At 42.9% G+C, this 47,367-nt stretch carries 51 protein-coding genes (1 of these 51 cut by a window edge); 46 read left to right on the top strand and 5 right to left on the bottom strand.

The features are described from left to right. The first annotated feature begins 622 nt into the window (after window positions 1–622). A complete protein-coding gene (locus DS742_RS12530; RefSeq protein ID WP_117417329.1) occupies window positions 623–1,315 on the top strand; it encodes a TolC family protein in 693 nt (230 codons plus the stop codon). A 126-nt stretch (window positions 1,316–1,441) separates the two neighbouring features. Here the strand turns inward: DS742_RS12530 and DS742_RS12525 are convergent, their stop codons facing one another. Continuing rightward, window positions 1,442–2,062, bottom strand: a complete 621-nt coding sequence (locus DS742_RS12525; RefSeq protein WP_117417328.1) for a superoxide dismutase — start codon at window positions 2,060–2,062, stop codon at window positions 1,442–1,444. Between the two features lie 233 nt (window positions 2,063–2,295). Beyond that, window positions 2,296–2,745 carry a hypothetical protein gene (locus tag DS742_RS12520; RefSeq protein WP_117417327.1) on the bottom strand — a complete coding sequence of 150 codons (450 nt, stop codon included), beginning with the start codon at window positions 2,743–2,745 and terminating at the stop codon, window positions 2,296–2,298. A 208-nt stretch (window positions 2,746–2,953) separates the two neighbouring features. Between DS742_RS12520 and rpoB the strand changes: the two genes are divergently transcribed. The 15 genes from rpoB to DS742_RS12445 all read left to right on the top strand — a co-directional run bounded on the left by rpoB (window position 2,954) and on the right by DS742_RS12445 (window position 26,607). Then, a complete protein-coding gene (gene rpoB, locus DS742_RS12515) occupies window positions 2,954–6,820 on the top strand; it encodes a DNA-directed RNA polymerase subunit beta (protein WP_170313448.1) in 3,867 nt (1,288 codons plus the stop codon). An 18-nt stretch (window positions 6,821–6,838) separates the two neighbouring features. After that, entirely contained in the window at window positions 6,839–10,498 is a 3,660-nt protein-coding gene (gene rpoC, locus DS742_RS12510; RefSeq protein WP_117417326.1) for a DNA-directed RNA polymerase subunit beta', read from the top strand. A gap of 143 nt (window positions 10,499–10,641) precedes the next feature. Next, entirely contained in the window at window positions 10,642–11,517 is an 876-nt protein-coding gene (locus DS742_RS12505) for a carbohydrate ABC transporter permease (RefSeq protein WP_117417325.1), read from the top strand. After that, window positions 11,507–12,340 (top strand): carbohydrate ABC transporter permease, encoded by an 834-nt coding sequence (locus DS742_RS12500; protein ID WP_117417324.1) that lies wholly within the window; start codon window positions 11,507–11,509, stop codon window positions 12,338–12,340. The genes DS742_RS12505 and DS742_RS12500 overlap by 11 nt, the downstream gene beginning before the upstream one ends. Before the next feature lie 17 nt (window positions 12,341–12,357). Then, on the top strand, window positions 12,358–14,856 hold the full coding sequence (locus DS742_RS12495; RefSeq protein WP_117417323.1) for a hypothetical protein: 2,499 nt from the start codon (window positions 12,358–12,360) through the stop codon (window positions 14,854–14,856). Next, on the top strand, window positions 14,835–15,932 hold the full coding sequence (locus DS742_RS12490) for a glycoside hydrolase family 88/105 protein (protein ID WP_242996464.1): 1,098 nt from the start codon (window positions 14,835–14,837) through the stop codon (window positions 15,930–15,932). Before DS742_RS12495 ends, DS742_RS12490 begins: the two co-directional genes overlap by 22 nt. An 18-nt stretch (window positions 15,933–15,950) precedes the next feature. Then, complete coding sequence (locus DS742_RS12485) at window positions 15,951–16,865, top strand: AraC family transcriptional regulator (protein WP_117417334.1); 915 nt, start codon at window positions 15,951–15,953, stop codon at window positions 16,863–16,865. Between the two features lie 80 nt (window positions 16,866–16,945). Then, entirely contained in the window at window positions 16,946–18,208 is a 1,263-nt protein-coding gene (locus tag DS742_RS12480; RefSeq protein ID WP_117417322.1) for an ABC transporter substrate-binding protein, read from the top strand. A 201-nt stretch (window positions 18,209–18,409) separates the two neighbouring features. Beyond that, window positions 18,410–18,829, top strand: a complete 420-nt coding sequence (gene rpsL / locus DS742_RS12475; RefSeq protein WP_104439475.1) for a 30S ribosomal protein S12 — start codon at window positions 18,410–18,412, stop codon at window positions 18,827–18,829. A 177-nt stretch (window positions 18,830–19,006) separates the two neighbouring features. Further along, the gene (rpsG, locus tag DS742_RS12470) at window positions 19,007–19,477 is read left to right on the top strand and encodes a 30S ribosomal protein S7 (protein WP_097002557.1); all 471 of its coding nucleotides are present in this window, start codon (window positions 19,007–19,009) and stop codon (window positions 19,475–19,477) included. A 15-nt stretch (window positions 19,478–19,492) separates the two neighbouring features. Then, window positions 19,493–21,613: an elongation factor G gene (fusA, locus tag DS742_RS12465; RefSeq protein ID WP_117417321.1), complete on the top strand. Its 2,121-nt coding sequence runs from the start codon at window positions 19,493–19,495 to the stop codon at window positions 21,611–21,613. Between the two features lie 152 nt (window positions 21,614–21,765). Beyond that, window positions 21,766–22,959: an elongation factor Tu gene (gene tuf / locus DS742_RS12460; protein WP_117417320.1), complete on the top strand. Its 1,194-nt coding sequence runs from the start codon at window positions 21,766–21,768 to the stop codon at window positions 22,957–22,959. 187 nt (window positions 22,960–23,146) lie between these two features. Beyond that, on the top strand, window positions 23,147–24,820 hold the full coding sequence (locus DS742_RS12455) for a DUF5722 domain-containing protein (protein ID WP_117417319.1): 1,674 nt from the start codon (window positions 23,147–23,149) through the stop codon (window positions 24,818–24,820). Window positions 24,821–24,991: 171 nt separating this feature from the next. Then, window positions 24,992–25,777: a flagellar motor stator protein MotA gene (gene motA, locus DS742_RS12450; RefSeq protein ID WP_117417318.1), complete on the top strand. Its 786-nt coding sequence runs from the start codon at window positions 24,992–24,994 to the stop codon at window positions 25,775–25,777. Window positions 25,778–25,788: 11 nt separating this feature from the next. Further along, a complete protein-coding gene (locus DS742_RS12445) occupies window positions 25,789–26,607 on the top strand; it encodes an OmpA/MotB family protein (RefSeq protein WP_117417317.1) in 819 nt (272 codons plus the stop codon). A gap of 63 nt (window positions 26,608–26,670) precedes the next feature. Here DS742_RS12445 and DS742_RS12440 read toward each other — a convergent pair whose 3' ends face one another. Both DS742_RS12440 and DS742_RS12435 read right to left on the bottom strand, forming a co-directional pair. Then, window positions 26,671–27,969 (bottom strand): S8 family peptidase, encoded by a 1,299-nt coding sequence (locus DS742_RS12440; RefSeq protein ID WP_117417316.1) that lies wholly within the window; start codon window positions 27,967–27,969, stop codon window positions 26,671–26,673. Window positions 27,970–28,114: 145 nt separating this feature from the next. Beyond that, entirely contained in the window at window positions 28,115–28,591 is a 477-nt protein-coding gene (locus DS742_RS12435; protein WP_117417315.1) for a hypothetical protein, read from the bottom strand. Window positions 28,592–28,765: 174 nt separating this feature from the next. On the opposite strand from DS742_RS12435, the gene DS742_RS12430 reads away from it, so the two are divergent. The 3 genes from DS742_RS12430 to DS742_RS12420 are packed head-to-tail and all read left to right on the top strand — an operon-like array spanning window position 28,766 to window position 31,411. Beyond that, a complete protein-coding gene (locus tag DS742_RS12430) occupies window positions 28,766–29,500 on the top strand; it encodes an N-acetylmannosamine-6-phosphate 2-epimerase (RefSeq protein WP_117417314.1) in 735 nt (244 codons plus the stop codon). Next, window positions 29,490–30,344 (top strand): MurR/RpiR family transcriptional regulator, encoded by an 855-nt coding sequence (locus DS742_RS12425; protein ID WP_117417313.1) that lies wholly within the window; start codon window positions 29,490–29,492, stop codon window positions 30,342–30,344. Before DS742_RS12430 ends, DS742_RS12425 begins: the two co-directional genes overlap by 11 nt. Before the next feature lie 29 nt (window positions 30,345–30,373). After that, window positions 30,374–31,411 (top strand): acyltransferase family protein, encoded by a 1,038-nt coding sequence (locus DS742_RS12420; protein WP_117417312.1) that lies wholly within the window; start codon window positions 30,374–30,376, stop codon window positions 31,409–31,411. Between the two features lie 11 nt (window positions 31,412–31,422). Here the strand turns inward: DS742_RS12420 and DS742_RS12415 are convergent, their stop codons facing one another. Next, complete coding sequence (locus DS742_RS12415) at window positions 31,423–32,292, bottom strand: class I SAM-dependent methyltransferase (RefSeq protein ID WP_117417311.1); 870 nt, start codon at window positions 32,290–32,292, stop codon at window positions 31,423–31,425. A gap of 192 nt (window positions 32,293–32,484) precedes the next feature. Between DS742_RS12415 and DS742_RS28825 the strand changes: the two genes are divergently transcribed. From DS742_RS28825 to DS742_RS12285, 27 genes are all read left to right on the top strand, one after another. Continuing rightward, window positions 32,485–32,661: a hypothetical protein gene (locus DS742_RS28825; RefSeq protein WP_170313447.1), complete on the top strand. Its 177-nt coding sequence runs from the start codon at window positions 32,485–32,487 to the stop codon at window positions 32,659–32,661. 196 nt (window positions 32,662–32,857) lie between these two features. After that, window positions 32,858–34,210, top strand: a complete 1,353-nt coding sequence (locus DS742_RS12410) for a PspC-like choline-binding domain-containing protein (RefSeq protein WP_117417310.1) — start codon at window positions 32,858–32,860, stop codon at window positions 34,208–34,210. Between the two features lie 323 nt (window positions 34,211–34,533). Further along, window positions 34,534–34,851, top strand: coding sequence for a 30S ribosomal protein S10 (gene rpsJ, locus DS742_RS12405; RefSeq protein WP_013274341.1), 318 nt, complete (start codon window positions 34,534–34,536; stop codon window positions 34,849–34,851). A gap of 209 nt (window positions 34,852–35,060) precedes the next feature. Next, entirely contained in the window at window positions 35,061–35,696 is a 636-nt protein-coding gene (gene rplC, locus DS742_RS12400; RefSeq protein ID WP_117417309.1) for a 50S ribosomal protein L3, read from the top strand. Window positions 35,697–35,725: 29 nt separating this feature from the next. After that, the gene (gene rplD, locus DS742_RS12395) at window positions 35,726–36,346 is read left to right on the top strand and encodes a 50S ribosomal protein L4 (RefSeq protein WP_117417308.1); all 621 of its coding nucleotides are present in this window, start codon (window positions 35,726–35,728) and stop codon (window positions 36,344–36,346) included. Then, complete coding sequence (gene rplW / locus DS742_RS12390; RefSeq protein WP_117417307.1) at window positions 36,346–36,645, top strand: 50S ribosomal protein L23; 300 nt, start codon at window positions 36,346–36,348, stop codon at window positions 36,643–36,645. Before rplD ends, rplW begins: the two co-directional genes overlap by 1 nt. 173 nt (window positions 36,646–36,818) lie before the next feature. After that, window positions 36,819–37,667: a 50S ribosomal protein L2 gene (rplB, locus tag DS742_RS12385; protein ID WP_097002542.1), complete on the top strand. Its 849-nt coding sequence runs from the start codon at window positions 36,819–36,821 to the stop codon at window positions 37,665–37,667. A gap of 19 nt (window positions 37,668–37,686) precedes the next feature. Further along, window positions 37,687–37,968, top strand: a complete 282-nt coding sequence (gene rpsS, locus DS742_RS12380) for a 30S ribosomal protein S19 (protein ID WP_024834874.1) — start codon at window positions 37,687–37,689, stop codon at window positions 37,966–37,968. Window positions 37,969–38,045: 77 nt separating this feature from the next. Continuing rightward, a complete protein-coding gene (gene rplV / locus DS742_RS12375) occupies window positions 38,046–38,432 on the top strand; it encodes a 50S ribosomal protein L22 (protein WP_097002540.1) in 387 nt (128 codons plus the stop codon). Between the two features lie 11 nt (window positions 38,433–38,443). After that, complete coding sequence (gene rpsC, locus DS742_RS12370) at window positions 38,444–39,100, top strand: 30S ribosomal protein S3 (RefSeq protein WP_104439454.1); 657 nt, start codon at window positions 38,444–38,446, stop codon at window positions 39,098–39,100. Further along, window positions 39,100–39,525, top strand: a complete 426-nt coding sequence (gene rplP, locus DS742_RS12365) for a 50S ribosomal protein L16 (RefSeq protein WP_104439453.1) — start codon at window positions 39,100–39,102, stop codon at window positions 39,523–39,525. Before rpsC ends, rplP begins: the two co-directional genes overlap by 1 nt. A gap of 2 nt (window positions 39,526–39,527) precedes the next feature. Beyond that, window positions 39,528–39,734 (top strand): 50S ribosomal protein L29, encoded by a 207-nt coding sequence (rpmC, locus tag DS742_RS12360; protein WP_097002715.1) that lies wholly within the window; start codon window positions 39,528–39,530, stop codon window positions 39,732–39,734. 96 nt (window positions 39,735–39,830) lie between these two features. Then, complete coding sequence (gene rpsQ, locus DS742_RS12355; RefSeq protein ID WP_104439452.1) at window positions 39,831–40,085, top strand: 30S ribosomal protein S17; 255 nt, start codon at window positions 39,831–39,833, stop codon at window positions 40,083–40,085. Between the two features lie 26 nt (window positions 40,086–40,111). Beyond that, window positions 40,112–40,480, top strand: coding sequence for a 50S ribosomal protein L14 (gene rplN, locus DS742_RS12350; RefSeq protein ID WP_104439451.1), 369 nt, complete (start codon window positions 40,112–40,114; stop codon window positions 40,478–40,480). Between the two features lie 14 nt (window positions 40,481–40,494). After that, window positions 40,495–40,800 (top strand): 50S ribosomal protein L24, encoded by a 306-nt coding sequence (rplX, locus tag DS742_RS12345; RefSeq protein ID WP_104439450.1) that lies wholly within the window; start codon window positions 40,495–40,497, stop codon window positions 40,798–40,800. A gap of 21 nt (window positions 40,801–40,821) precedes the next feature. Further along, window positions 40,822–41,361: a 50S ribosomal protein L5 gene (gene rplE, locus DS742_RS12340; RefSeq protein ID WP_117417306.1), complete on the top strand. Its 540-nt coding sequence runs from the start codon at window positions 40,822–40,824 to the stop codon at window positions 41,359–41,361. Between the two features lie 16 nt (window positions 41,362–41,377). Continuing rightward, a complete protein-coding gene (locus DS742_RS12335) occupies window positions 41,378–41,563 on the top strand; it encodes a type Z 30S ribosomal protein S14 (protein ID WP_002566501.1) in 186 nt (61 codons plus the stop codon). Window positions 41,564–41,587: 24 nt separating this feature from the next. Next, window positions 41,588–41,989: a 30S ribosomal protein S8 gene (gene rpsH, locus DS742_RS12330; RefSeq protein ID WP_117417305.1), complete on the top strand. Its 402-nt coding sequence runs from the start codon at window positions 41,588–41,590 to the stop codon at window positions 41,987–41,989. Between the two features lie 167 nt (window positions 41,990–42,156). After that, entirely contained in the window at window positions 42,157–42,699 is a 543-nt protein-coding gene (rplF, locus tag DS742_RS12325; protein WP_117417304.1) for a 50S ribosomal protein L6, read from the top strand. Window positions 42,700–42,716: 17 nt separating this feature from the next. Continuing rightward, window positions 42,717–43,085 carry a 50S ribosomal protein L18 gene (gene rplR, locus DS742_RS12320; protein ID WP_097002531.1) on the top strand — a complete coding sequence of 123 codons (369 nt, stop codon included), beginning with the start codon at window positions 42,717–42,719 and terminating at the stop codon, window positions 43,083–43,085. An 18-nt stretch (window positions 43,086–43,103) separates the two neighbouring features. Next, window positions 43,104–43,613 (top strand): 30S ribosomal protein S5, encoded by a 510-nt coding sequence (rpsE, locus tag DS742_RS12315; protein ID WP_117417303.1) that lies wholly within the window; start codon window positions 43,104–43,106, stop codon window positions 43,611–43,613. Between the two features lie 13 nt (window positions 43,614–43,626). Then, window positions 43,627–43,809, top strand: a complete 183-nt coding sequence (gene rpmD, locus DS742_RS12310; RefSeq protein ID WP_097002529.1) for a 50S ribosomal protein L30 — start codon at window positions 43,627–43,629, stop codon at window positions 43,807–43,809. A gap of 26 nt (window positions 43,810–43,835) precedes the next feature. Next, window positions 43,836–44,276 (top strand): 50S ribosomal protein L15, encoded by a 441-nt coding sequence (gene rplO, locus DS742_RS12305; RefSeq protein WP_104439443.1) that lies wholly within the window; start codon window positions 43,836–43,838, stop codon window positions 44,274–44,276. 1 nt (window position 44,277) lies between these two features. Further along, window positions 44,278–45,600: a preprotein translocase subunit SecY gene (secY, locus tag DS742_RS12300; protein WP_117417302.1), complete on the top strand. Its 1,323-nt coding sequence runs from the start codon at window positions 44,278–44,280 to the stop codon at window positions 45,598–45,600. Between the two features lie 84 nt (window positions 45,601–45,684). Next, window positions 45,685–46,329, top strand: a complete 645-nt coding sequence (locus tag DS742_RS12295; RefSeq protein ID WP_117417301.1) for an adenylate kinase — start codon at window positions 45,685–45,687, stop codon at window positions 46,327–46,329. Window positions 46,330–46,332: 3 nt separating this feature from the next. Further along, on the top strand, window positions 46,333–47,103 hold the full coding sequence (map, locus tag DS742_RS12290; RefSeq protein ID WP_117417300.1) for a type I methionyl aminopeptidase: 771 nt from the start codon (window positions 46,333–46,335) through the stop codon (window positions 47,101–47,103). 4 nt (window positions 47,104–47,107) lie between these two features. Continuing rightward, window positions 47,108–47,367, top strand: partial view of a KOW domain-containing RNA-binding protein gene (locus DS742_RS12285; protein WP_117417299.1) — the 5' portion only. It continues 22 nt past the right edge of the window; 260 of the gene's 282 nt are visible here — the first part of the coding sequence; the start codon lies at window positions 47,108–47,110; the stop codon falls past the right edge of the window.

The raw sequence follows: 47,367 nt of genomic DNA, 5'->3' as shown, positions 1-47,367 counted from the left end.
CTATGAATATTGATTTATCACATTTACTTATGGATTTTGTAATTGTTTATATATGTGTTTTTGTTGGGGTAAAGATTTTTGACTTTATAAAAAAAGCAATTGACCGAATTTCAAATAATTATCATTATAAAAATAAGTAGCCTGAACCCATTTATTATCAAAAGATTGACCGGGATTTAGTAAGAAATCCAAGTTTTGGGCTAACGGATTCTCAAGTATTTTAAACAGTAAACCATCCAAATTACATTTCCAAGTATCTGAAGCGGTTCTAAAATGTAGGACAGTTCCTTTTCAGTCCGCAGTTTGCTTACCCTGGCACCTATAGCGGCAAGAAAGCGTACGATAAAGTACTAGAAATAATTCTTTTTTCTTTCGGCCTCTCTTTAAAGTTCTCATAATCTTCATTTAAAATAATTTTTTCCAGAAAAGTTTTCTGCTGCACTTTTACAGACGGGAGATGGTAGGATGACAACAAAATGGAATAAGCTTCTTTGGATCCAGTCCGTAAAGCGCGGTGAATTTTTTCAGCTGACCGCGTATTCCGTCCACTGACTTGGTTCATCCTGCCCCAGCCATTTAAGCGCTTCCACGCGCAGGCTTTTAGGGAAGTGCCCAGCAGGCAATGATTGGCTATAATATGGCAGCGGCTCAGCAAAAAACGCTGCAGACGATGAAGGATATGTATGAAAAGCTATATTCTGCCACAGTCTCGATGCAAAGTTTGGGAATGGCCACAGATGCAGATGTGAAGGCTGCTGAAAAAAATTACCTGGCAGCAGAAAGTTCTTTCACCAGCCTTGATAATACCGTGGTAAGCCTAGGGGCAACATTAAAGCTTCTGACTGGCTGGACAGGGGAAAGCACACCGCAGATACAGAAGGTTCCGTCAGTTGATCTTAGTAAGATTGAGAAATTAAATCTGCAGGAGGATACGGCAGCGGCAATCCGCAATAATTACATGCTGATTGAAGAGCGTCATAGAAAAACGGATAGAAGCACTACCAGAGTGAAATCAAAGTTCCGAAATGAAGATCAGATAAAACAGAATCTGTCAATAAAAATGGAGCAGATGTATCAGGAGATTATGGAAAAGAAGAAAAACTATGAGGCCTCGATCACGGCATATGACCAGGCTGTTATTATAAAAAATGCAGCCGAGATTCAGATGCACAACGGTTCCATCAGTCAGATCCAGTATTTGGGACAAATGCTTTCTTACTATCAGGCGGAGGGGGATAAGACAAATGCAGATTTATCCCTGCGTCAGACAATGGAGCTGTATTACTGGGCCATGGAGGGATTGCTGGATTTTTAAACTCAGATGATTTGGCTTGGATTTTGCATCATGGTATGTGATTGACTTAAACGGTTAAACAGTCATTTTGACAGTAAAACAGAGGAGGGAAAACAGATTCGTTTTCCCTCCATAATAATTATTCTTTTAATCTCTCATTGCTTTTTCGTAATTATTCGATACTTCCTTCCAGTTTACCACATCGAAGAATGCTTTAATGTAGTCAGCCCTTAAATTCTTATACTTAAGATAATAGGCATGTTCCCAGACGTCTATTCCAAGTATGGGGACTTTACCTCCTTCTTCCATCAGCGGATTATCCTGATTGGGACTTGATGAAAGATACAGTTTACCGCTCTTGTCAGCAGAGAGCCATCCCCAGCCAGATCCAAACTGCCCGGCTGCCAGTGCACTTAACTGCACCTTAAACTGTGAAAAGCTTCCAAAAGCGTCATTTAGAGCTGCTTTCAGAGGACCTTCCGGCTCACCGCCTCCGTCAGGACTCATAGTGGAGAAATATAAGTTGTGATTATAAAAGCCGCCTCCATTATTCCTGATCGTTTTTCTCAATGCTTCATCCGGAATCTGATCGAGAGAGGAGAGAAGGGAAACAATGTCCATATTCTCAACTCCGGCAATCTGTGCCGCATCATTTAAGTTCTTTGTATAAGCTGCATGGTGCTTGGAATAGTGTGTTTCCATTGTAAGGGCATCGATATGGGGTTCTAAAGCTTCATATTTATAAGGTAATATAATTTGTTCAAACATAGCGGTTCTCCTTTCGGGTTCTCATTTATATTTAAGTATAATATTTGTATTATGGTTAGTTAATACTAACTAACTTGTAACTTGATTATATCATATATTTCCACTATGTCAATAGATTTATCTGACATTTTTAAAAATCTTTATTTAAAGACAAATAAAAATGCCGATGAACGAATTTAATCGCTCATCGGCATCTGTCACAGACGTTCCGGTGATAGGAATCGTAACCTGGTTTAATGATTGTTCTTTTTAAACCTGTCCCAAAAAGATTTCTTCTTTGGCGCCGGAGGAACTGCTTTGCCGCGTAGGCTTTTGATTTCGGTTATGTAGATACCGCTAATCACAACCTTTGCTTCTGTCTTAACAGGAAGCACGTCGAAAACCTTTGCGTCTGCAATTAATGTCATCACCTTTGGTCCGACCTTTGCTTTTACGATCGGCAGCTTTGTACGGCGCATGTACTTTGGTGTTTGTTCATACACGATCTTTGGGAGCCCGGCATCCTTTAGCCTCATCTTTTTCTTATCAATCACAAGCATGGAAACGGTTTGTGCCGCAGCTTCCAGTGCCTGCTGCTGTTCTACCTGACGCTTTTCCAGCTTTCTTCCAAGAAAGTAAAGGACTGCCAGAGCTATCACTACGATGAAAAGAATCACTAATAATACGTTTAAAAATGTGCTCACCGGGAATACCTCCAATAGTTCATATTGTAAATTGGGCCTATCTGCAATAGTATAACACATTTTACTGGGAAATACAAGTAAAAAATGCTTGACACCTTGACAGCACTATGATATTATGGAATGTGCACTATTGTGGCTTTGTGTGCCTTAATGGGACATTTATGCCCAAAACAGAAATGAATAGAAAGAAAACAGGGGTGAAACGTCAATGGAGAAAAGCAGAATGCGTCCGGTCCCGGCCGGTAAGAGCCTGAGAATGAGTTTCTCAAGACAAAAAGAAGTGCTTGAGATGCCAAACCTGATTGAGATTCAGAAGAATTCCTATCAGTGGTTCCTTGATGAAGGATTGAAGGAAGTCTTTGAAGACATCTCTCCAATTGCAGACTTTGCTGGACACTTAAGTCTTGAGTTTGTCGATTTTACATTATGTAAGGATGACATCAAGTACACAATAGAAGAATGCAAAGAACGAGATGCAACTTACGCAGCTCCTTTAAAGGTAAAAGTAAGGCTTTGCAATAAAGATAAAGATGAAATTAATGAACATGAGATCTTCATGGGTGATCTTCCGCTTATGACAGATACCGGTTCCTTCGTGATTAACGGTGCCGAACGAGTTATTGTTAGCCAGCTGGTACGTTCCCCAGGTATATATTATGGTATCGAACACGACAAGGTAGGTAAGGAATTATATGCATGTACGGTAATTCCAAACCGTGGTGCATGGCTGGAGTATGAGACTGACTCCAATGACATCTTCTACGTACGTGTGGACAGAACCAGAAAGGTTCCGGTAACTGTTCTGATCCGTGCTCTTGGTTTTGGCACCAATGCAGAGATCATTGAACTGTTTGGTGAGGAACCCAAATTACTGGCCAGTTTTGGTAAAGATACTTCTGATAATTACCAGGACGGCTTATTGGAATTATATAAGAAGATCCGCCCAGGTGAACCTTTATCTGTTGATAGTGCTGAAAGTTTGTTAAATAGTATGTTCTTCGACCCAAGACGGTACGATCTGGCCAAAGTCGGACGATATAAATTCAATAAAAAGCTTCATTTTAAAAACCGTATAACCGGTCATGTTCTGGCTGAGAATGTGGTGGATACCACAACCGGCGAAATCTTAGCTGAGGCTGGAACGACTGTAGACAAGCAGCTTGCGACAGACATCCAGAATGCAGCTGTTCCTTTCGTGTGGCTGGAAGGCGTGGAGCGCAAACAGAAGGTTCTTTCCAACTTAATGGTTGACTTGTCAGCCCATGTGAAATTTGATCCAAAGGATGCCGGGATTACAGAATTAGTATTCTATCCTGCTCTTGAAAAAATTCTGTCAGAAGTTGGAATCGGCGATGAAGAAGCATTAAAGAAGGCTCTTCACAGACATGTGAATGAACTGATTCCCAAGCATATAACAAAAGAAGATATTCTTGCTTCCATCAACTATAACATGCATCTGGAAGAAGAAGTCGGAAACGCGGATGATATCGATCATCTGGGCAACAGAAGAATCCGTGCGGTAGGAGAACTGCTGCAGAATCAGTACCGGATCGGTCTGTCCAGAATGGAGCGTGTAGTCCGCGAACGTATGACAACACAGGATATGGATGGCATTACACCCCAGTCTCTGATTAATATTAAGCCGGTTACTGCGGCTGTTAAGGAATTCTTCGGCAGTTCCCAGCTGTCCCAGTTCATGGACCAGAATAACCCGCTTGCTGAGCTTACACATAAGAGACGTTTATCCGCCCTGGGACCTGGTGGTCTTTCCAGAGACCGTGCCGGATTTGAGGTTCGAGATGTTCACTATACCCATTACGGACGTATGTGCCCGATTGAGACACCGGAAGGTCCTAACATCGGTCTGATCAACTCCCTCGCTACCTATGCGAGAGTAAATCAGTATGGTTTTGTTGAGGCGCCTTACCGCGTGGTAGATAAAACCGATGCAAACAATCCGGTAGTTACCGATGAGGTTGTTTACTTAACAGCAGATGAAGAGGATAACTTTGTTGTTGCTCAGGCGAATGAACCTCTTGATGAAGACGGTCACTTCATTCATAAGAATATTTCCGGTCGTTTCCGTGAGGAGACATCCGAATTCCAGAGAAAGAATATTGATTTAATGGACGTTTCTCCGAAGATGGTATTCTCCGTTGCGACAGCCATGATCCCCTTCCTGGAAAACGATGATGCGAACCGTGCGCTCATGGGATCAAACATGCAGCGTCAGGCCGTTCCGTTACTCACAACCGACGCTCCTGTTGTAGGAACAGGTATGGAAGCGAAAGCTGCCGTTGACTCCGGCGTGTGTGTGGTTGCAAGAAACTCCGGTGTGGTAGAGCGTTCCGCTTCCAACGAAATCATTATCAAAAGAGATTCCGACGGCGGAAAGGATGTTTACCGTTTAACCAAGTTTAAGAGAAGCAACCAGTCCAACTGCTATAACCAGAAGCCAATCGTATTTAAGAATAATCATGTGGCCAAGGGAGACGTAATTGCTGACGGTCCTTCTACACAAAAAGGTGAGATCGCTCTCGGCAAGAATCCGCTGATCGGATTCATGACCTGGGAAGGTTATAACTACGAGGATGCGGTTCTCTTAAGTGAGAGACTGGTACAGGAAGATGTTTATACTTCTGTCCATATCGAGGAATACGAGGCAGAAGCCCGTGATACCAAGTTAGGACCGGAAGAAATCACCCGTGATGTTCCTGGCGTCGGCGAGGATGCGTTAAAGGATTTGGACGAAAGAGGAATCATCCGCATCGGTGCGGAAGTCCGTGCAGGAGATATCCTTGTTGGTAAGGTGACTCCAAAGGGAGAGACTGAACTGACAGCAGAAGAGAGACTTTTACGTGCTATCTTCGGTGAGAAGGCAAGAGAAGTACGTGATACTTCCTTAAAGGTACCCCACGGTGCTTACGGTATTATCGTTGATGCAAAAGTGTTTACCAGAGAAAATGGTGACGAGCTTTCGCCGGGTGTGAACCAGACAGTCCGCATTTACATCGCGCAGAAGAGAAAAATTTCTGTTGGTGATAAGATGGCTGGACGTCATGGCAACAAGGGTGTTGTTTCCCGCGTCCTTCCGGTAGAAGATATGCCATTCCTGCCAAACGGCCGTCCTCTTGATATTGTATTAAACCCACTGGGCGTGCCTTCCCGTATGAACATCGGTCAGGTGCTGGAGATCCACTTAAGCCTTGCTGCAAGAGCACTTGGATTTAACGTATCCACACCGGTATTTGACGGAGCAAACGAGATTGATATTATGGATACCCTGGATGTAGCCAACGACTACGTGAATATGGAGTGGGAAGACTTCCAGGAAAAATATAAAGATACCTTAAGACCTGATGTAATTGAATATCTGGGAGAACATTTAGAGCATAGAGGCTTGTGGAAGGGTGTTCCTCTCAGCAGAGACGGAAAAGTCCGCCTCCGTGACGGACGGACCGGAGAATACTTTGACAGTGCGGTTACAATCGGACACATGCATTATCTGAAACTGCACCATCTGGTTGATGATAAGATCCATGCCCGTTCTACCGGACCATACTCACTGGTTACACAGCAGCCTCTGGGCGGTAAAGCCCAGTTCGGCGGCCAGCGTTTCGGAGAGATGGAGGTTTGGGCCCTGGAGGCTTATGGTGCTTCCTATACACTGCAGGAGATCATGACAGTGAAATCCGATGACGTGGTAGGACGTGTGAAGACCTATGAAGCCATCATTAAAGGTGAAAATATTCCTGAGCCTGGAATTCCGGAATCTTTCAAGGTATTGTTAAAGGAACTTCAGTCACTGGCCCTTGATGTAAGAGTGCTGCGTGACGATAATACGGAGGTTCAGATTGCTGAAAGCATGGATTATGAAGAAACTGATTTAAGATCCATCATTGAAGGCGACAAGCATTACCATGACGAGGAATCCTTTGGTGACTACGGTTATCAGAAACAGGAATTCAAGGATGATGAACTGGTAAATGTTGATGAAGAAGAGGATGCGGACGGTATCGACGATTCTTTTGAGGATTTCGATGACGTAGAATTTGACGATTCAGACGAAGAATAATAGAAGGGAGAACCGCTCATGCCTGAAAATAATGAAACTTACCACCCGATGACATTTGATGCCATAAAGATCGGTCTGGCATCTCCGGAGAAAATTCTGGAATGGTCCCATGGCGAGGTAAAAAAGCCTGAGACAATTAACTACAGAACATTAAAACCGGAAAAAGACGGTTTGTTCTGTGAACGGATTTTCGGACCGAGCAAGGACTGGGAATGTCATTGCGGCAAATATAAAAAGATCCGGTATAAAGGTGTTATCTGTGACCGGTGCGGGGTTGAAGTAACAAAAGCCAGCGTCAGAAGAGAGCGTATGGGTCATATCCAGCTCGCTGCCCCTGTTTCCCATATCTGGTATTTTAAAGGAATACCAAGCCGTATGGGTCTGATCCTTGATATTTCCCCCAGAACACTGGAAAAGGTGCTGTATTTTGCCTCTTATGTTGTTCTGGATGCGGGAAATACAGGCCTTCAGTATAAGCAGGTTTTATCAGAGAAAGAATACCGGGAAGAAGTGGATAAGTACGGTTATGGTTCTTTCCGCGTGGGAATGGGTGCTGAAGCTATTTTAGAACTCCTTCACTCCATAGATCTTGAAAAGGATTCTGCGGATTTAAAGAAGGGCTTAAAGGACTCAACCGGACAGAAGCGTGCCAGAATTATCAAGAGACTGGAAGTTGTGGAAGCATTCCGCAACTCCGGTAACTTACCGGAGTGGATGATCATGACAGTTGTTCCTGTTATTCCTCCGGATATCCGTCCTATGGTACAGCTGGACGGCGGCCGTTTCGCCACTTCCGACTTAAATGATTTGTACAGAAGAATTATTAACCGTAATAACCGTCTGGCCCGTCTTTTAGAGCTTGGCGCTCCGGACATCATTGTCCGCAATGAAAAGCGTATGCTTCAGGAAGCGGTTGATGCATTGATCGACAACGGCAGACGGGGAAGACCGGTAACCGGACCAGGAAACCGTGCCTTAAAGTCTTTATCTGATATGTTAAAGGGTAAACAGGGACGTTTCCGCCAGAACCTTTTGGGTAAGCGTGTTGACTACTCCGGACGTTCCGTTATCGTAGTAGGACCGGAACTTAAGATCTACCAGTGCGGACTTCCAAAAGAGATGGCGATTGAATTATTCAAACCTTTCGTTATGAAAGAGCTTGTTTCCAATGGTACAGCACACAATATTAAAAATGCTAAGAAGATGGTGGAACGTCTTCAGACAGAGGTATGGGATGTCTTAGAGGATGTAATCAAAGAGCATCCGGTTATGTTAAACCGTGCGCCTACCCTTCACAGACTTGGAATCCAGGCGTTTGAGCCGATTCTGGTGGAAGGTAAGGCAATTAAGCTTCATCCTCTAGTTTGTACCGCATTTAATGCTGACTTCGATGGTGACCAGATGGCGGTTCATCTGCCTCTTTCCGTTGAAGCCCAGGCAGAGTGCCGTTTCCTTCTGCTCTCTCCCAATAACTTGCTGAAGCCTTCCGACGGTGGTCCTGTTGCGGTGCCATCTCAGGATATGGTCCTTGGTATCTATTATCTGACACAGGAAAGACCTGGTGCCAAGGGAGAAGGAATGGTTTTCAAGAGTATAAACGAAGCAATTCTTGCTTATGAAAACCAGGCGGTTACCCTTCATTCCAGAATCAAGGCAAGAGTTACCAAGAAGATGCCTGATGGTACGATTAAGACAGGCGTGGTGGAATCCACAGTGGGACGTTTTATTTTCAATGAAATTGTTCCTCAGGATTTAGGCTTCGTTGACCGTTCCGTTCCAGGTAATGAGCTTGTTGTAGAGGTTGACTTCCACGTAGGAAAGAAGCAGCTGAAACAGATTCTTGAAAAAGTAATTAATGTTCACGGAGCTGTTCAGACAGCTGAAACATTAGATGATATTAAGGCAATCGGTTATAAGTATTCTACGAGAGCGGCTATGACCGTATCCATTTCCGACATGACCGTGCCGGAGAGCAAGCCGAAGCTGATCGCAGATGCGCAGGCGACGGTTGACCAGATTGCAAAGAACTTCCGCCGTGGTCTTATCACAGAGGAAGAGCGTTATAAAGAAGTAATTGACACCTGGAAATCGACTGATGATCAGCTGACTCATGACCTGCTGACAGGCCTTGATAAGTACAACAACATCTACATGATGGCCGATTCCGGAGCCCGTGGTTCTGATAAACAGATCAAGCAGCTGGCAGGTATGCGTGGACTTATGGCAGATACAACCGGTCACACCATTGAGCTTCCCATTAAGTCTAACTTCCGTGAAGGTCTTGACGTATTGGAGTACTTTATCTCTGCTCACGGAGCCCGTAAGGGACTTTCTGATACAGCGCTTCGAACTGCCGACTCCGGTTATTTAACCAGACGTCTGGTAGACGTATCCCAGGATATGATTATCCGGGAAATCGACTGCTGTGAGGGTAAGGATATTCCATTTATGGAGATTAAGGCATTTACCGATGGTCAGGAAACGATTGAAAGCCTGGAAGAGCGTATTACAGGAAGATTTATTGCAGAAACCATTACTGATCCGGATACAGGTGAAGTGATAGTAAAAGCAAATCATATGTGTACTCCAAAGCGTGCTGCAGCTGTTATGAAAGTACTCAATAAGCTGGGACGTGATTCAATTAAGATCCGCAACGTTCTTACCTGTAAATCCCATATGGGTGTCTGCGCAAAATGTTACGGAGCCAACATGGCAACCGGACAGCCGGTTCAGGTAGGTGAGGCAGTCGGTATTATTGCAGCTCAGTCCATCGGAGAGCCTGGTACACAGCTGACCATGCGTACGTTCCATACCGGCGGTGTTGCCGGTGGCGATATTACACAGGGTCTTCCCCGTGTCGAGGAGCTTTTTGAGGCACGTAAGCCAAAGGGTCTTGCAATCATTGCAGAATTCAGCGGTGTTGTTGCCATAAAAGATACGAAAAAGAAACGTGAAATTATCATTACTGAGAATGAGACAGGTAATTCTAAGACCTATCTGATCCCTTATGGTTCCAGAATCAAGGTTCAGGATGGCCAGACGCTGGAGGCCGGTGATGAGCTGACAGAAGGTAGTGTAAATCCTCATGATATCTTAAAGATCAAGGGCGTTCGTGCCGTACAGGATTATATGATCCAGGAAGTACAGCGTGTATACCGTCTGCAGGGTGTTGAGATTAATGATAAACACGTTGAGATGATCGTAAGACAGATGCTTAAGAAGATCAAAATAGAAGAGAGCGGGGACAGTGATGTTCTTCCGGGAACTTCTATGGACGTTCTTGACTATAATGATTTAAATGAAGCGCTTCTTGCAGAGGGCAAAGAGCCGGCAGACGGAAAGCAGGTAATGCTTGGTATCACTAAAGCATCTCTGGCTACCGATTCATTCCTGTCAGCTGCCTCCTTCCAGGAGACTACCAAGGTTCTTACTGAAGCTGCGATCAATGGAAAAGTGGATCATTTAATCGGATTAAAAGAGAACGTTATCATCGGTAAACCGATTCCTGCCGGTACTGGTATGAAACGCTACCGTACCATTAACTTAAGCACAGATGCTGCTTTCGAGGAAGACGATGAGATCCTTTTGACTGAAGATGATGAGATACTGTTATCGGATGACAGTTTTGATGATGCAGAGGAAATTTTAGCCATCAGCGAAGGTGAAATAGAAGAATAAGAATGAAGATGCCCTGACAGGCTATGTCTGTCAGGGCGTTTTTTCTTTTATGGAAAAGACAATAATCTATAATATTTGCATAATTAAACTTGATTTTTTTACTTTTTTTAATGCTATAATCATAAAAAAAGGAGGTTAAAACAATGAGGAAGTTTGAGCGGAAGGCGTTTCCTTATCTGCTGCTTGCTCCTACTTTATTTATATTCGGCCTGTTTTTGTTCTTTCCGGCATTAAACGGGTTGTGGATATCGCTGACAAAGTGGGATGGGGTAAATCCCCAGGTATTTGTGGGGATCAGGAATTATATCAAGCTGTTTTCAGACCGGGGATTCTGGGATTCTTTTCTCCGTACCATATTCTTCACCGGGGTATCAGTTCCTCTGGTGTACGTATCAGCTATGGGACTGGCGCTGCTGCTGTCAGGTGCCAGAAAAGGAAATGATTTCTTTCGGGCTGTATTTTACTGGCCGACGATGATTTCCAGTATTATCGTAGGACTGACCTGGAGATTCCTTCTGGGAGAAGAATTCGGAGTAATCAATTATCTTCTCACTGTTATGGGAAAATCTCCGGTTAAATGGCTGACAGATCAGAATTATTCCATGGGAGTGGTAATTTTTGTAACTGCATGGAGCATGTCCGGTTACTATATGGTCATGTTTATATCCGGCATTAAGGCAATTTCCGAGACCTATTACGAGGCAGCAAGAATTGACGGGGCGGGTTTTTTCCATCAGTTCCGCTACATTACACTGCCGCTATTAAAACCGACCAGTCTTCTGGTCCTGGTTTTATCCACAGTTACCATTATAAAAACATATCCTCTGGTGTATGCGCTGACCCAGGGCGGGCCTGCAGGAGCTACCAAATTTATGGTGCAGACGATTCAGGAAACTGGATTTGAGAAAAACCAGATGGGGTATGCCAGTGCGATGACGATGATCTTATTCGTGCTGCTGGCAATGTTTACCGTGGTACAGTTTAAAGTAAATAAGGGAGGCGAGCAGGATGCAGACTAAAAGCAGAAAATATTTCTTTAACGGGGTAACATGGGCGATTCTGCTGATTTTAGCTTTTTTATTCCTGATGCCAATCCTCTGGGTGATCGGCTCTTCTTTTAAAAGTACAGGAGAACTGTTTTCCTGGCCGCCAAGCCTCATTGGAAAGAATCCTTCCTTATCCAATTATCAGAAGGCATTGGATGAGGGGCATTTCGGCATTTATTTTCTCAATACTGTATTTACCAGTGTTGCTGCCACCTTTCTTACCATTGTGGTGAATGTGATGTCCGGTTATGCCTTTGCAAAATACCGGTTTAAGGGAGATAAAATTTTATTCGGCATCGTGCTGGCAACCCTGATGATTCCGCTGGAAGTCATCATGATTCCCATTTTCAAGGTAATCGTGGCGACCGGTCTTTACAACAGCTTATGGGGATTGATTATTCCAGCTGTTGCGTCGCCGACCGCCGTATTCCTGGTAAGACAGTATTACGTGGGAATTCCTGATGCTTACATGGAAGCAGCAAGAATTGACGGAGCTTCGGAAACCAGCATTTTAACGCGGATTATGCTTCCTCTGGCCAAGCCGGTGATCTCTGTGCTCTGCATTTTTTCCTTTATGTGGAGATGGAATGACTACCTCTGGCCAAAGCTGGTCATCAACAGTAAGGAGCGCTACACCATACAGCTTGCGCTTGCAAATTATTCCGGTGAATACTCGGTTGACTGGAACAGCCTTTTAGCCATGTCAGTGATATCCATGATTCCGGTAATTATTGTGTTTGTAACTCTGCAAAGCCACATCATTGGCGGTATGACATCCGGCGGAGTGAAAGAGTAAATGGGAGGAAAGAAAGCATGAAATACTTGGAATATCCGCTGTTTGCGGAAGGATTTGTCAATCGCTTCCTCATAAGTGAGGTTCATACCCAGGTCCGGGAATTTACCAGATCTACCTTAAACGGCAGGGTGAACGAATGGCTGAAGAAGGGTTTCGCCATTCATGAAAATCCGTGCCGCAGGGAATTTGTTGAGGAACGAAGAAGTGAAGTTCCCGAATATCCTGATTTTGCAGAAATGATAAATGGAGATAAACTGAAACTATACTTTCCATTTGGAAATCCGGGAGTGGATTCATCAGGCTTTTATTACCGTCCCACTTATTTAAGAATGTATGGTTTTACCATGCTCTGGTCTGATGTAAAAGAAACCATAGAGTTTGAACTGGAGACCTGCGGAGGGTTGACAGTCTGGGTTAATGAGCAGCTTATCTGTGACTTCACCCCATTTACCAGAAACATGGTAAAGAAAACAGTGGTTTCCATTCCTCTGCTAAAAGGGGAAAACTCACTGGTTGTGTGTCTTGATGATCTGGCTGAGCGTGATACGGACTACTATTTTCGAATGAAACGGCTGGGAGGAGCAGATTTAAAAATTCTCATCCCTGTTAAAGAAGAGGTAAATGAGAGCATTTTAACAAAAACAGAGCAGATGTTAAACGCAATGAGCTTTGATAAAGAAGCTTATATCAGCGAACTTCTGAAAATGAATCTTAATAATCCGTTTGATACTTCCCTTGACCTGGAGGTTGTTGTAACACCAGGCGAATTTATTGAAAAAATGGAACAATCGTGGAAGCTCATAGAAACCAGAAAATACACCATGAAGCCTGAACAAAAAGGGCTGGAACTGTTCCATACCGATGACATTTCACCGGGATACTATTACTTTACTGTTGTAATTACCTGTCAGGGAATCTCCATAAAGAGAAAAATAGGAAATCAGCTGGTGAGAGAAGAATTTCTTTTAAGTGGAAATGAGGATGGCAGCGTACGCAAAAAACTGGCTGTAGACGCAGTAATCCGTTTTGCACCGGACAATACATATAAGGCGGCAGCTTTGCTTTATAGGAACCGGGAATACCAGCGGGCAGAAACCATTTTGCTGGAAGAGCTGGAGGGCGTCAGAAACAGAAAGGACTGTTCGGATTTTCATTTTATCATCATGATTTATATTTACCGGGTTTTTAACAGCCGTATCTCTGACACATTAAAGGCGGCGTTGGAAGAAGCTATGGTAAATTACAGATACTGGATTGATGAGCCGGGAGACGATGTGATGTGGTTTTTCAGTGAGAACCATGCTCTTTTGTTCCATTGCTGCCAGTATTTAAGCGGATCCTATCTGCCTGAACGCACTTTTATAAACAGCGGCAGGACGGGGGCAGAGGTAAAGGCAAGGGGAGAAGAGCTGCTTCACCAGTGGTTTGACGACTTTTTCCGGGAATTCATTACAGAATGGAATTCCAATGCTTATATTCCTGTGGATGTGCTTGGAATCGGTACTCTTTATAATCTGACTGATGAAGAAAATCCCCTGCACAAAAAAGCGGAAAAGGCACTGGATATGATCTTTTATTCCCTGGCAGTCAATGCCCATAAGGGAGCTGTGATGACAAGTTTTGGCCGCAGCTATGAAAAGGAAATGAAGGGGAACTATAATGCTGGAACTACCTCTCTGCTTTATGTCGCATACAATGCGGGCTACTTAAACAGAGCGTGTATTGGATACATTCCTCTTGTACTTGGAAATTATCAGCCACCAGAGGAGTATAAAAAGTATGCTGTTATAAATGAAGATGAAGAGATGATTTTTCAAAACACCCAGGGATTTGAACATCATGTCAATCTCTATCTTTATAAAAACAGCCGTGCCCTTCTGTCAACAGCAGTAGGCTTTAAACCTTTTAAGAAAGGATATCAGGAGCATATTTTACAGGCTGCTTTAGATGAGACAGCGCAGCTGTTTATCAATCACCCGGGGGAATCATTTCCATATGGAAGCGGAAGACCTAATTTCTGGGCTGGTAACGGAGTGCTTCCGCTGGGCGCACAATTTGAAAATACTGCAATTTTAAGATATCATATAGAGGAAGAAGAGCGGATCGGTTATACTCATGCTTACATTCCCATCAGTGCATTTTCCCGCTATAAGGGCGAGGAAGGGGTAGTGGTGCTGGAAAAGGATGGAGCCTATATTGCCGTAAAGGCCCTTCAGGGGCTCGCCATACAGGAGCACGGACCGAACCAGTTCCGGGAATTTATCAGCCAGGGCAGAGACAATGTCTGGGTGGTGCGGGTAGGATGCCTGGGAGAAGACCAAAGTCTGGACGATATCTTTCTGGCTTTTAAGAATCTTGGTATCACCATGAACGGAAGCAGTACTCTTGTTACCGATGAAAAAGGGACAGAGTATCTTCTTGAGACAGAAAACATATTAAAGGTCAACGGGGAAATTGTCTACCATTACCCGGAAACAGTAGAAGGCACAATCAGATGGAGGAACAGGACGACGTGATAGATTTAAAGACATTGGAAGAAAAGTTAAACCTGGTATCAGAAAAGATGATGGTACTAAGAAATAATGGAATGAAGGAAATATATCCAATCAGCCTGATTGATTTTAACTGCTGGGAATGGCCCCAGGGCGTGGGTATTTTCGGACTTTACAAATATTATGAAGTGAGTCAGAAAAAAGAAATTCTGGATTTTATAACTGACTGGTATGACAATCGGATCAGGGAAGGGATATTGGAGCATAATGTAAATACCACATCTCCCATGCTCACCCTCACTTATCTGTATGAAAAAACCGGCAAGCCGGAATATCTGGAATTTATCAGAGACTGGTCTGACTGGATTATGAAAGACCAAAAACTGATCCGGACAGGAGATGGCTGCTTTCAGCATATGATCACGGGAAGTGCCAATGATCATGAGATACTGATTGATACGCTGTTTATGGCTGTTTTGTTTCTGGCCAGAGCGGGTAAGATTCTTGGAAGGAACGATTATTATGATGAGGCAGACTATCAGATCCTTTCTCATATCAAATATTTGTTAAATAAAGAAGAGGGACTGTTTTACCATGGTTTTAACTTTAAGAGAAATGATAACTACGGTGAAGTTCTATGGGGAAGAGGAAACTGCTGGTATACAATAGTCATCATGGAACTGTTGGAAGACATCCCTATGGACGAAGGCCTGAAACGGTATTTTATAAAGGTCTATGAAAATCAGGTAGAGGCACTTAAGAAGTATGCAGATCCTGAAACCGGCTTATGGCATACCATCATAAATGATGATTCTTCCTATATAGAGATATCCTGCAGTGCTGCATTCCTGTATGGCATTATGAAAGGAGTGCGCCTTGGAATATTAAAGAAAAAGGATTATCAGGAGTTAATTGAGCGGGGAATGAAGAATCTTTTGAATTACATGGAAGAAGATGGTACTGTTAAAAATGTTTCCTACGGGACTCCAATCGGACTTAACGGAGAATTTTACAAGACTATACCGTGCTGCCCAATGACCTATGGACAGGCACTTATGATTTTAGTGCTGCAAGAGGCCATGAATACTTACTGGCATTAGAAGGGACTGGTTGTGAAGATGAAAGAACGGGTTTTTTTTGAAGAATTTGACTCATTGTATTATTTCCATGGAGGCTCTGAAAACTGGGCAATGCAGGGTTTCCATTTTCACAACCAGTATGAAATTATTTTGTTTCTCACTGATGGGGCTTTAATGGAAATTGGAAACCGCACTTACCATGTGAGATCGGGAGATTTATTTCTTATAAACAATAAGGAATATCACCGTACCAGCTGCGGCACAGAAAAAACTTATCACAGATATGTTCTCATGTTTGAGCCGGAACTGTTAAGCCATATGGCAGAGGTGTTCCATTACGATTTTACCCGATTCTTTGAGAACCGTCCCGATCCATTTCTGCATCGTCTCCATTTAGGAGGGGAAAATCTTCGAAAAGTAGAAAAGCTTTTTGAGAAAATAGAACAAAGCATTCATTCAGAAAACAGGGACAGGGCAGAATCAACTGTGAGAATTAAACTGTCCATACTGGAACTGATTGCTTCTGTCAATGAGATGTACCAGTTCTTTATGGAACAAGAAAAAAATAAACCTGCTCAGGAGTTTGAAGAAAAACTGGAAGAGGCATTTAAAGACCCGGTTCTTTACCGGGAGAGAATTGAGCAGTTAAAGAAGTACATTGCGTCTCATGTAGAAGAACGGCTGGATTTAAATGAGATTTCCCGCAGATTTTATATGAACCGGTATTATTTAAGCCATTATTTCAAAAAAGAAACGGGATTTACTCTGACCCAGTATATAGCAAATCAGAAGATTATTGCTGCAAAGGCTCTTTTAAAGGAAGGGCACTCTGTTACCGATGTTGCACTTGAGCTTTCTTATAACAGCGACAGTCATTTCATCTCTGTATTTAAAAAAATGACCGGAATTACACCAAAAAAGTACGCCCAGTCAAAAGAAAGCAAAAAAGAATGATTTCATGTCTGAAATATGAGGTTTTTGTACTGCTGTAAATGATAAAATGAACGTACTAAATAACAAAGGAGAGGTGTTTTATGAAAAAAACGGTATCGTGGCTGCTTATGGGGGCATTAGCGCTTGGAACTTTAACAGGCTGTTCCGGCGGGGGAAAACAGGCAGAAAGCAAAGAAAAGAAGCTTGATGTTGTGTGGTTCAGCGACAATAAGGAAGGAGAATCTTTTATGAAGCTCGCTGATGAGTACATGAAAGAGCATCCGGACATTAAAATCGAGCTGATTGAGGTTCCTTATTCAGATCTGGAGAGCAAGATTAAGAACATGATCAATGGAAAGGAAGCTCCTGCCATTGCCAGGCTCACTAACTTAGGGCCGTTTCAGAACCAGCTTGTTGATCTGGGGCAATACGTATCAAATAAAGATGAGTTTGTAAACAGCTTTGGGGAAGGCTTAAAATTTGTTTTTGATGACAAGGTGCTGGCAGCTCCTATGGATGTAACGGCGAATGGACTTATTTATAATAAAACCGCTTTTGAAAAGGCAGGTGTCACTGTACCGCAGTCAGAGGATGAGATCTGGACATGGGATGAGTGGAAGGCGGCCATGAAGACAGTTATGGAAAAAGGAGGCTGCAAATACGGTCTTGTATATGATAAATCGCCTCAGCGGTTTTCAACCCTTCTTTACCAGGCAGGCGGCGGACTTTTAAATAAGGAACTGAATGCTGCAGATTTCAATACGGAAGAAAATAAACATGCAATACAATTTTTTAAAGATCTTCATGATGAAGGGATCGTACCTTCTTCTGTATGGCTTGGCTCTGAAAACCCCAACAATTTGTTCCGCACCGGCCAGGTAGCAATGCATTTTTCCGGAAGCTGGATGATTGCCAATTACAAAGATCAGATTACTGACTTTGAATGGGGAGTGACCTATCTTCCAAAAGAAGCAGTACGCTCTTCCGTACCAGGAGGAAAGTATCTGGCTGCTTTCCAGAATACGGGAGTAGAAAAGGAAGCGGCAGAATTCATTGAATGGATCTCTAAGGCTGAGAATAACGCAAAGTACTGTGAAGAAAACAGCTACTTATCCCAGGTAAAAGGAAATGAGAATTTAAACTATGCCTTTGGAAAAGAATATTTTAATGTATTTTCAAAAGAACTGGCTGCGACTTCATCACGTCCGGGAGCAGAGTGGGGGTATCAGGCTCTGACCGGAGCTGTCCAGGGTGATCTTCGCGACAAGCTGGTGGAGGTTCTTGCAGGCAAGCTGTCAGTTGATCAGTATACAGAAGAAATGGATGGCCTGATTAACGAAAAGCTGAAAGAACTGAAAGAATAATTAAAATAAAAAAATCCGGACTGCCGTAAATTCCTGTTGCGGCAGTCCGTTTTTATGCAGTATTATCTAAAAAAGAAAACCTTGACAAAAAAAAACAATATGTATATAATGATTAGGCGTGCATAAACGCGTCATGTTTTTGTGCGTAAATTAAGCTGAAGATGACAGCAACCACAGACAATATCACAGGAGGTGAATGGAATGCCAACATTTAACCAGTTAGTAAGAAAGGGAAGACAGACAGGCGTTAAGAAATCCACAGCACCAGCTCTGCAGAAGGGTTACAACTCTTTACAGAAGAAGGCGACTGACATTTCTGCTCCTCAGAAGAGAGGCGTTTGTACAGCAGTTAAAACTGCAACCCCTAAGAAACCTAACTCTGCTCTCAGAAAGATCGCCAGAGTTCGTCTTTCAAACGGAATCGAAGTAACAAGCTATATCCCGGGTGAGGGTCACAACCTTCAGGAGCATAGCGTTGTTTTAATTCGCGGCGGTAGAGTAAAAGATTTACCAGGTACCAGATATCATATCGTAAGAGGTACACTGGATACTGCAGGAGTAGCGAACAGAAGACAGGCTCGTTCCAAATACGGTGCTAAGAGACCTAAAGAGAAAAAATAATTAATACCACACATTTGAATTTCTAGTGCCGGACTTTAGATATTGAACCTGTAGGTTGCAGGATTATATAGATAGAAACCGAGCGCGAACGCAACTTCAATGTTTGTGAGTACCGAGGATCTAATGAATAGCTGTTTATTCGTATGAAAAGACGGCGATATTAAGGAGGGAAGTAACGTGCCACGTAAAGGACATACTCAAAAAAGAGACGTATTAGCAGACCCGCTTTACAATAACAAGGTTGTTACTAAATTAATTAACAACATTATGTTAGATGGTAAAAGAGGTGTTGCTCAGAAGATCGTATACGGTGCATTCGGCCGTATCGAAGCAAAAGCCGGCAAACCAGCCGTTGAAGTCTTCGAAGAAGCGATGAACAACATTATGCCTGTACTTGAGGTAAAGGCAAAACGTATCGGTGGAGCTACTTATCAGGTACCGATCGAAGTAAAACCAGAGAGAAGACAGGCATTGGCCCTGAGATGGATCACTCTTTACTCTCGTAAAAGAGGAGAGAAAACTCAGGAAGAGAGACTGGCAAATGAGCTCCTTGATGCTGCTAACAACACTGGTGCAGCTGTAAAGAAGAAAGAAGATATGCACAAGATGGCTGAAGCAAACAAGGCATTTGCTCACTACAGATTCTAATAGGAGGAAAAAGCTTTGGCTGGAAGAGAATATCCATTGGAAAGAACCAGAAATATTGGTATTATGGCCCACATTGATGCAGGTAAGACTACATTAACCGAGCGTATCCTCTATTATACTGGTGTAAACTACAAAATCGGTGATACTCATGAAGGTACTGCAACCATGGACTGGATGGAGCAGGAACAGGAAAGAGGTATCACAATTACTTCAGCTGCTACAACCTGCCACTGGACTATGCATGAAAACACCAAGGTAAAACCAGGTGCATTAGAGCATCGTATCAATATCATTGATACTCCAGGACACGTTGACTTTACTGTTGAAGTAGAGCGCTCCCTTCGAGTTCTCGATGGTGCAGTCGGCGTATTCTGTGCAAAGGGCGGTGTTGAACCACAGTCCGAGAACGTATGGCGTCAGGCTGATACCTACAACGTACCCCGTATGGCATTCATCAACAAGATGGATATCATGGGTGCAAACTTTTTCGGTGCAGTAGAGCAGATCAAGACCCGTCTTGGTAAGAACGCTATCTGCATCCAGCTTCCAATCGGAGCAGAAGATGAATTCAAGGGAATTATCGATCTGTTTGAGATGAAAGCATATATCTACAACGATGACAAGGGTGATGATATCTCTGTTATTGATATCCCTGAGGATATGAAAGACGATGCAGAGCTTTACCGTGCAGAGTTAGTAGAGAAGATCTGTGAATTAGATGATGATCTGATGATGCAGTTCTTAGAGGGTGAAGAGCCTTCTGTTGAAGAATTAAAGAAAGGTTTAAGAACTGCAACCTGTGAGTGCAAAGCCATTCCGGTATGCTGCGGAAGCGCATACAGAAACAAAGGCGTTCAGAAACTCCTTGATGCAATTCTTGAATTTATGCCAGCTCCTACTGACATTCCTTCTATCAAGGGTGTTGATATGGATGGCAACGAAATTGAGCGTCATTCTTCTGATGAAGAACCGTTCTCAGCACTTGCATTTAAGATTATGACTGACCCGTTCGTTGGTAAGCTTGCGTTCTTCCGTGTATACTCCGGTATTATGAATTCCGGTTCCTATGTACTGAATGCAACAAAGGGCAAAAAAGAGCGTGTCGGACGTATCCTTCAGATGCATGCGAACAAGAGAAGTGAGTTAGACAAAGTATATTCTGGTGATATCGCAGCAGCTGTTGGTTTTAAAGTTACCACAACTGGTGATACCATCTGTGATGAACAGCATCCGGTAATTCTTGAATCCATGGAATTCCCAGAGCCGGTTATCGATATCGCGATCGAGCCAAAGACCAAAGCTGGTCAGGGCAAGATGGGCGAGGCTTTGGCAAAGCTTGCTGAAGAAGATCCTACTTTCCGTGCGAAGACCAACCAGGAAACTGGCCAGGTTATCATTTCCGGTATGGGTGAGCTTCATCTTGAGATCATCGTTGACCGTCTGCTTCGTGAGTTTAATGTAGAAGCAAACGTAGGTGCTCCTCAGGTTGCTTACAAAGAAACCTTTACAAAGCCAGTTGATGTTGACAGCAAGTATGCAAAACAGTCTGGTGGACGTGGTCAGTATGGTCACTGTAAGGTTCGCTTTGAGCCTATGGATGCCAACGGCGAAGAACTGTTCAAGTTCGAGTCAGCTGTTGTCGGCGGTGCTATTCCGAAAGAGTACATTCCTGCAGTTGGGGAAGGTATTGAGGAAGCAACCAAGGCTGGTATTCTTGGCGGATTCCCTGTAGTAGGTGTAAAAGCTACTGTATACGACGGTTCCTACCATGAAGTCGATTCCAGTGAAATGGCATTCCACATTGCCGGTTCCATGGCATTTAAGGATGCGATGAACAAGGGCGGTTCCATACTTCTTGAACCGATCATGAAAGTGGAAGTAACTATGCCGGAAGAATATATGGGCGACGTTATCGGTGATATCAACTCCCGCCGTGGCCGTATCGAAGGTATGGAAGACATCGGCGGCGGTAAGATGATTAAAGCATATGTTCCGCTTTCCGAGATGTTTGGTTATTCCACAGATTTACGGTCCAGAACCCAGGGCCGCGGTAACTTCTCTATGTTCTTTGAGAAATATGAGCAGGTACCGAAGAATATCCAGGAAAAAGTTCTTACAGAGAAAAAGGGCAAATAATTCCTAACAGGTTCCACTGGATTCCGGGCTGCGAAGTCCGCCCGGAATCCCTCAAATAGGCTTGAAAATAGTGCACAAATAGCATATAATAAAAAACAGCCTAACATAAAATTAAGCTCAAAAAGAGCATAAATTAAGGAGGACGTTATAAAATGGCTAAAGCTAAGTTTGAAAGAAACAAAACCCATTGTAACATCGGTACCATCGGTCACGTTGACCACGGTAAAACAACTTTAACAGCTGCTATCACAAAGACACTTCATGAGAGATTAGGTACTGGACAGGCAGTAGCTTTCGAGAACATCGATAAGGCGCCAGAAGAGAGAGAGCGTGGTATTACTATCTCTACTTCTCACGTTGAGTATGAGACAGAGAAAAGACACTATGCACACGTTGACTGCCCAGGACATGCTGACTACGTTAAGAACATGATCACTGGTGCTGCTCAGATGGATGGAGCTATCTTAGTTGTAGCTGCTACCGATGGTGTTATGGCTCAGACAAGAGAGCACATCCTGCTTTCCCGTCAGGTAGGCGTTCCTTACATCGTAGTATTCATGAACAAGTGCGATATGGTTGACGATGCTGAGTTACTTGAGTTAGTAGACATGGAAATCCGTGAGCTGTTAAACGAGTATGAATTCCCAGGCGATGATACACCAATCATCCAGGGTTCTGCTTTAAAGGCTCTTGAAGATCCGTCTGGTCCTTGGGGCGATAAGGTTCTGGAATTAATGGCAGCAGTTGACGAGTGGATTCCTGATCCGGTTCGTGAAACAGATAAGCCATTCTTAATGCCTATCGAGGATGTTTTCTCCATCACAGGACGTGGTACTGTTGCTACAGGTAGAGTAGAGCGTGGTACATTACATGTATCTGATGAAGTTGAAATCATTGGTATCCATGAAGAGACTCGTAAAGTTGTTGTAACCGGTATCGAAATGTTCCGTAAGTTACTTGACGAAGCTCAGGCTGGTGATAACATCGGTGCATTACTTCGTGGTGTTCAGAGAACTGAAATCGAAAGAGGACAGTGTCTTGTTAAACCAGGTTCTGTAAAATGCCATAAGAAATTTACAGCACAGGTTTACGTTCTGACAAAAGATGAAGGTGGACGTCATACTCCTTTCTTCAACAACTACAGACCTCAGTTCTACTTCAGAACAACTGACGTAACAGGTGTTTGCGATTTACCAGCTGGCACAGAGATGTGTATGCCTGGCGATAACGTAGAAATGTCTGTTGAACTGATTCACCCAATCGCTATGGAGCAGGGTCTTCGTTTCGCTATTCGTGAAGGCGGACGTACAGTAGGTTCAGGTAGAGTTGCTACTATCGTTGAATAATTAAATTAAAAAGCCGAACCCTTTGTATATAAGGGTTTCGGCTTTTATAATATTCAGCAGTGAAGTCTGAATTTTCGCGCCTTAAGGTTTTATTACAAATACGTAATAAAAACGTTATTGTAAAAATGAGGGAAATTAGGTATCATTGTAGGGTATCTGATTATGACTGCATGGAGGGAATGCGAAGATGAAAAAAATTAAAATAGGCAGAGTCTTTACCGGACTTTTGGCAGCTGGATTTTTATGCTGTGCCTCTGCTTTCGTTTCGTTAGCGGATGAAGTATTTTCGGATGATCAGGCTGTGATACAGTCCTGTCTCGTTAATTCGGATTTAACCAGCGTAACAGTAAAAGTTTCTAATCATGCACCTGCTCAGGGAACTGACGGTGTACTTTATCTGGTGGAGCTTCAGCCCTATCAAAACAGTTTGGAAGGAAGAACTGATTATGCAGCAAAAGCATCTTTGGGAGATTCTGCCGCATTCACTTTTTCATTAAACCGTAATACGTTACAGGACAGGCTATACAGTAAGTTTGTTGTGGCAGTCTGGGATGGCAGCAAATACATACCTGTCAGCAAGCCTCATTATATTACCAATCCGGAGGCAGTAGCAGCAAACAAGAATAAATTTAGTGATCCACTTACAAAAAAAGGTTTGAACATTCAGCTTAATATGCTGGGAGATGCATTTGAACTGGGAGTGAAGCATGTTGCCACGAATATTTCATTCCATCAGATTCTGGGACAGGGAATTGATTATCAATATGATGGCAAGACTTATCATTTTGATACCAATGCAATTAAGAGCTATGATGATACAATCAGCGCCCTGTCAGGAAAAGGTATGACGGTAACTGCAATCATTTTGAACGGCTGGAATGATTCGGCTCCTAATCTGATTTATCCTGGGACAAAGAAGAGTTCCAAGGCATTCTATTATATGTTCAATACCGCTACGCCAGAAGGATTTGAGCAGACAAGAGCGATTGCATCGTTTCTTGCAGAACGTTATAACGGGTCCAATCCCAAGTATGGAAAGATATCCAACTGGATTATAGGAAATGAAATTAACAATCAGCAGTGGAACTATGTAGGGGCCAGGGATTTAACCAGCTATGTCCAGGCCTATCAGAATGCATTCCGTGTATTCTATACTGCAATTAAAAGCACCAGCGCCAATGACAGAGTTTATTACTCACTGGATTATAACTGGAATAATGAGATTGATAATAAACTGAAATACGGCGGTAGGCAAATAGTTGATTCGTTTAATTCCATTGCTAACGAACAGGGACAGATGGACTGGGGATTATCCTATCATCCATATCCATGCCCCATGACAGAGCCGGAATTCTGGGATGATGACAAAACCGGACTGATTAAGAATGATTTTAATTCTCCAGTTATTAATTTTAAGAATTTAACCACTTTGACTGATTATATGGCTCAGGACTGCTTGAAATCCCCTACTGGCGAGGTAAGACACATTATACTGACTGAACAGGGATTTACTGCAAAGAACCAGTCTGGAGAAGATGTTTCCCAGATACAGGCTGCAGCTTATGCTTATTCTTATTACATGGTTGACAGCAATCCTTATATTGACGCTTACATCTTAAGCCGTCAGGTTGACGCTCCGCTGGAGGTAAGAAGCGGTCTTGCCTTTGGACTTTGGGCCTGTGACATGGATAAGGGAGATGATATTGTGGCAACAAGACGGCGCAAGATCTGGCAGGTGTTCCACGATATAGATAAGAAAAAGAGTACTTTGGAAACTACTGAGTTTGCCAAATCCATAATCGGAATACAGAAATGGTCCGATGTGGTTCCCAACTTCAAATGGAAATCATTAGAGAAATAAATGTATGGCTGTCATGAATATTCATGGCAGCTTTTTTCTTTATTCGAATTTTAACAATTATGAAACACAAGATTGGCGTCAAATATATTATACTATAACGGGTTGGACACAAAAGTATTGCCAGATCCTGACATACAAACCACTTATAAATGAAAACTCAAAGGAGAAAATATGGAGATAACTACCATACTTGGCGTTATAGTCGGTATTATTGCTGTTGTAGGTGCCATGATTTTTAAGCACATTAATTTTTCTGTTCTTTTGAATCCTGCAGCATTTTTTGTTATTATTGTGGGTACCGTTGCCACTATTTTAAATTCATTTCCGGGAGAGAATATCAAAGCGATCGGATCTCTGTTCAGGATTCTTTTTACAAAGCAAAAGGGGCAGTCAGAAGCTGAAATGATAGAACTGATGTATGATTTATCAAAGAAAGCGCGTTCTGAAGGGCTTTTATCTCTGGAGGCAAAGGCAGAAGAGCTTGAGGATCCATTTCTGAAAAAAGGAATTCGTCTGCTTGTTGATGGAACAGGGGAAGATGCGATCGAAGAAATTCTGGAAACTGAAATCAGCGCCATGGAAAAGCGCCATGAAATCAATGCCAGCATCTTTTCATCCGCTGGTACCTATGCTCCTACCCTGGGTGTTCTGGGTGCAGTTTTTGGTCTGATTGCTGCCATGTCCTCAATCAATGATACGGAAAGAATGGCGGAAGCGATTGCTGCCGCATTTATCGCAACCATCCTTGGTATTTTTACCGGCTATGTATTATGGAATCCATTTGCAAAAAAACTGAAGGTAAAAAGCCGGCAGGAAGTTATGGCAAAAGAAATTATCCTAAAAGGGATTATCTCCATGCAGCATGGAGATTCACCTTTTGTGCTCAGGGAGAAGTTACTGGCTTCTCTTCCTAAATATAAGCAGAAAAAGATTGAAGAGCAGAATAAGAAGGAATAAGGTGATTACATATGTCAAAAAAGAGAGAGCAGGTACATCAGGAAGAGGAAGCCGGAGAGGCATGGCTTCTGCCGTATTCAGATTTGATGACATTGCTGCTGGCAGTTTTCATCGTCCTTTTTGCCGTTAGTAAGATTGATGCTCAAAAAGCACAGCAGATATCTCAGGTATTTTCCTCTTCCATGATGAATAACGATTATACGGGTCATGGTTCCGGTTCGGGTTCCGGAACGGGGGGATCGGGACCTCTTGTGAACAGCACAACATCTGAGGCTGCTCCGGTGGGCGGACCACTAAATATTGAGACTGATAGCGAGCTGGAAAGTTATTTGGGTGAATATGAACTTAAAAAGCTGGAAACCCTGAAGAATGAAATTGATACGAGACTACATGATGAAGGTATTGACCAGTCCGTATCAACAATGATTGATATGAGAGGCCTTGTCATCAGACTGAATAACGCCATTCTTTTTGATTCTGGCAGTGCAGATATAAAAAAACAGAGCGAGGATACTTTAATTGAAGTGGCCAGTCTGTTAAATACGGTTGACAACTTTATACGTATTGAGGGTCATACAGATAATGTACCTATCCGCCGAAGTGCTTATCCGTCTAACTGGGAGCTGTCTACTGCAAGAGCTGTGAATGTTGTTAAGTTCTTCATCAATAAATGTAATTATCCACCTAATAAGCTGATTGCAGTGGGTTACGGTGAATTTAAACCTGTTGCAGATAATACAACAACTGAGGGAAGAACAAAAAACCGACGCATTGATATTATAATTCTTAGTTCAAAATACAATCACCTGGAAGAGCCGCTTGTTAAATAGTAAATCTAATCTGCTATTGGTTATAAAAAAACTGCACAGCTTATCACTGCGCAGTTTTTTAAATTAATGCCAGTTCAGGGCACTGAACGCATCCAGCAGACCTCCGCTTGCAACTTTGCCTGAAAGTGTATCCATCTTTCGGCTGGAGTTTAAGATGATACTTTTTACGTCAGCCAGGCTTATATCAGTCCGGTAGGAATAGAGCATGGCTGCAACACCTGTCACCATAGGAGCAGCCATGGAAGTTCCGCTCATATATCCATAGGAATTATCTGGAATTGTACTTAGTATATAAGTTCCGGGAGCAGCGATATCCACGCTTGCAGCTCCATAGTTGGAATCCTTGCTCAACGTTCCGTCAAACAGGATGTTTGCCACAGATATAATGTTGTCATATGGAAGGGAGGCAGGGTACACCGGATATACATCCGTATTATACCCAAGACCAGATACCCCTCCGTTGCCGCAGGAAACAACAAAAAGCATTTTGGAATTCTTGATTGTCTGGGCAAGTTCTTCACTATATCCCGTTGTTCCCATACTTAAATTACAGATAGAAGCCCCTTTTTCTTCTGCATAGTGGATGGCTTTAATAACGGCGGCGGGAGAACCCACTCCTTCTTTTCCTCCCAGTGCTTTTAACGGCATGATTTTTACGTAGTTATTATCCGTAATGCCGGCTATTCCATGGGCGCCTCTGGCTGCACTGATGGTTCCGGCTGCATGGGTGCCGTGACTGTCCTCGCTTCCGGAGAAGAGCTTATTATTATTTGAATAGAAATTCCAGCCATGAATATCATCTACATAACCATTGCCATCGTTGTCCATGCCGTCTCCGTCTGTCTCACCCGGGTTAGTCCAAATGGCATTACGCAGCTCCTGATGGTTGATATCAATACCTGTGTCAATGATTGCAACTATAACGGATCGTTTGTTTTGAGCCTGATCGTAGAGAGTCCAGGCAGGCTGAATGTCAATGTCCACACCTGGAACTGCATGGGTAACTTTTGCTTCGTAGTTGCCGGGACCTGGCTTGGGAATAGTCAGACCGCCTCCGCTGTTGACTTCGCTATATAGATTATCTACATACTTAAATTTCTGCTCCAGTTCGATGAGACGAAATTCCCCATCATTTTTCAGACCCCACTGATAAGTGGAAAATTCGTCAGACGGAGAGAGATTGTTCAGTCCTGGTCCCAGTGCCATAACATGTAAGTCTTGTCCCTGATCTTTTGAAAATATATGAAGCGGTTCATCAGATGCGTCTGATCTGCCGTCCGTTAACTGGGGATTCATCCAGAGTGAATACCCTGCAAAGAGTATTGCGAGGGACAGGCATGCAGCGCGGATTATCTTTTTCATGATTTTTTACTCCTTATAAAATAAACTATCTTTGCGATTTCCTTATTATATCATAAACCCTACGCTGTTTGCTGGAAAATTATGTGAAAATAATATTAATTTTTATTATGAAACAGCCCGGCACAATGCCAGGCTGATAATTGAATCATTCCTCATCTTCTATTTCAGGATCTTCTGCATGCGTACTGCTGCTTTTCTGATTATTTTCAGCCTCTTTTGCAGCGGCCCGTCTCGCCAGCTCTGCATTGGCCTCTGCCTGTGTGATGGTCCCTTCATCAACAAGTGTACTGATTTCTTCTTCTGTCAGGCTGGTTAAAACCGTAGTAGTCTTTGTGCTGTCCGTAGAAGAAGTTTCCGAAACTGTGGAATCCACTGGTGAAGGCGGTGCCTGCATTTTCTGCTGATATGCTCTTCCTTCAGGACTGATCTCCAGCGTATCAATACTTTGAGATGTGCTTTGAACTGTGGCTTCAAAGGTCTTATCTGTTACAGTTCCCGCCGCTGTGATCTGTGCACTTTCTGCGTCTGCCAGTTCCACCGCCTTTTTATCCTTTTCCTTTTGCAGTTGAAGCTGCTGCAGCTGGTCATAGGACGATGAACCGGATACTCCTGATAGTTCCATTCTCAATTCCTCCTTTGTGTAGAATATACCAGAAGTATAACACTTACATGTGTTCACTTACTGAAAATAACCTGAAAGAATAAATAAAAATACACCGGTCTCTTACCGCTTTTTATTGAAATATCTTTTTCATTTGTGATATGATTACTTTGGTTAGAAAAGGAGGAAGGGGAAATGGATAAAGCAGTATACAGCCTGTTGGCAGGGGGACTGATCGTATCATGCCAGGCGCTGCCGGAAGAGCCTCTTTTCAGTTCTTATATTATGTCCCGTATGGCATATGCAGCCATGGAAGGGGGAGCGGCTGGTATCCGTGCCAACTCCATATCTGATATACATGAAATAAAGAATACGGTGGATTTGCCAATAATAGGCATTATAAAACAGAAATACAAAGGTTTTGAGACAGTTATTACCCCAACCATCACAGAAGTGACAGCTTTGGTTTCAGAGGGGGTAGACATTATTGCCCTGGACTGTACACGAAGACTACATCCGGATGGACATAAGCTGGAAGATTTTATTATGGAGATCAGATCAAAATTTCCGGATCAGCTTTTCATGGCTGATTGTTCCATTTACGAGGAAGGGATGCTTGCTGCCCGTTTAGGAATTGATTTTATAGGAACGACCTTAAGCGGTTATACCCATTACACCAGGAATGCGGTTCTTCCGAATCTGGAACTGATAAAACGGCTTTCTTCGGACAGCGGGAAACCCGTAATTGCAGAAGGCGGTATTAAAACTCCTGAACAGCTGAAAGAAGCATTCAAAGCGGGCGCATGGGCGGCAGTGGTTGGAAGCGCCATTACAAGGCCAAGAGAGATAACCCGTGATTTTATAACCGGTGCAAAGTGCCGCACTGGAGGAAAAACAGATAAAAGGGAGAGACAAAGTGATGAAAGGTGATTTTTTAACCAGGATTCGTGCAGAATATAATCAGTTTACAAAGGCTGAGAGAAAAGTGGCGGATTACATTCTTCAAAATTACAGAGAGGTGTTGTTTATGTCAATTACTGATCTGGCAGAAGCATGTGAAGTGGGAGATACCAGCGTATTTCGCTTTTGTAAGACTTTGGAACTGAAAGGGTATCAGGAATTTAAGATGCAGCTGTCTTTAAGTCTGCATGATGAAACTACCGGGCAGGGGCGTTTAGAGGGAGATATCAGCCTTAAGGATTCTTTTGCAGAGGTATCAAGGAAAGTGCTCAATACGAATATGAGTGCACTTGAAGAGACTTATTCGTTGCTGAATGAGGAAAGCTTTGACCGTGTAATCCGGTATCTTCATGACGCAAAGAGAATTTGCTTCTTTGGAGTGGGAGCCAGCATGCTTTCTGCCATGAAGGCTGCTAACAAGTTTTTAAGGATTGAACCCAAGGTATCCTGTGTATCTGATTCCCACATGCAGGCAATGGTAGCTTCCATGATGGGAGAAGGAGAAGCGGCGGTTATATTTTCCTATTCAGGTGCAACAAAGGATACCATTCATGTAGCAGAGCTTGCAAAGAAAGCAGGAGCTGCCACCATCTGTATCACCCGGTTTGTAAAGTCACCTCTTACTTCCTTTTCCGATGTAACCCTGCTTTGCGGAGCCAATGAAGGACCTTTGCAGGGAGGGTCTACATCCTCGGAGATCAGCCAGCTTTTTTTGATTGATTTAATGTATACGGAATATTACAGAAGGTATTTTGAAACCTGTAATCAGGTCAATGAAAGGGTATCTTCGTCTGTACTGGATAAAATGTGCTGATAAGAATGCAGGAAGGAGAGGAGAACCCAATGGAAGAAAAATATTTTCGTAACAAGGTAATCTGGTTTACATTTCTATACAGTATTCTTGTAATCTGGGTTCATTCTTATAATGCAGTTTTGTTTCTGGGAAAGACCGGAATGGCTTACCGGGTGGATATGCTGGAGCGTTTCTGGGGGGACACAGTGGCCCAGATTGCAGTTCCTGGATTCTTTTTAATATCTTCCTATTTATTTTTTCGGGGATTTACAATGGAAAAGTTATGGGTCAAATGGAATTCCAGAATCCGCAGCATTCTGGTTCCTTATATTATGTGGAACCTTCTTTACTATCTGGGATATGTGATCGGCAGCCGGATTCCCTTTCTCTCCAGGGTAATCGGCAAAGGAAGAATTCCCTTTAACTTTCAGGAAGCAGCGCAGGCAGTGCTTCATTATTCCTATAATTATGTATTCTGGTATTTAAATCAGCTGATCCTTCTTGTTCTGCTGGCACCGGTGATATACATGGCTGTAAGAAAAAAAGGAATTGGCAGGCTTTTGCTTGTGGGGATTCTTGCGGCAATTTATATGGGAGGTGCACTTCCGTTTTTAAATCTGGATGCTTTGTTATATTATAGCTTTGGTGCATATGCAGCGATTCATGGAAAAGATATTACAGAAAAATCTTTTAGCAGGAAGCAAATTGCGGCGGGAGCCGTTCTTTTTCTTGCGGCCTGTCTGGCCAAGAACATAGATATTCCTGGTAATGTGAAGGGAGAAATTGCTGCCTCTACGGTATGCTTCAGGTTCCTGATGCCTGTAAGTCTGTGGCTCATGGTTCCCGGAAGATACTTAAAAGAGGCTAATGACTGGATGAAACAGAATTTTTTTCTGTATGCCACACATTTTTCTGTGGTGCGGTTAATCAATAAAACGGGAGCATTGCTGCTCCCGCCGATTCCTGCTGTAACCATTGGCCTGTATATCATTATGCCGGTTTTTTGTATTCTTGTCAGCTGTACCACCAGCTTCTTTCTAAGAAAATTTCTGCCTCCGGTCTGGTGCCTGTTTAATGGAGGACGTTGATTCTGCCTATTCTAGGTGCGGTCAGCAGACCATCTTCCGGAAGCTCCGCATGGGAGAATAAGCCCGGAGCTTTTCACTGGAAGTCCCACTTCATCGGACAAAACGCTTCCGCCGAATTTCTTTGTGATCTCTGTGGAAATCATATAGGACAGTACCGATGGAGCCAGCCCGGTAGTATAGGAGTTGATAAGGAAGAATAAAGGAGTATCGGACAAAAGCTGGGAACAGAGCTTTACGAACGGATAGATGGAATCTTCTATCTTCCAGATCTCCCCTTTTGGCCCTCTGCCATAAGACGGAGGATCCATAATAATCGCATCATAATGATTGCCTCTTCTGATTTCCCGTTCAACGAATTTAACACAGTCATCAACAATCCATCGGATGGAAGCAGATTCAAGGCCCGATGAGCGGGCGTTTTCCTTGGCCCATCCAACCATACCCTTAGAAGCATCCACATGGGTAACAACAGCCCCTGCCTTAGCAGCTGCAAGAGTAGCTCCACCGGTATATGCAAATAAATTCAGCACTTTTACAGGCTGTCCTGCACTCTTTATTTTATCACCGAACCAATCCCAGTTGGCTGCCTGTTCCGGAAAAAGTCCTGTATGCTTAAAGCTGAAGGGCTTCAGCTGAAATGTCAATTCTTTATAGCTGATGGTCCATTGTTCCGGCAGATGAAAGAATTCCCATTCTCCTCCGCCTTTTGCACTGCGGTGGTAATGACCGTTCATCTTTGTCCAGCCTGGTTCCTTTTTGGGAGTGGACCAGATGACCTGAGGATCCGGACGAACCAGGAGGTAATTCCCCCACCGCTCTAATTTTTCACCCTCTGAACAATCTATTACTTCATAATCTTTCCAGCCGTCTGCAATCCACATACTTGATGCCGCCTTTCTTTCTATATAAATACATTTATCTATCTTCATGATTCTATGATTATACTGGATGGAGCTTTTAGCGTCAAGGTGATTCACACCTTGTCTGCTGGTTCTATATATTATAGTATAATGTTAAGCAAAGAGGTGTAAGACTTATGGGCTGTTTCCGGATGGGATTTTCCTTCGGCTGTTTTGGATGCAATTACTGGTGCAACTGGCGGGGCTGTAACGGCTGCGGCTGGATCTGCAGCAACGGCTGCAACAGGCGCTGCTATAACCGCTCAGGATGCTGCAGAAGGTGCGGATCAAGCTGCGGGCGTGGAAATTGCTGCAGGAGAAATAACTGCTGCAGATAGACATTTTAAATAGATCAGTAAGACAGGAAATGCCGGTATGGCTGGTTCTAAGCCCATACCGGCATTGCTTATTTCTGTCAAACCAGACGTATCTATAAGACGGCAATAATTTTGTAATAGAATTGAAAGATTAAAACAGTTGAATAATCTGAGATTAATTGTTAAAATAAATTATAGTAAAAAAGGAAATCCCTGTAAGGAGTGAAGATATGAAAAGAAAAGGTCTCATTGTACTGGCAGCAGTTGCCGTACTGACAGTCGGAGCGGCATCTTTGGACGCCTGGGCGGCCGAGGGGTGGTCGCAGTCAGGAAGCACCTGGGTGTACTATGATTCAAGCGGTGGCAAAGTAAGCAACACCTGGAAAAAGGGTGCAGATAATTTGTGGAGATATTTAGGCAGCAATGGTGAGATGGCAGTTAATACCTGGGTTGAGAACACTTATTATATGGATTCCAATGGAATTCTCGTAACGGATAAATGGATGAAGTTTAAGGACTCCAGCAGCAATGAGTATAAGTGGTATTATTTCGGCAGCAGCGGAAAAGCGATTATGGACAACTGGTCTAAGATCGACAATAAGTGGTACTACTTTGATTCCAACGGCGAGATGCAGACAGGCTGGATCCTTGATGACATGTATTATACCGGGGCAGACGGAGTTATGAAGACAGGCTGGCAGAAGCTTTATCCGCCGGACATCAGCGACGAAGGCCGGGTTACACCCGGAGATACAGATGACGGAAAAAACTGGTACTATTTTAATGATAATGGTAAGAAGTATGTGCCAAAAGATTTCTCGGGAGATTATGGCACTTACAGGATTGACGGGATTGCTTACTGTTTCGATGACAAGGGCGCACTTCAGACAGGCTGGAAGAAAGTCGGAGTTGACAATGCAGAATATGAGATCCAGAATTACAAATATTATGATCCCAATGGAAAGCTGCGGGAAGGCTGGTATTCCACAGAGCCCCCTCAGGATATAAGCGGATATGAGGAGAGCGTGGAGTGGTTTTATTTTTCCAGTTCAGGAATTCCCAAAGCCGGTCCGAAAGAGGGAGAGGCCAGTACCTCCAATCTGATTAAAATCAAGGACAAAACATATCTGTTTAATGAACTGGGGGTTCCTGTCTATGGACTTCAGAAACTCAAAATAGGCAGCAGTTCTGAGTATACGGCCTTTTATTTCGGAGATAAAAAGACCAGCAGCATGCAGAAGGGAAGAGTTAAGGTATCAGAAGGTGATGGAAATGAATCCACCTATTATTTCAGTGACAGCGGCAGAGGTTATACTGGAGTGAAAGATGGTTATCTCTATTACATGGGAAAGCTTCAGTGCGCAGATGAGGGTTCCAAATATGAACCAATCGCCATTCCAACCGGCAGTACCAGAACAACTTATGTTGTGAATACATCAGGTAAGGTTTCCAAGAGTACAACTGTAAAAAGTGCAGATGGTGTAAAATATAAGACAGGCAGCAATGGAACCCTGTTAAAAGTAGATGAAGAAAATCCATCTGGGAATGAAGGAAAAGAGCCTACTGAGCCAGCCTGGAAGTAAAAAAATCTATAAGAAGCGCAGAATCTGAAAAAAACAGATTTTGCGTTTTTTTTTTGAAAAAAGTACTTGCATTACCATGGAAAATATGGTATTCTGTTAAGGCTGTGGCATGATAGCTGTGAAACGTGAGGTTGCTGCTGAAAAGCAGGTTTTCCGTGGAGCGAATGTCAAGTTAGGAAACTGGCGACAAGTCACTGTACAATTTAAAATTCTGTTTGTTTCAAACAGATAGTCAGTGTGGGTCTTGAATGACACACACGGGAACGTGTACAGTCACCGCTTGTCGTACTTCTACTAAGTGCGAAAAGGAGGCGACTTTTTTTATGGCAAGTCAAGTAATGAGAATCACATTAAAGGCGTATGATCATCAGTTAGTTGATCAGTCTGCAGGCAAAATCATCGACACTGTAAAAAAGACAGGATCAAAAGTGAGCGGACCGGTGCCGTTACCAACTAAGAAGGAAGTGGTAACTATCTTAAGAGCGGTTCACAAGTACAAAGATTCCAGAGAGCAGTTCGAGCAGAGAACGCATAAGAGACTCATCGATATCATTACACCAAGCCAAAAAACTGTTGATGCATTATCCAGACTGGAAATGCCGGCAGGGGTGTATATCGATATCAAGATGAAGAACAAATAATCTTCATCGCAAGAAACAATTTAGGTAAGGTCCTGAAGGGTTTTAATATAGAAGCAACACTTTTTCCTCTAAGGAATCAACATCTCCGGGAGCGGAAGCATTTACTCATAAGGCGGCCGCGGGAGTCATAGTGTTCCACGTATATTGGACTGTTCTAGGATGATTGCGAAAGCAATCCGCTGTAGAATTAACAACCAGGAGGTAAAAACATGAAGAAGGGTATTTTAGCTACCAAAGTCGGAATGACACAGATCTTCAATGAAAACGGAGTATTAACTCCAGTAACAGTTCTTCAGGCTGGTCCTTGTGTAGTAACACAGGTTAAGACAGTTGAGAATGATGGTTACAATGCAGTACAGGTTGGTTATGTTGATAAGAGAGAAAAACTCGTCAGCAAACCATTAAAAGGCCATTTTAATAAGGCTGGTGTATCTTACAAGAGATTTGTAAGAGAATTTAAGTTCGAGAATGCTTCTGAGTATTTTGTAAAAGATGAAATCAAAGCAGAAGTCTTCGCTGCAGGCGATAAGATTGATGCAACCGCAATCTCCAAAGGTAAAGGTTTCCAGGGTGCTATTAAGAGACACGGACAGTCCAGAGGACCTATGGCTCACGGTTCCAAGTTCCATCGTCATGCAGGTTCCAATGGTGCATGTTCTGATCCGAGCAAGGTATTCAAGGGCAAAAAGATGCCTGGACAGATGGGTAACAAGAAGGTAACAATCCAGAACCTTGAAATTGTAAGAGTTGATGCAGAAAACAATTTAATTTTGGTAAAGGGTGCGATACCAGGACCTAAGAAGTCTTTAGTAACAATCAAGGAAACAGTAAAAGCAGCTAACTAATGCTTTTATAAGAAAGGAGGATTACACAGATGGCAAACGTATCTGTTTACAATATGGAAGGTAAAGAAGTTGGCACATTAGAGTTAAGCGATGCAGTGTTTGGTGTAGAAGTTAATGAACACCTTGTACACATGGCAGTCGTAAGCCAGCTTGCAAATAAGCGCCAGGGAACACAGAAGGCTAAAACACGCGCTGAAGTATCCGGCGGCGGTAGAAAACCGTGGAAACAGAAAGGAACCGGTCATGCCAGACAGGGTTCAACAAGATCTCCTCAGTGGACAGGCGGCGGAGTTGTATTCGCACCAACACCAAGAGATTATACAATCAGACTGAACAAGAAGGAAAAGAGACTTGCTCTTAAATCCGCACTGACCAGCAGAGTGAACGACAATAAGTTCATCGTTGTTGACGAGTTGAAGTTTGATGAGATCAAGACAAAGAAATTCCAGGCTGTATTAGACAACTTAAAGGTATCCAAAGCTCTTGTAGTTGTTGGAGATGACAGCACTAACACAGTAATGAGCGCAAGAAACATCGCTGCTGTTAAGACTGCTTTTGTTAACACAATCAATGTATACGATATCTTAAAGTATAACACAGTTGTTGCTACCAAGACTGCTGTTGCAGCAATCGAGGAGGTGTACGCATAATGGCAGATATTAAATACTACGACGTGATTCAGAAACCAATCGTAACTGAGAAGAGCATGAACGCTATGGCGTCCAAAAAGTACACATTTTTAGTGCACACAGATGCGAACAAGACGATGATCAAGGAAGCTGTTGAAAAGATGTTCCCAGGCACTAAGGTAGCCAGCGTGAACACCATGAACTTAGATGGAAAGACCAAAAGAAGAGGAACAACCTTCGGTAAGACAGCTAAGACCAAAAAAGCAATTGTTCAGTTAACAGCTGACAGCAAAGACATCGAGATTTTCGAAGGACTGTAAGATCGGAACGCTTGGCATGAAGTGATTCGGGCCCGGCGTCAACGATTTTCAGTTTCCTGAGTGATGAACATTATATCACAATAAACAAGATACGCCAGGTGGCGTTGAAACACCATACTGGTATACCTTGATGTCCAAAAGGTGTGGACTAGAAATTAGAAAGGAGAAACAAAATGGGAATCAAAAAGTATAACCCATATACCCCTTCCAGAAGACAAATGACCGGATCTGATTTCAGCGAAATCACAAAGTCAACTCCTGAGAAATCCTTAATCAGCAAAACTATTAAGAAAACAGCCGGCCGTAATAACCAGGGTAAAATTACTGTCAGACATCGCGGAGGCGGCGTTAAAAGAAAATATAGAATCATTGACTTTAAGAGAAACAGCAAGGACGGCATTGCAGCAACTGTCATCGGTGTTGAATACGATCCGAACAGAACTGCTAATATCGCACTGATCAGCTATGTAGATGGAACAAAGGCTTATATCCTTGCTCCAGCTGGTTTAACAGACGGAATGACTGTTATGAGCGGCGAGACTGCAGAAGCAAGAGTAGGTAACTGCCTTCCATTAAGCAAGATCCCGGTTGGTGCTCAGGTTCATAACATTGAGCTTTATCCAGGAAAAGGCGGACAGCTGGTTCGTTCTGCTGGTAACAGCGCACAGTTAATGGCGAAAGAAGGAAAATATGCAACTCTTCGTTTACCTTCCGGCGAAATGAGAATGGTTCCAATCAACTGCAGAGCTACGATCGGTGTTGTAGGTAATGGTGATCATAACCTGATCAATATCGGTAAAGCTGGTAGAAAACGTCACATGGGATTCCGTCCTACAGTTCGCGGTTCCGTTATGAACCCGAATGACCATCCACACGGTGGTGGTGAAGGTAAGACTGGTATCGGACGTCCAGGTCCATCTACACCATGGGGCAAACCGGCACTTGGCTTAAAGACAAGAAAGAAAAACAAGCAGTCTAACAGATTAATCGTTAGAAGAAGAGATGGAAAGACCGTTAAATAAATGAAGGAGGTTAGAACCTATGGCTCGCTCACTTAAAAAAGGACCATTTGCAGATGCTCATTTACTGAAAAAAGTAGATGCTATGAACGCAGCAGGACAGAAGCAGGTAATTAAGACTTGGTCTCGCCGTTCTACAATCTTCCCGCAGATGGTTGGACATACAATTGCAGTTCATGATGGCAGAAAACACGTTCCGGTATATGTTACAGAGGATATGGTTGGACATAAACTGGGTGAATTCGTTGCTACCAGAACTTACAGAGGACATGGAAAAGACGAGAAGAAATCAGGTCGTAAGTAATAGAGAAGCAGACACCCTGCGGGTTTTCTTATTTGAGAATTTCCAAAGGGCGTTAAAGTTGAAAGGAGGATTCACCAATGGCTAAGGGACATAGAAGCCAGATTAAGAGAGAGAGAAATGCCCAGAAGGACACAAGACCATCAGCAAAGTTATCCTATGCTAGGGTTTCAGTTCAGAAGGCATGCTTTGTATTAGATGCCATCAGAGGCAAAGATGCTGTTTCAGCACTTGGTATTGTAACTTACAATCCCAGATATGCTTCTACTTTAATAGAGAAGTTATTAAAATCAGCAATCGCTAATGCTGAGAACAATAACGGTATGGACCCGGCAAAACTTTATGTAGAAGAGTGTTTTGCAAACAAGGGACCGACAATGAAGAGAGTAAAACCAAGAGCACAGGGCCGCGCTTACAGAATCGAAAAGAGAATGAGCCACATCACCATCGTGCTTAATGAAAGATAAGGAGGCAAATAATGGGACAGAAAGTTAATCCACACGGCTTAAGAGTCGGTGTTATTAAAGACTGGGACTCAAAATGGTATGCTGAAGCTGATTTCGCAGACAACTTAGTAGAAGACTATGCGATCAGAAAATTCCTGAAGAAGAAATTATACAGCGCCGGCATTTCTAATATTGAAATTGAACGTGCATCTGACCGCGTTAAAGTTGTTATTCACACAGCAAAACCTGGTGTAGTAATCGGTAAGGGTGGAGCTGAGATTGAAAAAATCAAAGCAGAAGTTCAGAAGCTTACAGATAAAAAATTATTTGTTGATATCAAAGAAATCAAAAGACCGGACAAAGACGCTCAGTTAGTTGCTGAGTCCATCGCACAGCAGTTAGAGAATCGTGTATCCTTCCGTCGTGCTATGAAGTCTACCATGGGACGTTCCATGAAGTCAGGTATCAAAGGAATCAAGACTGCAGTTGCAGGACGTCTTGGCGGCGCTGATATGGCTCGTACTGAGTTCTACAGCGAAGGAACCATTCCGTTACAGACACTCAGAGCAGATATTGACTATGGTTTCGCAGAGGCAGATACTACCTTCGGTAAGATCGGTGTGAAGGTATGGATCTACAATGGCGAAGTACTTCCAACTAAAGGAAAAAAGGAAGGGAGCGATAAATAATGTTAATGCCTAAGAGAGTTAAGCGTCGTAAACAGTTCCGTGGAAGCATGGCTGGTAAAGCTTTAAGAGGCAATACAATCAGCAGTGGTGAGTTCGGTTTAGTCGCTTTAGACCCATGTTGGATCAAATCAAATCAGATCGAGGCAGCCCGTGTTGCCATGACCCGTTATATTAAGCGTGGCGGTAAAGTCTGGATCAAGATTTTCCCGGATAAGCCTGTAACAGCAAAGCCAGCAGAAACCCGAATGGGTTCCGGTAAGGGCGCTCTGGAATACTGGGTAGCAGTAGTAAAACCAGGTCGTGTATTATTCGAAATCGCTGGAGTACCTGAAGAAACAGCACGTGAAGCTTTACGTCTTGCTATGCACAAGTTACCATGCAGATGTAAAATTGCTGCTAAAGCAGATTTAGAAGGCGGTGAATGACAGTGAAAATGAATAAATATGTTGAAGAATTAAAAGGAAAATCAGTTGCCGAGCTGAATGTAGAATTAGTAGCTGCAAAGAAAGAACTTTTCAACTTAAGATTCCAGAATGCAACCAACCAGCTTGATAATACAAGCCGTATCAAAGAGGTTCGCAAAAACATTGCCAGAATTCAGACTGTTATAACTGAGAAGGCTAAATTAGCTTAAGTTGCAGCTTATTAAAAAAGCATGACACACACGAGTGTGTGTTAACTTATAGATTGGGGCCATGAAAGGCCAAAACTCGAAAGGAGAATACAGAACGTGGAAAGAAATCTTAGAAAAACCCGTACTGGTAAGGTTGTTAGCAACAAGATGGATAAGACCATTGTTGTAGCGATTGAAGACCATGTAGAACATCCTTTATACGGCAAGATCGTAAAAAGAACGTATAAATTAAAAGCACATGATGAGAAGAATGACTGCAACATGGGCGATACAGTAAAAGTTATGGAAACAAGACCGCTGTCCAAAGACAAGAGATGGAGACTTGTGGAAATTATCGAAAGAGCGAAATAATTTATTTCCAGGAAGGAGTAACAGGCATGATTCAGCAGGAAACCAGATTAAGGGTTGCCGACAATACCGGTGCAAAAGAACTTCTTTGTATCCGTGTTATGGGCGGATCTACAAGAAGATATGCTAATATTGGTGATGTTATCGTTGCCAGCGTAAAAGATGCAACACCTGGCGGTGTTGTGAAGAAAGGCGACGTTGTGAAAGCCGTTGTTGTACGTTCTGTAAAGGGCGCACGCCGTAAAGACGGATCATATATCAAGTTCGATGAGAATGCTGCCGTAATTATCAAAGATGACAAGACTCCAAAAGGAACACGTATCTTTGGACCGGTTGCCAGAGAGTTAAGAGAGAAACAGTTCATGAAAATTGTTTCCTTAGCTCCAGAAGTATTATAAGGAGGTGTCGGACTGTGCATAAAATTAAAAGAGATGACCTTGTGAAGGTTATCGCAGGAAAAGATAGAGACAAACAGGGTAAAGTTCTTCATGTAGATACGAAGAATAACAGAGTGGTAGTAGAAGGCGTTAACATGATTACAAAGCATGTGAAACCAGGCGCTGGAAACCCACAGGGCGGTATCGTACAGAAAGAAGCTGCACTTGATATCTCCAATGTAATGCTTGTTGTTGACGGAAAAGCAACCAGAGTCGGCTTTGAAGTAAAAGACGGCAAAAAAGTCCGTGTTGCGAAAGCAACCGGAAAAGTAATTGATTAATTCGGAGAGGAGGAATAAAAATTGGCTAGATTAAAAGATACGTACCAGTCAGAGATCGTAGAAGCTATGATCAAGAAATTTGGATATAAGAACATCATGGAAGTACCGAAGTTAGATAAGATTGTCATCAATATGGGTATTGGTGAAGCAAAGGAAAATGCCAAGATTTTAGACTCTGCAGTAAGAGATTTAGAAATCATCTCCGGTCAGAAGGCAGTTTTAACAAAAGCTAAAAAGTCAGTTGCTAACTTTAAACTTAGAGAAGGTATGCCAATCGGATGTAAAGTTACCTTACGCGGACAGAGAATGTATGAGTTTGCTGATCGTCTGATCAACCTTGCACTTCCACGTGTACGTGACTTTAGAGGTGTAAATCCTAACGCATTTGATGGCAGAGGAAACTATGCACTTGGTATCAAAGAGCAGCTTATTTTCCCTGAAATTGAATACGATAAAGTTGACAAGGTAAGAGGTATGGACATTATATTTGTTACTACCGCTAAGACAGACGAAGAAGCCCGTGAACTTTTGACATTATTCAACATGCCATTTGCAAAATAGTAGGAGGAATTAATCCATGGCTAAGACTTCAATGAAGATCAAACAGCAGAGACCTGCTAAATTCTCCACAAGAGAATACAATCGTTGCAGAATCTGCGGTCGTCCGCATGCTTATTTAAGAAAATACGGAATCTGCAGAATCTGCTTCCGTGAATTAGCATATAAGGGTCAGATCCCAGGCGTTAAAAAAGCAAGCTGGTAAAATAAGGAAGGAGGCAATTTCAAAATGACAATGAGCGATCCAATCGCAGATATGCTTACAAGAATCCGTAATGCAAATACTGCAAAACATGATACAGTAGATGTACCTTCATCCAAGATGAAATTAGCTATTGCTGATATCCTTGTGAAAGAGGGATACATTAAGAAATATGATATCGTAGAAGACGGTGCGTTCCAGACAATCCGGATCACATTAAAATACGGTAAAGATAAAAACGAAAAAATCATCACAGGTATCAAGAGAATTTCCAAACCTGGCTTACGTGTATATGCAAGCAAGGAAGAAATGCCAAGAGTACTGGGCGGTCTTGGAACTGCAATCATTTCCACAAACCAGGGCGTAATTACCGATAAGGAAGCACGCACTCAGGGCGTTGGCGGAGAAGTACTTGCGTTCGTTTGGTAACTAACAAAGAGGAAACTCCATCGTCACTAAGCTCGTGGAAAACCTCGCTGAGTGTCGAGGAGTGCTTTCGCACGTAAGCGTCTAAAGAACAGACGCTAAGTGCTCAATGCATCTGAAAACAGAGGGAACGCACAGATTCCCTCCGAAAATTTAAGGAGGTAAACGGCATGTCACGTATAGGAAGAATGCCTATCGCGATTCCAGCAGGCGTAACTGTTGAAATTGCAGAAAATAATAAAGTGACTGTAAAAGGTCCTAAGGGAACTCTTGAGAGAGTATTACCCACAGAGATGACAATCAAAGAAGAAGATGGTCATATCGTTGTAACAAGACCAAACGATTTAAAGAAGATGAAATCTTTACACGGTCTTACAAGAACCTTAATCAACAACATGATCGTTGGTGTTACTGCAGGATATGAGAAAAAGCTTGAGATTAACGGTGTTGGTTACAGAGCTCAGAAGCAGGGCAAGAAGCTTGTTCTTTCCCTTGGCTATTCTCATCCGGTAGAAATGGAAGATCCGGAAGGTATTGAGTCTACCATGGAAGGTCAGAACATCATCTTCGTAAAAGGTATTGATAAAGAAAAAGTTGGCCAGTACGCTGCTGAAATCAGAGATAAGAGAAGACCTGAGCCGTATAAGGGCAAAGGTATCAAGTATGCTGATGAAGTGATCAGACGTAAAGTTGGTAAGACTGGTAAGAAATAATTAAGGAGAGTGTAAAGATGGTTAGCAAACAGTCAAAAAGCGAAATCCGCGTTAAGAAGCACAACAGATTACGTAATCGTCTTGCAGGTACTGCAGAGAGACCACGTTTAGCTGTGTTTAGAAGTAATAATCATATGTATGCTCAAATTATTGACGATACAGTTGGTAAGACTTTAGTTGCCGCTTCTTCAGTAGAAAAAGAAGTAAAGGCAGAATTAGAGAAAACTAACAACGTTGATGCTGCAGCATATGTAGGTACCGTAGTTGCCAAGAGAGCAATGGAAAAAGGTATTAAAGAAGTTGTCTTTGACAGAGGCGGATTTATATATCAGGGTAAGATTCAGGCATTAGCAGACGCAGCCAGAGAAGCTGGTCTGGAATTCTAGTAGAGAGGAGAACACAGCGTGAAACATACAATTATTGATGCAAATCAGTTAGAATTAAACGACAAGGTGGTTGCTATCAAACGTGTATCTAAAACCGTTAAGGGTGGACGTACCATGAGATTCTCTGCTTTAGTAGTCGTAGGCGATGGCAACGGCCATGTTGGTGCTGGTCTTGGCAAAGCCGGAGAAGTTCCAGAAGCAATCCGTAAAGGAAAAGAGGCTGCTGTTAAGAATATGGTTACTGTTCCGATCGATGAGAACAACAGTATCCCTCATGATCTGGTTGGAAACTTTGGAAGTGCTTCCGTACTTCTTAAGAGAGCTACCGAAGGTACAGGAGTTATCGCGGGAGGTCCTGCCCGTGCAGTTGTAGAGCTTGCAGGTATTAAGAATATCCGTACAAAATCCTTAGGTTCCAATAATAAAACGAATGTAGTATTAGCTACAATCGAAGGATTAACTCAGTTAAAGACTCCTGAGGAAGTTGCAAGACTTCGCGGCAAATCTGTTGAAGAGATTTTAGGCTAAGGAGGATAAGAAGATGGCAGATAAATTAAAAATCACATTGGTGAAATCCCCGATCGGCGCTATACCGAAGCAGAAAGCAACCGTTTTAGCATTAGGCTTAAAGAAGCTTCACAAAACAGTTGAGATGCCGGACAATGGTGCAGTCAGAGGTATGATCGCCAACGTGCGTCATTTAGTAAAAGTTGAAGAGATTTAAGAGAAAACAGTAAGGAGGTGCAAGCGATGGATTTATCAAATTTACAGCCTGCGTTAGGTTCCAAACACAGCGATAACTTCAGAAGAGGCCGCGGTCACGGTTCAGGTAACGGTAAGACAGCAGGTAAAGGTCATAAAGGACAGAAGGCTCGTTCCGGAGCTACCAGACCAGGTTTCGAAGGTGGTCAGATGCCTTTATACAGACGTATTCCGAAGAGAGGCTTTAAAAATAGAAATACAAAAGAAATCATTGGCATTAATGTAGGCGCTTTAGAAGCATTCGACAACGGTACAGTAGTGACTGTTGAGACTTTATTAGAGAGCGGTATTGTTAAGAATCCGCGTGATGGAGTTAAGATCCTTGGAAATGGAGAATTAACCAAAAAGCTTACAGTAAAGGTAGGTGCTTTCAGCGAAGGCGCAAAAACCAAAATCGAGGCTTTAGGTGGAACCTGCGAGGTGATCTAATATGTTAAAAACACTCCGTAATGCATTCAAGATCAAGGACGTAAGAAAGAAACTCATCTATACGTTCCTGATGCTGGTGGTTACCAGAATTGGCTCACAGCTGCCGATTCCAGGAGTTGAAACAAGCTTTTTCAAAGATTTTTTTGCTCAGAATAATAACGATGCGTTCGGATTTTTTAACGCAGTGACAGGAAGTTCCTTTACCAACATGTCCGTATTTGCACTGAGCATTACCCCCTACATCACATCTTCCATTATCATGCAGCTCCTTACCATTGCAATTCCCAAACTTGAGGAAATGCAGCAGGACGGTGAAGATGGAAGAAAGAAGATTGCAGAATACACCCGCTACGTAACAGTAGCTCTGGCTTTAATCGAGTCCGTCGCTATGGCGATTGGATTCGGAGGCCAGGGTCTGTTAAAAGAATATAATGTATTAAGCGTTATCATTGCAGTAGTTACCATGACGGCAGGTAGTGCGCTCCTTATGTGGATCGGCGAGCGGATTACGGAAAACGGTGTGGGTAATGGTATTTCCATTGTCCTTTTGTTTAACATCATTTCCAGCTTCCCTTCCGATGCATCTACACTTTATACCAGATTTATGTCTGGTAAATCTGTTGCAGTAGCTGCTGTTGCAGCGATCATTATCATTGCAGTGATTATCGCAATCGTTGTATTTGTTATCATCCTTCAGGATGGTGAAAGAAGAATTCCCGTGCAGTACTCCAAAAAAATGCAGGGACGCAAGATGGTAGGCGGACAAGCTACCAACATTCCGCTGAAGGTAAATACCGCCGGTGTTATCCCGGTTATTTTCGCTTCTTCCATCATGTCGTTCCCGGTAGTGATATCCCAGTTTTTAGGAACCAGGATCAACCGTGATGGCATTGCAGGACATATTTTAAACGCACTCAGTTCTTCCAACTGGTTTAAGCCGGAAAGACCGTTGGATTCCATTGGTCTTGTGGTTTATATCGCGCTTATCATCGTATTTGCATATTTCTATACTTCAATTACATTTAATCCCCTTGAAGTAGCAAATAATATGAAGAAGTCCGGTGGTTTTATCCCGGGTATCCGCCCAGGTAAGCCAACCAGTGATTACCTTAATTCAATTTTAAACTATATCGTATTTATAGGAGCATGCGGTCTGACTATCGTCTGTATCATTCCGATTATGGTTTCCGGTTTATTCAGTGTAAGCCGTCTTTCCTTCGGCGGTACATCCCTGATTATTATTGTCAGCGTTGTGCTGGAGACATTAAAGACGATTGAGTCCCAGATGCTTGTGCGTTACTATAAAGGATTTTTAAACGATTAGAAAGCAGACCAAGGGAGGCACGCCGCGGCGTGTTTTTCCTTGGGATTTGTGCTATTTAACCTTACATTAATGGAGGGACTGTTGATGAAAATCATCATGTTAGGTGCCCCTGGTGCCGGCAAAGGTACCCAGGCTAAAAAAATTGCTGAGAAATATCAGATTCCTCATGTTTCAACCGGAGATATATTCCGTTCCAACATAAAAGAAGGAACGCAGCTGGGAAGAAAAGCAAAGGAATATATGGATCAGGGAGCTCTTGTACCAGATGAACTTACCATCGGTATGCTGATGGACCGTATACAGCAGGAAGACTGCAAAAACGGTTACGTACTGGACGGATTTCCAAGAACCATTCCCCAGGCAGAAAGCCTTCAGAAAGCCATTACTGAAATGGGACAGAAGATAGACTTTGCGATAAACGTTGACGTTCCTGACGAGAATATTATCAACAGAATGTCAGGAAGACGTGCCTGTATATCCTGCGGAGCTACATATCACATTGTATATAATCCAAGCAAGATTTCCGGAATGTGCGATGTCTGTGGTTCAGAACTTGTCTTAAGAGATGATGATAAGCCGGAGACTGTAAAAAAACGTCTGGCGGTTTACCATGATCAGACCAGACCATTGATTGATTATTATAAAGAAGCCGGCGTGCTGGTGAATGTTGACGGGACACAGGAATTAAACAAAGTGTTCTCCGATATCACTGACATCCTAGGAGCATAGTTTATGTCAGTTACGATTAAATCTGCAAGAGAAATAGAACTTATGAGAGAGGCTGGAAGAATTCTTTGCATCACTCATGAAGAACTGAAGAAGGCCTTGAAGCCAGGAATGACAACCTGGGATATTGACCATCTGGGTGAAGAGATCATAAGAAGCTATGGCTGTACGCCTTCTTTCTTAAATTATAACGGATATCCTGCTTCCATCTGCGTATCAGTCAATGATGAGGTGGTTCACGGTATTCCGGATAAGAAGCGCGTACTGAGAGAAGGAGATATTGTGAGCCTTGATGCAGGAGTGATTTATAAAGGCTATCATTCTGACGCAGCAAGAACTTACGGGATCGGAGAGATCACTCCTGAAGCGGGACAACTCATGGAAGTGACAAAACAATGTTTCTTCGAAGGGATTAAATATGCAAAATCTGGCAATCATTTAGGTGAAATATCTGCGGCAATCCAGAAATATGCAGAAAAGTTCGGGTATGGAGTTGTCCGGGATTTAGTAGGCCACGGAATCGGTACTCATCTGCATGAAGATCCTGAAATACCGAATTTTTCCACAAGAAGACGGGGAATTAAGTTAAGACCTGGCATGACACTGGCCATCGAACCCATGATAAACCAGGGGACACTGGAAGTGGTCTGGCTTGATGATGACTGGACCGTTGTAACAGAGGACGGAAAACTTTCCGCTCATTATGAGAATACGGTTCTGATCACAGAAGGTGAGCCGGAGATATTAAGTCTGGTTTCCGCTGTCTGCGGGGAATAGGCCGATGAATGAATACGCCGGTTTATTCGTAAAATCCACGGCAGGACACGACAAGGGAGAATATTTCTTCATATTGCGTGAGGAAGGCGAATATATATATCTGGTGGACGGAAAAATAAGACGTCTTGACTGCCCCAAGAAAAAAAAGAAAAAGCATGTAATCCCCCTGTTGTGGGAGAAACAGTCACCGGGAAATAAAATCCGGGAAAATAAAAATGTCACTGATGAAGAGATCAAACATTTCATCCGATGTTTCAAAAGAGA

The organism is Lacrimispora amygdalina, assembly GCF_003432035.1.
GTDB lineage: Bacteria > Bacillota > Clostridia > Lachnospirales > Lachnospiraceae > Lacrimispora > Lacrimispora amygdalina.
The sequence above is the reverse complement of the archived record's forward strand: the minus strand, read 5'-3'. Positions and strand labels throughout refer to the sequence as shown.

Excerpts from the sequence above, each read along its gene's own strand:
- map (WP_117417300.1), top strand. The coding sequence starts at position 46,333 with ATGTCAGTTACGATTAAATCTGCAAGAGAAATAGAACTTATGAGAGAG.
- DS742_RS12435 (WP_117417315.1), bottom strand. The coding sequence starts at position 28,591 with ATGGAACTATCAGGAGTATCCGGTTCATCGTCCTATGACCAGCTGCAG.
- DS742_RS12455 (WP_117417319.1), top strand. The coding sequence starts at position 23,147 with ATGAAAAAAATTAAAATAGGCAGAGTCTTTACCGGACTTTTGGCAGCT.
- secY (WP_117417302.1), top strand. The coding sequence starts at position 44,278 with ATGTTAAAAACACTCCGTAATGCATTCAAGATCAAGGACGTAAGAAAG.
- DS742_RS12500 (WP_117417324.1), top strand. The coding sequence starts at position 11,507 with ATGCAGACTAAAAGCAGAAAATATTTCTTTAACGGGGTAACATGGGCG.
- DS742_RS12295 (WP_117417301.1), top strand. The coding sequence starts at position 45,685 with ATGAAAATCATCATGTTAGGTGCCCCTGGTGCCGGCAAAGGTACCCAG.
- rpsL (WP_104439475.1), top strand. The coding sequence starts at position 18,410 with ATGCCAACATTTAACCAGTTAGTAAGAAAGGGAAGACAGACAGGCGTT.
- DS742_RS12440 (WP_117417316.1), bottom strand. The coding sequence starts at position 27,969 with ATGAAAAAGATAATCCGCGCTGCATGCCTGTCCCTCGCAATACTCTTT.
- DS742_RS12430 (WP_117417314.1), top strand. The coding sequence starts at position 28,766 with ATGGATAAAGCAGTATACAGCCTGTTGGCAGGGGGACTGATCGTATCA.
- rpsC (WP_104439454.1), top strand. The coding sequence starts at position 38,444 with ATGGGACAGAAAGTTAATCCACACGGCTTAAGAGTCGGTGTTATTAAA.
- DS742_RS12445 (WP_117417317.1), top strand. The coding sequence starts at position 25,789 with ATGTCAAAAAAGAGAGAGCAGGTACATCAGGAAGAGGAAGCCGGAGAG.
- rpmD (WP_097002529.1), top strand. The coding sequence starts at position 43,627 with ATGGCAGATAAATTAAAAATCACATTGGTGAAATCCCCGATCGGCGCT.
- DS742_RS12490 (WP_242996464.1), top strand. The coding sequence starts at position 14,835 with ATGGAGGAACAGGACGACGTGATAGATTTAAAGACATTGGAAGAAAAG.
- DS742_RS12505 (WP_117417325.1), top strand. The coding sequence starts at position 10,642 with ATGAGGAAGTTTGAGCGGAAGGCGTTTCCTTATCTGCTGCTTGCTCCT.
- DS742_RS12410 (WP_117417310.1), top strand. The coding sequence starts at position 32,858 with ATGAAAAGAAAAGGTCTCATTGTACTGGCAGCAGTTGCCGTACTGACA.
- rpsJ (WP_013274341.1), top strand. The coding sequence starts at position 34,534 with ATGGCAAGTCAAGTAATGAGAATCACATTAAAGGCGTATGATCATCAG.
- rplD (WP_117417308.1), top strand. The coding sequence starts at position 35,726 with ATGGCAAACGTATCTGTTTACAATATGGAAGGTAAAGAAGTTGGCACA.
- DS742_RS12420 (WP_117417312.1), top strand. The coding sequence starts at position 30,374 with ATGGAAGAAAAATATTTTCGTAACAAGGTAATCTGGTTTACATTTCTA.
- rplF (WP_117417304.1), top strand. The coding sequence starts at position 42,157 with ATGTCACGTATAGGAAGAATGCCTATCGCGATTCCAGCAGGCGTAACT.
- DS742_RS12485 (WP_117417334.1), top strand. The coding sequence starts at position 15,951 with ATGAAAGAACGGGTTTTTTTTGAAGAATTTGACTCATTGTATTATTTC.
- DS742_RS12415 (WP_117417311.1), bottom strand. The coding sequence starts at position 32,292 with ATGTGGATTGCAGACGGCTGGAAAGATTATGAAGTAATAGATTGTTCA.
- rplB (WP_097002542.1), top strand. The coding sequence starts at position 36,819 with ATGGGAATCAAAAAGTATAACCCATATACCCCTTCCAGAAGACAAATG.
- motA (WP_117417318.1), top strand. The coding sequence starts at position 24,992 with ATGGAGATAACTACCATACTTGGCGTTATAGTCGGTATTATTGCTGTT.
- rplC (WP_117417309.1), top strand. The coding sequence starts at position 35,061 with ATGAAGAAGGGTATTTTAGCTACCAAAGTCGGAATGACACAGATCTTC.
- DS742_RS12335 (WP_002566501.1), top strand. The coding sequence starts at position 41,378 with ATGGCTAAGACTTCAATGAAGATCAAACAGCAGAGACCTGCTAAATTC.
- rplN (WP_104439451.1), top strand. The coding sequence starts at position 40,112 with ATGATTCAGCAGGAAACCAGATTAAGGGTTGCCGACAATACCGGTGCA.
- DS742_RS12530 (WP_117417329.1), top strand. The coding sequence starts at position 623 with ATGATTGGCTATAATATGGCAGCGGCTCAGCAAAAAACGCTGCAGACG.
- rpsS (WP_024834874.1), top strand. The coding sequence starts at position 37,687 with ATGGCTCGCTCACTTAAAAAAGGACCATTTGCAGATGCTCATTTACTG.
- rplW (WP_117417307.1), top strand. The coding sequence starts at position 36,346 with ATGGCAGATATTAAATACTACGACGTGATTCAGAAACCAATCGTAACT.
- rplP (WP_104439453.1), top strand. The coding sequence starts at position 39,100 with ATGTTAATGCCTAAGAGAGTTAAGCGTCGTAAACAGTTCCGTGGAAGC.
- tuf (WP_117417320.1), top strand. The coding sequence starts at position 21,766 with ATGGCTAAAGCTAAGTTTGAAAGAAACAAAACCCATTGTAACATCGGT.
- DS742_RS12495 (WP_117417323.1), top strand. The coding sequence starts at position 12,358 with ATGAAATACTTGGAATATCCGCTGTTTGCGGAAGGATTTGTCAATCGC.
- rpsH (WP_117417305.1), top strand. The coding sequence starts at position 41,588 with ATGACAATGAGCGATCCAATCGCAGATATGCTTACAAGAATCCGTAAT.
- rpoC (WP_117417326.1), top strand. The coding sequence starts at position 6,839 with ATGCCTGAAAATAATGAAACTTACCACCCGATGACATTTGATGCCATA.
- rplO (WP_104439443.1), top strand. The coding sequence starts at position 43,836 with ATGGATTTATCAAATTTACAGCCTGCGTTAGGTTCCAAACACAGCGAT.
- DS742_RS12425 (WP_117417313.1), top strand. The coding sequence starts at position 29,490 with ATGAAAGGTGATTTTTTAACCAGGATTCGTGCAGAATATAATCAGTTT.
- rplV (WP_097002540.1), top strand. The coding sequence starts at position 38,046 with ATGGCTAAGGGACATAGAAGCCAGATTAAGAGAGAGAGAAATGCCCAG.
- DS742_RS12480 (WP_117417322.1), top strand. The coding sequence starts at position 16,946 with ATGAAAAAAACGGTATCGTGGCTGCTTATGGGGGCATTAGCGCTTGGA.
- DS742_RS12525 (WP_117417328.1), bottom strand. The coding sequence starts at position 2,062 with ATGTTTGAACAAATTATATTACCTTATAAATATGAAGCTTTAGAACCC.
- rplR (WP_097002531.1), top strand. The coding sequence starts at position 42,717 with ATGGTTAGCAAACAGTCAAAAAGCGAAATCCGCGTTAAGAAGCACAAC.
- rpoB (WP_170313448.1), top strand. The coding sequence starts at position 2,954 with ATGGAGAAAAGCAGAATGCGTCCGGTCCCGGCCGGTAAGAGCCTGAGA.